This is a genomic window from Pseudomonas sp. GM18 (assembly GCF_000282195.1).
Taxonomy (GTDB): Bacteria; Pseudomonadota; Gammaproteobacteria; order Pseudomonadales; family Pseudomonadaceae; genus Aquipseudomonas.
The window spans coordinates 1-56,360 of sequence record NZ_AKJT01000045.1; the positions used below are offsets into that span (position 1 = coordinate 1).

General features: G+C 58.9%; 54 protein-coding genes, 4 tRNA genes and 1 pseudogene (1 of these 59 running past the window's edge). 23 read left to right on the forward strand and 36 right to left on the reverse strand.

Features of this window, described 5'->3' with window-relative positions:
- Positions 1–222 precede the first annotated feature (222 nt).
- Positions 223–465, forward strand: a complete 243-nt coding sequence (locus tag PMI21_RS14370; protein ID WP_007938366.1) for a DUF2790 domain-containing protein — start codon at positions 223–225, stop codon at positions 463–465.
- A gap of 8 nt (positions 466–473) precedes the next feature.
- Here the strand turns inward: PMI21_RS14370 and PMI21_RS14365 are convergent, their stop codons facing one another.
- From PMI21_RS14365 to PMI21_RS14355, 3 genes are read right to left on the reverse strand one after another with little or no spacing between them, the layout of a single operon-like run.
- On the reverse strand, positions 474–1,742 hold the full coding sequence (locus PMI21_RS14365) for an OprD family porin (protein ID WP_007938368.1): 1,269 nt from the start codon (positions 1,740–1,742) through the stop codon (positions 474–476).
- 17 nt (positions 1,743–1,759) lie between these two features.
- Complete coding sequence (locus PMI21_RS14360) at positions 1,760–2,980, reverse strand: benzoate/H(+) symporter BenE family transporter (RefSeq protein ID WP_007938377.1); 1,221 nt, start codon at positions 2,978–2,980, stop codon at positions 1,760–1,762.
- Positions 2,977–4,344, reverse strand: coding sequence for an aromatic acid/H+ symport family MFS transporter (locus PMI21_RS14355; protein ID WP_007938384.1), 1,368 nt, complete (start codon positions 4,342–4,344; stop codon positions 2,977–2,979). The genes PMI21_RS14360 and PMI21_RS14355 overlap by 4 nt, the downstream gene beginning before the upstream one ends.
- A gap of 252 nt (positions 4,345–4,596) precedes the next feature.
- Here PMI21_RS14355 and PMI21_RS14350 point away from each other — a divergent pair, with 252 nt between their 5' ends.
- The 6 genes from PMI21_RS14350 (at position 4,597) to PMI21_RS14325 (ending at position 9,599) form a co-directional block, all read left to right on the forward strand.
- Positions 4,597–5,700 (forward strand): AI-2E family transporter, encoded by a 1,104-nt coding sequence (locus tag PMI21_RS14350; RefSeq protein ID WP_007938386.1) that lies wholly within the window; start codon positions 4,597–4,599, stop codon positions 5,698–5,700.
- A gap of 22 nt (positions 5,701–5,722) precedes the next feature.
- Positions 5,723–6,172, forward strand: a complete 450-nt coding sequence (locus PMI21_RS14345; RefSeq protein WP_007938394.1) for a potassium channel family protein — start codon at positions 5,723–5,725, stop codon at positions 6,170–6,172.
- 90 nt (positions 6,173–6,262) lie between these two features.
- The gene (locus PMI21_RS14340) at positions 6,263–6,889 is read left to right on the forward strand and encodes a DUF1780 domain-containing protein (protein WP_007938395.1); all 627 of its coding nucleotides are present in this window, start codon (positions 6,263–6,265) and stop codon (positions 6,887–6,889) included.
- 160 nt (positions 6,890–7,049) lie between these two features.
- On the forward strand, positions 7,050–7,223 hold the full coding sequence (locus PMI21_RS14335) for a DUF3094 domain-containing protein (RefSeq protein ID WP_007938396.1): 174 nt from the start codon (positions 7,050–7,052) through the stop codon (positions 7,221–7,223).
- Positions 7,224–7,549: 326 nt separating this feature from the next.
- Positions 7,550–8,848: an NAD(P)/FAD-dependent oxidoreductase gene (locus tag PMI21_RS14330; protein ID WP_007938397.1), complete on the forward strand. Its 1,299-nt coding sequence runs from the start codon at positions 7,550–7,552 to the stop codon at positions 8,846–8,848.
- Positions 8,849–9,197: 349 nt separating this feature from the next.
- A complete protein-coding gene (locus PMI21_RS14325; protein ID WP_007938398.1) occupies positions 9,198–9,599 on the forward strand; it encodes an HvfA family oxazolone/thioamide-modified RiPP metallophore in 402 nt (133 codons plus the stop codon).
- Between the two features lie 62 nt (positions 9,600–9,661).
- Here PMI21_RS14325 and PMI21_RS30180 read toward each other — a convergent pair whose 3' ends face one another.
- The 9 genes and pseudogenes from PMI21_RS30180 to rluD all read right to left on the reverse strand — a co-directional run bounded on the left by PMI21_RS30180 (position 9,662) and on the right by rluD (position 16,559).
- Positions 9,662–10,525, reverse strand: coding sequence for a methyl-accepting chemotaxis protein (locus tag PMI21_RS30180; RefSeq protein ID WP_443200765.1), 864 nt, complete (start codon positions 10,523–10,525; stop codon positions 9,662–9,664).
- Positions 10,517–11,287: pseudogene (locus PMI21_RS30185) on the reverse strand (MCP four helix bundle domain-containing protein); the annotation flags it as partial. The pseudogene PMI21_RS30185 and the gene PMI21_RS30180, both read right to left, overlap by 9 nt.
- 150 nt (positions 11,288–11,437) lie before the next feature.
- Positions 11,438–11,514 (reverse strand) — tRNA-Pro (locus tag PMI21_RS14315).
- Between the two features lie 95 nt (positions 11,515–11,609).
- Positions 11,610–11,685 (reverse strand) — tRNA-Lys (locus tag PMI21_RS14310).
- 5 nt (positions 11,686–11,690) lie between these two features.
- Positions 11,691–11,767: transfer RNA gene (locus PMI21_RS14305), tRNA-Pro, on the reverse strand.
- 9 nt (positions 11,768–11,776) lie between these two features.
- A tRNA-Asn gene (locus PMI21_RS14300) sits at positions 11,777–11,852 on the reverse strand.
- Positions 11,853–12,169: 317 nt separating this feature from the next.
- Positions 12,170–14,734 carry an ATP-dependent chaperone ClpB gene (clpB, locus tag PMI21_RS14295; protein ID WP_007938400.1) on the reverse strand — a complete coding sequence of 855 codons (2,565 nt, stop codon included), beginning with the start codon at positions 14,732–14,734 and terminating at the stop codon, positions 12,170–12,172.
- A gap of 143 nt (positions 14,735–14,877) precedes the next feature.
- On the reverse strand, positions 14,878–15,600 hold the full coding sequence (gene pgeF, locus PMI21_RS14290) for a peptidoglycan editing factor PgeF (protein WP_007938402.1): 723 nt from the start codon (positions 15,598–15,600) through the stop codon (positions 14,878–14,880).
- A complete protein-coding gene (gene rluD / locus PMI21_RS14285; protein WP_007901932.1) occupies positions 15,597–16,559 on the reverse strand; it encodes a 23S rRNA pseudouridine(1911/1915/1917) synthase RluD in 963 nt (320 codons plus the stop codon). Before rluD ends, pgeF begins: the two co-directional genes overlap by 4 nt.
- Before the next feature lie 151 nt (positions 16,560–16,710).
- Between rluD and PMI21_RS14280 the strand changes: the two genes are divergently transcribed.
- From PMI21_RS14280 to PMI21_RS14255, 6 genes are all read left to right on the forward strand, one after another.
- Positions 16,711–17,727 carry an outer membrane protein assembly factor BamD gene (locus PMI21_RS14280; protein WP_007938403.1) on the forward strand — a complete coding sequence of 339 codons (1,017 nt, stop codon included), beginning with the start codon at positions 16,711–16,713 and terminating at the stop codon, positions 17,725–17,727.
- A 322-nt stretch (positions 17,728–18,049) separates the two neighbouring features.
- Complete coding sequence (locus PMI21_RS14275) at positions 18,050–20,083, forward strand: S-type pyocin domain-containing protein (protein WP_007938404.1); 2,034 nt, start codon at positions 18,050–18,052, stop codon at positions 20,081–20,083.
- A 1-nt stretch (position 20,084) separates the two neighbouring features.
- Complete coding sequence (locus PMI21_RS14270) at positions 20,085–20,342, forward strand: bacteriocin immunity protein (protein ID WP_007938405.1); 258 nt, start codon at positions 20,085–20,087, stop codon at positions 20,340–20,342.
- Between the two features lie 153 nt (positions 20,343–20,495).
- On the forward strand, positions 20,496–20,729 hold the full coding sequence (locus PMI21_RS14265; protein ID WP_007938406.1) for a PP0621 family protein: 234 nt from the start codon (positions 20,496–20,498) through the stop codon (positions 20,727–20,729).
- Positions 20,719–22,308, forward strand: coding sequence for a sensor histidine kinase (locus PMI21_RS14260; protein WP_007938407.1), 1,590 nt, complete (start codon positions 20,719–20,721; stop codon positions 22,306–22,308). The genes PMI21_RS14265 and PMI21_RS14260 overlap by 11 nt, the downstream gene beginning before the upstream one ends.
- Positions 22,305–23,651: a sigma-54-dependent transcriptional regulator gene (locus PMI21_RS14255; protein WP_007938408.1), complete on the forward strand. Its 1,347-nt coding sequence runs from the start codon at positions 22,305–22,307 to the stop codon at positions 23,649–23,651. The genes PMI21_RS14260 and PMI21_RS14255 overlap by 4 nt, the downstream gene beginning before the upstream one ends.
- A 19-nt stretch (positions 23,652–23,670) precedes the next feature.
- Here PMI21_RS14255 and thiO read toward each other — a convergent pair whose 3' ends face one another.
- From thiO to PMI21_RS14220, 7 genes are read right to left on the reverse strand one after another with little or no spacing between them, the layout of a single operon-like run.
- Positions 23,671–24,771 (reverse strand): glycine oxidase ThiO, encoded by a 1,101-nt coding sequence (gene thiO, locus PMI21_RS14250; protein WP_007938409.1) that lies wholly within the window; start codon positions 24,769–24,771, stop codon positions 23,671–23,673.
- A 56-nt stretch (positions 24,772–24,827) separates the two neighbouring features.
- Positions 24,828–25,229, reverse strand: a complete 402-nt coding sequence (locus tag PMI21_RS14245) for a type IV pilin protein (protein WP_007938410.1) — start codon at positions 25,227–25,229, stop codon at positions 24,828–24,830.
- Between the two features lie 13 nt (positions 25,230–25,242).
- Positions 25,243–28,365: a pilus assembly protein gene (locus tag PMI21_RS14240; RefSeq protein WP_007938411.1), complete on the reverse strand. Its 3,123-nt coding sequence runs from the start codon at positions 28,363–28,365 to the stop codon at positions 25,243–25,245.
- Positions 28,352–28,831, reverse strand: coding sequence for a pilus assembly PilX family protein (locus tag PMI21_RS14235; protein ID WP_007938412.1), 480 nt, complete (start codon positions 28,829–28,831; stop codon positions 28,352–28,354). Before PMI21_RS14235 ends, PMI21_RS14240 begins: the two co-directional genes overlap by 14 nt.
- 11 nt (positions 28,832–28,842) lie before the next feature.
- Positions 28,843–29,556 (reverse strand): PilW family protein, encoded by a 714-nt coding sequence (locus tag PMI21_RS14230; RefSeq protein ID WP_007938414.1) that lies wholly within the window; start codon positions 29,554–29,556, stop codon positions 28,843–28,845.
- Entirely contained in the window at positions 29,553–30,002 is a 450-nt protein-coding gene (gene pilV / locus PMI21_RS14225) for a type IV pilus modification protein PilV (protein WP_007938415.1), read from the reverse strand. Before pilV ends, PMI21_RS14230 begins: the two co-directional genes overlap by 4 nt.
- Positions 29,999–30,472, reverse strand: coding sequence for a GspH/FimT family pseudopilin (locus tag PMI21_RS14220; RefSeq protein ID WP_007938416.1), 474 nt, complete (start codon positions 30,470–30,472; stop codon positions 29,999–30,001). Before PMI21_RS14220 ends, pilV begins: the two co-directional genes overlap by 4 nt.
- 131 nt (positions 30,473–30,603) lie before the next feature.
- Between PMI21_RS14220 and PMI21_RS14215 the strand changes: the two genes are divergently transcribed.
- A complete protein-coding gene (locus tag PMI21_RS14215) occupies positions 30,604–31,161 on the forward strand; it encodes a GspH/FimT family pseudopilin (protein ID WP_007938417.1) in 558 nt (185 codons plus the stop codon).
- Here PMI21_RS14215 and ispH read toward each other — a convergent pair.
- From ispH to murJ, 6 genes are all read right to left on the reverse strand, one after another.
- On the reverse strand, positions 31,130–32,077 hold the full coding sequence (gene ispH / locus PMI21_RS14210) for a 4-hydroxy-3-methylbut-2-enyl diphosphate reductase (protein ID WP_007938418.1): 948 nt from the start codon (positions 32,075–32,077) through the stop codon (positions 31,130–31,132). The genes PMI21_RS14215 and ispH overlap by 32 nt on opposite strands.
- Positions 32,078–32,234: 157 nt before the next feature.
- Positions 32,235–32,672 (reverse strand): FKBP-type peptidyl-prolyl cis-trans isomerase, encoded by a 438-nt coding sequence (fkpB, locus tag PMI21_RS14205; protein WP_177318289.1) that lies wholly within the window; start codon positions 32,670–32,672, stop codon positions 32,235–32,237.
- Positions 32,673–32,679: 7 nt separating this feature from the next.
- Positions 32,680–33,192 carry a signal peptidase II gene (gene lspA, locus PMI21_RS14200; RefSeq protein WP_007938422.1) on the reverse strand — a complete coding sequence of 171 codons (513 nt, stop codon included), beginning with the start codon at positions 33,190–33,192 and terminating at the stop codon, positions 32,680–32,682.
- The gene (ileS, locus tag PMI21_RS14195; protein WP_007938424.1) at positions 33,185–36,016 is read right to left on the reverse strand and encodes an isoleucine--tRNA ligase; all 2,832 of its coding nucleotides are present in this window, start codon (positions 36,014–36,016) and stop codon (positions 33,185–33,187) included. The genes lspA and ileS overlap by 8 nt, the downstream gene beginning before the upstream one ends.
- The gene (ribF, locus tag PMI21_RS14190) at positions 36,017–36,967 is read right to left on the reverse strand and encodes a bifunctional riboflavin kinase/FAD synthetase (protein WP_007938425.1); all 951 of its coding nucleotides are present in this window, start codon (positions 36,965–36,967) and stop codon (positions 36,017–36,019) included. It lies immediately after the preceding gene.
- A 129-nt stretch (positions 36,968–37,096) separates the two neighbouring features.
- A complete protein-coding gene (gene murJ, locus PMI21_RS14185) occupies positions 37,097–38,635 on the reverse strand; it encodes a murein biosynthesis integral membrane protein MurJ (RefSeq protein ID WP_007938426.1) in 1,539 nt (512 codons plus the stop codon).
- A 387-nt stretch (positions 38,636–39,022) separates the two neighbouring features.
- Here murJ and rpsT point away from each other — a divergent pair, with 387 nt between their 5' ends.
- Positions 39,023–39,301 (forward strand): 30S ribosomal protein S20, encoded by a 279-nt coding sequence (gene rpsT, locus PMI21_RS14180; protein WP_007901883.1) that lies wholly within the window; start codon positions 39,023–39,025, stop codon positions 39,299–39,301.
- A 185-nt stretch (positions 39,302–39,486) separates the two neighbouring features.
- On the opposite strand, the gene PMI21_RS14175 is transcribed toward rpsT, so the two are convergent.
- The 5 genes from PMI21_RS14175 to rplU all read right to left on the reverse strand — a co-directional run bounded on the left by PMI21_RS14175 (position 39,487) and on the right by rplU (position 43,244).
- A complete protein-coding gene (locus PMI21_RS14175; protein ID WP_007938427.1) occupies positions 39,487–39,951 on the reverse strand; it encodes a CreA family protein in 465 nt (154 codons plus the stop codon).
- 12 nt (positions 39,952–39,963) lie between these two features.
- Positions 39,964–41,082 carry a glutamate 5-kinase gene (gene proB, locus PMI21_RS14170; RefSeq protein ID WP_007938428.1) on the reverse strand — a complete coding sequence of 373 codons (1,119 nt, stop codon included), beginning with the start codon at positions 41,080–41,082 and terminating at the stop codon, positions 39,964–39,966.
- 137 nt (positions 41,083–41,219) lie between these two features.
- On the reverse strand, positions 41,220–42,443 hold the full coding sequence (gene cgtA, locus PMI21_RS14165) for an Obg family GTPase CgtA (RefSeq protein ID WP_007938429.1): 1,224 nt from the start codon (positions 42,441–42,443) through the stop codon (positions 41,220–41,222).
- 195 nt (positions 42,444–42,638) lie between these two features.
- Positions 42,639–42,896 (reverse strand): 50S ribosomal protein L27, encoded by a 258-nt coding sequence (gene rpmA / locus PMI21_RS14160; RefSeq protein ID WP_003228360.1) that lies wholly within the window; start codon positions 42,894–42,896, stop codon positions 42,639–42,641.
- A 33-nt stretch (positions 42,897–42,929) separates the two neighbouring features.
- The gene (rplU, locus tag PMI21_RS14155) at positions 42,930–43,244 is read right to left on the reverse strand and encodes a 50S ribosomal protein L21 (protein ID WP_003176051.1); all 315 of its coding nucleotides are present in this window, start codon (positions 43,242–43,244) and stop codon (positions 42,930–42,932) included.
- 240 nt (positions 43,245–43,484) lie between these two features.
- Here rplU and PMI21_RS14150 point away from each other — a divergent pair, with 240 nt between their 5' ends.
- The 3 genes from PMI21_RS14150 to PMI21_RS14140 all read left to right on the forward strand — a co-directional run bounded on the left by PMI21_RS14150 (position 43,485) and on the right by PMI21_RS14140 (position 45,440).
- The gene (locus PMI21_RS14150) at positions 43,485–44,453 is read left to right on the forward strand and encodes a polyprenyl synthetase family protein (RefSeq protein ID WP_007938430.1); all 969 of its coding nucleotides are present in this window, start codon (positions 43,485–43,487) and stop codon (positions 44,451–44,453) included.
- 182 nt (positions 44,454–44,635) lie between these two features.
- Positions 44,636–44,977, forward strand: coding sequence for a zinc ribbon domain-containing protein YjdM (locus PMI21_RS14145; RefSeq protein ID WP_007938431.1), 342 nt, complete (start codon positions 44,636–44,638; stop codon positions 44,975–44,977).
- Positions 44,978–45,182: 205 nt separating this feature from the next.
- On the forward strand, positions 45,183–45,440 hold the full coding sequence (locus PMI21_RS14140) for a PA4570 family protein (RefSeq protein WP_007938432.1): 258 nt from the start codon (positions 45,183–45,185) through the stop codon (positions 45,438–45,440).
- 132 nt (positions 45,441–45,572) lie between these two features.
- Here the strand turns inward: PMI21_RS14140 and PMI21_RS14135 are convergent, their stop codons facing one another.
- The 3 genes from PMI21_RS14135 to PMI21_RS14125 all read right to left on the reverse strand — a co-directional run bounded on the left by PMI21_RS14135 (position 45,573) and on the right by PMI21_RS14125 (position 47,237).
- The gene (locus tag PMI21_RS14135) at positions 45,573–46,190 is read right to left on the reverse strand and encodes an FKBP-type peptidyl-prolyl cis-trans isomerase (RefSeq protein WP_007938433.1); all 618 of its coding nucleotides are present in this window, start codon (positions 46,188–46,190) and stop codon (positions 45,573–45,575) included.
- A 130-nt stretch (positions 46,191–46,320) separates the two neighbouring features.
- On the reverse strand, positions 46,321–46,614 hold the full coding sequence (locus tag PMI21_RS14130) for a DUF6482 family protein (protein ID WP_007938435.1): 294 nt from the start codon (positions 46,612–46,614) through the stop codon (positions 46,321–46,323).
- A 134-nt stretch (positions 46,615–46,748) separates the two neighbouring features.
- Positions 46,749–47,237, reverse strand: coding sequence for a TIGR00645 family protein (locus PMI21_RS14125; RefSeq protein WP_007938436.1), 489 nt, complete (start codon positions 47,235–47,237; stop codon positions 46,749–46,751).
- Between the two features lie 160 nt (positions 47,238–47,397).
- Here PMI21_RS14125 and PMI21_RS14120 point away from each other — a divergent pair, with 160 nt between their 5' ends.
- Positions 47,398–49,227: a hypothetical protein gene (locus tag PMI21_RS14120; protein WP_007938437.1), complete on the forward strand. Its 1,830-nt coding sequence runs from the start codon at positions 47,398–47,400 to the stop codon at positions 49,225–49,227.
- Between the two features lie 6 nt (positions 49,228–49,233).
- Here the strand turns inward: PMI21_RS14120 and PMI21_RS14115 are convergent, their stop codons facing one another.
- Positions 49,234–49,575 carry a PA4575 family protein gene (locus PMI21_RS14115; protein ID WP_007938439.1) on the reverse strand — a complete coding sequence of 114 codons (342 nt, stop codon included), beginning with the start codon at positions 49,573–49,575 and terminating at the stop codon, positions 49,234–49,236.
- A gap of 224 nt (positions 49,576–49,799) precedes the next feature.
- Positions 49,800–52,238: a Lon protease family protein gene (locus PMI21_RS14110; RefSeq protein WP_007938447.1), complete on the reverse strand. Its 2,439-nt coding sequence runs from the start codon at positions 52,236–52,238 to the stop codon at positions 49,800–49,802.
- A gap of 285 nt (positions 52,239–52,523) precedes the next feature.
- On the opposite strand from PMI21_RS14110, the gene PMI21_RS14105 reads away from it, so the two are divergent.
- The 4 genes from PMI21_RS14105 (at position 52,524) to PMI21_RS14090 (ending at position 55,992) form a co-directional block, all read left to right on the forward strand.
- Positions 52,524–53,012, forward strand: coding sequence for a DUF3015 domain-containing protein (locus PMI21_RS14105; protein ID WP_007938449.1), 489 nt, complete (start codon positions 52,524–52,526; stop codon positions 53,010–53,012).
- 107 nt (positions 53,013–53,119) lie between these two features.
- Positions 53,120–54,973, forward strand: a complete 1,854-nt coding sequence (locus PMI21_RS14100) for an Lnb N-terminal periplasmic domain-containing protein (protein ID WP_007938451.1) — start codon at positions 53,120–53,122, stop codon at positions 54,971–54,973.
- 97 nt (positions 54,974–55,070) lie between these two features.
- Complete coding sequence (locus PMI21_RS14095) at positions 55,071–55,427, forward strand: hypothetical protein (protein ID WP_007938453.1); 357 nt, start codon at positions 55,071–55,073, stop codon at positions 55,425–55,427.
- Between the two features lie 70 nt (positions 55,428–55,497).
- On the forward strand, positions 55,498–55,992 hold the full coding sequence (locus PMI21_RS14090; protein WP_007938455.1) for a GreA/GreB family elongation factor: 495 nt from the start codon (positions 55,498–55,500) through the stop codon (positions 55,990–55,992).
- 95 nt (positions 55,993–56,087) lie between these two features.
- Here the strand turns inward: PMI21_RS14090 and ettA are convergent, their stop codons facing one another.
- Positions 56,088–56,360: the end of an energy-dependent translational throttle protein EttA gene (gene ettA / locus PMI21_RS14085; protein ID WP_007938460.1), read on the reverse strand. It continues 1,392 nt past the right edge of the window; the window shows 273 of its 1,665 coding nt (coding positions 1,393–1,665); its start codon lies off the right edge, out of view; it ends in the stop codon at positions 56,088–56,090.

The window sequence follows — 56,360 nt, forward strand, 5'->3', positions numbered from 1 at the left end:
ACCGAATGGCGGGGCAAAAGCGCTTTGGTTACTTTCGCGCTTTTCGAAAGTGACCCGCTGTAAGAGCGGAACCCTAAGTCGCCGTTACCGCAGCAACGGATATACACACAATCAACAGCGATTGTTACATCTCCTGCAAGACTGAATCAGACCCAGCCCCCTTTATCACCCACAGGCAAAGACTAAAATTCAGACACTGGAACCCACACAGAGCACAGAAAAATGAAAACCTTGATCAGCCTGTTCCTGACCCTCGCCGCCACCTCGGCCCTGGCCGCCAATGAGCCAGCCGCTGCCACCCCGTACAACCCGGCACAGCCGCTGGACATCGCCAAGGTAGTGTCAGTGACAGACACCGCAACCGCCTGCGGAGTCGTGCCAGCCACCATGGAGTACGTCGATCATCAGGGCCAGACCCATCGCGTAACCTACGAAGTCATGGGTAACTGCACCACGGATCTGTGATCACCGGCTCATAACAACTTCCATGTGTAGCTGAGAATCAGACGGTTTTCGTCGATATCACTGCGGTAGTTGGAGCGCGCCATGGCGTTGCGCACGCGGATCCCGAGGCCTTTGAGGCTGCCGCTCTGCAACACATAACCGATGTCCAGATCGCGCTCGCGATCCTTGCCTTCAAACCCCTTGCCGGTGTCGACGTTATTGCCGGTGATGTAACGCACGGTGCTGGTCAACCCCGGCACGCCGAGGGCGGCGAAGTCGTAGTCGTAACGCGCCTGCCAGGAACGCTCATCGGTGTAGGCAAACTCGTAGGTTGGCACCTCGTTGCCCAACGGAGTGATGTTGGCAAACACTCGCGGGAAAGCGCTGTCGCCGAACATGCCCTGGTAGCCGACATAAAACGTGTGGCCGCCGCGCTTGGCCGACAGCAAAGAGAAGAACGCCTGGTTGTCGATGTTGCCCAGTAACTTTTTGCCGTCTTCACGCGAATCGTAATAGCCGAGGTTGGCGCCCAGGGTCCAGTCCCCCAACGGCTCGCTGTGCTTGAAGCCGAGAAAGCGCTGGTTGTAGATATCTTCCAGTTGCCCGAACCAGGCACTGACCAAGCTGCGTTTATCATTAAACGCGTAGTCGGCGCCGGCAAAGTTGAAACCATCGCTGCTGACCTGACGCTGGGGTACATGACCGAGCATGGCTTGTATCTTTTCATCGCCAGCCTCGTTGCGCAGGCTGGTCGAACTCAAGTGGCCGCCCTGCAAGGTCAGGCCATCGATCTCATTGGAGCTGATGCTTGCACCCTGATAGCTGGGCGGCAGCAGACGGATATCGCTGAAGGCCAGCACCGGCAGGTTGGGTTGCAGCTCCCCCACCTTCAATTCGGTCTTGGAGTAACGCACCTTCAGCGCGCCTTCCAGACGACTGTATTCATTCTCCGCGCGCCCATCATCGCGCACCGGCAACAGACCGGTATTGACCCGGTCCGGGCTGCTGTCGAGTTTGAGGCCGAGCAGGCCAATGACATCCACACCAAAACCGACAGGCCCCTGGGTATAACCGGATTTGACGTTGAGAATGAAGCCCTGTGCCCACTCTTCGGCCTTCGACTGTTTATTGGCCCCGACGATGTCGGAGAAGTCCCGGCTGAAGTAGTAATTGCGCGCTTGCAAGGTGGCGGTGGTGTCTTCGATGAAGCCGCCCTCGGCGGCCACCGCACCGGTGGAGAAACTCGAGGCGACAGCGATGGACAACACTGAACCGGTTGTTGGAAGAATCTGTTTCATCGTTTTTTCTCTTATTTTTATTGATCGACAGGTTGTAGTGCTTCAGCCGCAGCGCTTTCGCTGCGAGCGATGGGACGCCGGGCGTTCAACAACAAGTGGGTGACCATGCCGAAAATCAGTCCCCAGAAAGCGGCGGACAACCCAAACAGCGACATGCCCGAGGCGGTGGTGAGAAAGGTCACCAGCGCGGCTTCGCGATCACTCGGCACCGCCATTGCGCCAGCCAGTGCCCCGGCGATCGCGGCGAACAACGCCAGCCCGGCCAGGGCCGCGATCAGTTCTTTGGGGAACGCCGAAAACAACGAAACCAGCGTGGCGCCAAAGATCCCCAGCACCAAATAACAGAGGCCGCCCACAACCCCGGCCACATAGCGTTTGCCCGGGTTTTCATGGGCCTCGCGACCGGTACAGATGGCGGCGGTAATCGCCGCCAGATTCAGCCCGTGACAACCGAACGGCGCCAACAGCGCAGTGCCCAACGCACTGCTGGCGATGATCGGGCCGGCGGGCGTTGAGTAACCGCTGGCGCGCAGCACCGCCATGCCGGGGACAAACTGGCCGGTCAGCGCCACCATCACCAGCGGCAAGGCGATATTCAGCGTCGCGCTCAAACTGAACGCAGGCGTGATCCACACTGGCGTGGCCAAACCGATCACCAGCGCTTCGCGGTGCAAATCACCAGCGAGAAACGCGATGGAACAGCCCACCAGCAGCACCATCAACACCGCATAACGCGGCATCACCCGTTTGCAGACCAGGTATGTGGCAAACATCGCCAGCACCAGCAGCGGCTTGCCTTGCAACGAGACGAACAACCCGGTGCCGAAGCTGAACAGAATCCCCGCCAGCATCGCCGCCGCAATCGCCGCGGGCAGTTTGCCGATGATCCGGTCAAAAGCCCCGGACACCCCGACCAGGAAAATAATCAGGCTGCTGACCAGGTACGCGCCCACCGCCTCCGGCATGGAGATTCCCGGCAACAGCGCCACCAGCAACGCCGAGCCCGGCGCCGACCACGCGATAATCACCGGCACCCGGTAACGCAGGCTCAAACCGATGCCGAGCACCGCGCTGCCGATGGAAATCGCCCAGACCCACGACGACAGCACTTCTCGCGAGAGATGCGCGGTTTCGGCGGCCTGAAAGATGATCACCAAGGGGCCCGCGTAGGAAATCACCGTCGCGATAAATCCGGCGACGGCAGCCGACAGGGAAAAATCCCGGACTAACGTTTTCATGAAACTTCGCCGACAGACCCGTCAGGCGAACCATGGCGCAGGCCCGACAGCGCTTGTTTGACACTGCGCTGACTGCTGATCGCGAACACGGTCATGGCAATGGCGGCCACCGCACCGGGCAAGGCAAACGCCATGAAGTTCAGTTGCAGCGGCAGGCTGATCCCCAGCAAGGCACCGCCCAGCAGCGGGCCGACGATGGCGCCGTTGCGGCCGATGCCCGACGCCCAGCCCAAACCGGTGGAACGAATGGCCATGGAGTAAAACTGCGCGGCGCAGGCGTATAGCAGAATCTGCGAGCCGATGGTGGTGGCGCCGGCGATGGCGATCAGCAGGTACAACACCGGCATCGGACTGTTGAAGCCAAGCAAGGTGATCGATGCCGCCGCAACGATGAAGAACACCGCCAACACGCGCGGCAGGTTGAGTTTGTCACCCAGTACGCCGCCGCCGACCGCGCCGAAAATGGCGCCGAAGTTGAGCACCAGCAGGAACGACAGGCTCGAGCCCAGGCTATAACCGGCGTTGGCCATCAGTTTCGGCAGCCAGGAGCTCAAGGCGTAGACCATCAGCAAGCAGCAGAAAAACGCCAGCCACAGCATCAGCGTGCGCAGCGCCCGCCCCTCACGAAACAACTGCAACACCGGAGTGCCAGAGCCCTTCACTTCACTCATGTGCAGCTGATCGCCGGTTTGCGCGATGTACGCCGGATCGACTCGCTGGAGAATGTTGCGCGCCTCTTCATGGCGCCCCTGACGCAGCATGAAACCCACCGATTCGGGCAAGAAGTACATGATCAACGGCAACAACAGCAACGGCAGCACCGCCACGTAAAACACCGACTGCCAGCCGAAACTCGGGATCAACACAATGCCAAGCCCCGCCGAAAGCATGCCGCCCACCGAGTAGCCGCTGAACATGATCGCCACCAGCGTGCTGCGGATTTTCTTCGGCGCGTATTCATTCATCAGCGCCACGACGTTGGGCATCACCCCGCCAATGCCCAACCCGGCAATGAACCGACAGAGGCCAAACTCGGTGGGGTTACTGGCAAAACCGTTGAGCACGGTAAAACCGCTGAACAGCATCACGCACAGGGTGATGGCTTTTTTGCGGCCGATCTTGTCTGACAGCGGGCCGAAAAACAGCGCGCCGAACATCATTCCAAACAGTGCGTAACTTCCCAGTGCGCCGGCTTGCAGGGGGCTAAGCCCCCACTCTTTCATCAGCATCGGCAACACCACGCCGTAGATCACCAGATCGTAACCGTCGAAAATGATGATCAGGGCACACCAGAACAGCACCATCCAGTGAAAGCGGTTGAATCGTGCGTTGTCGATAACCTCATGTACGTCAATCTTGCGCATGGCATCTATCTCTTGTTGTTGTTTTTTTAAGAGTCGGTAACGCGGCTAACGTCCGTACAGCCGAGGTTAAAGTCGCCAGGCACAGGGCAATATCCGCTTTGCGCAGATCGCTATCCGTTTTGTGCACTGCCCGGAACCGGGCGTTAGGTGGGGAAAGAGGATCTTGAATCAGAGAAACCTGTGGCGAGGAGCACGTCTATGCTGGATTTACCCGGCTCATGCCTTTGCTCCTATCTACAGGAGGAAAAATCGATGGTTCCCACGCCCATTTCCGAAAAGGCTTTTTCCCGAGGTCTGCTCGATGTACTGATTCGTGCCGGGTTGATTGCCGTTCTGGTGGTTTTCTGCTTCCAGATATTCAGCCCATTCCTCGATCTGATGCTGTGGTCGATAATCCTGGCAATCACCCTCTACCCATCGCAAGTCAGGTTCAAACGCGTGCTGGGAAACAAGGATGGGCTCAGCGCGACGCTGATTGTGCTGATCGCCATCTGCATCCTTATGGTGCCTGCCTATTTGTTGGGAACCTCGGTTGCAGACTCCGTGGAACGGGCGATGAGCATGGTCAAAAGTGACAGTTTCCATATTCCCCCGCCGTCCGATGCGGTAGCCGGCTGGCCACTCGTGGGCAAACCCCTTCATGGCTTATGGACACAAGCCGTCACCAACCTGCCCGACCTGCTACAGAAGTTCATACCGCAAATCAAAGGTGTCAGCCTCTCCCTGCTGAGCAAGCTGGCGGGGGCCGGCATGGGGCTCCTTTTATTTATCTTCGCCCTGATTGTTGCCGGTATTTTCTTAGCCTACGGTGAAAGTGGCCACCGCAGTGCAGTGCAAATCGCTTCGCGCTTCTGCGGCCCGGTCAAGGGACCGAAAATCACCGAGCTGTGCACCGCGACCATCCGGGCAGTGGCGTTGGGCGTGGTCGGCATCGCCTTCATTCAGATGCTATTGATCGGCATCGGCTTTGTGTTCATGGGCATCCCCGGCGCAGGTCTTCTCGCCTTGGCGGTGCTGCTTATTGGCATCATGCAATTACCGGCCACCTTGATCACCCTTCCGGTCATCGTCTACGTCTTCGCGAACGAAGGTGCCAGTACCGCGACCATTGTGTTTGCCATCTATGTCTTCGTTGCGGGCCTGGTCGATAACGTCCTCAAACCGTTGCTGCTAGGTCGAGGTGTCGATGTGCCAATGCCGGTGGTGCTGATCGGTGCCTTGGGCGGCATGGTCACGAGCGGTATCCTCGGCCTGTTTATCGGCCCCGTGATACTGGCGGTCGGCTATCGGTTGTTCTGGCAATGGGTGGACGATCAAGCACAAGAACCCGGGACAGACCACCAGGGACCGACCTGACACGTCTGCCGAGGATATCGCCATGCTGTTGAATCTACTGGCCGGCGTTCCCGTGATGTTGTTCTGCCTGCTCATGCAAGCCGTTTTCGTGACTATATGTTTACGTCATTACGTGCGTTTCAGGCATGTCCAACCCGCTCATGCATCGCAATGGCTGAATATCCTGTTGCTGTCGATGGTGATGCTGTTGATGTTGCTCGGTAATTTCGTGCAAATCGCCATCTGGGCCACCCTGTTCATGCTGCTCGACGAATTCGACGAGTTCGCCACCGCGCTGTATCACTCGGCGGTCAACTTCGCCACGCTGGGCTACGGCGATATCGTCATGTCCTCACGCTGGCGTCTGCTTGGCCCACTGGAGGCAGCCAACGGCATCCTGATGTTTGGTGTCTCCACCTCGGTGATGACTGCTGCGGTGATGGATGTCATAAAGCAAAACGTGGACGGGCTACAGCAGCGTAACCGTCCATAGGCACGCCAGAAAAAACGGGTAAGGCTCTATCTGAAAAAATCGCGACCGACTTTATTATTCAGATCACATTTGAACGCTAAGCTTGGGCCTATGGATGATTCAGATTATTTACGCCTGCTGACCATTGCGGCCGAGCAAGCCAACACGTTCCTTTCCAATGCCCGCAAATGGGAGCGTGAGCGTTGGGTTTGCCAGCGCCTGCTGCAAGGTCTGAACATTCCCTATCGCGCCGATGAGTTTGCCCCCGCCGGAGAGCCGCCGGACGTGCTGTTTCGCGACGCGAATTTCGAGGTGTTCTTCGTGCTCGACGAGGGTCGGCGCCTCAATGACGAATGGCGTGATGAGCTGCAACGCCGGCGCAGCGCGTTCTCCCTGAGCCAGCTGGTGCGCCGCGAGGCCAAGCCCCGGCGGATCCCGGCCAATGAATTCCTGCTGAGACTGGCGCCAACCTTGCGCAAAAAAGCCCACAACTACAAAGAGCGCGGTATGGACCTGGGGGATCTGGACATCATCGCCTTCGCCAGCCTCAAGCGCGAAGTGCTGGACCTCAACAGCCACTTTCCGCCCCCCACCGAATACCTGCGCCAGGGCTGGCGCTCGTTGTCGCTGGTCGGCCCGACCTTCGCCCGCGTGCTCTTCGCCCACCCCGACGCCCCGGATTTCCTGCGCAGTAACCTGGGGCGCAGCATCGTCTTCGATGTCGGGATCAGCTTGTGAGTCCCGCCACAGATACCGGCAACACTGCACAGGATGGCGCAATCACTGGCCGAATGTTACAAAGCGCAATCATTCGCCCGAACCACATGCACCGTTCAACGCTTGCAGACAAACTCTGTAACGTCTGCACATTCAGCAACGTCTACCCGACGAGGCCTTTATGACCAGCCGCCTGAACCCCGACGACCAGAAGCATGTCGAAGAGTACCTGCACCTGTCCCAGCACCAAGTCGAGCGCCGGCCTTTCCGGCCGTGGATGCTCCTGGTGGTGGTGCTGGCAGTGACCATTGGTCTGGGCCTGTTGAGCCGACTTATCAGTTACCTGACGCTATGAGCTGCCGAGGGTCTGTTGACGTTTGATGACGAACCGCGTTGCGTTCCAACGAGTGCGAGGCAAGGCGCGGGATGCCGCCAATGGTTGTTCCCTTGGCAAATCCCGCAACGCAGCCTCGCGCTCGTTGGAGCGCAACCCGAAGGGACGGACGCCCACGTGGCGCAGGGCAGCGTTGCTCGGAACTCATTTGGAACAACCAAATCACGTTCCTCGCGCCTTGCCCTGCGCCACGTGGGCATCCGTCGCGGTCGTCATCAAACGTCAACAGACCCTCATGCTCGCTTGGGTAATTGCACCGATTTCTTTTAGCCTTGCGAGATATCCCCATGACTCATCGTATTGTCATCGTTGGCGGCGGCGCCGGCGGTCTGGAGTTGGCTACCCGTCTGGGTAAGACTCTGGGCAAGCGCGGCACGGCCAGTGTGATGCTGGTCGACGCGAACCTGACCCACATCTGGAAACCGCTGTTACACGAAGTCGCGGCAGGTTCCCTGAACTCTTCCGAAGACGAACTCAACTATGTCGCCCAGGCAAAATGGAACCACTTCGAGTTCCAGCTGGGGCGCATGAGCGGGCTCGATCGCGCGCAGAAAAAAATCCAGCTGGCCGCCACCTACGACGAGGCTGGCCTGGAGCTGGTGCCGGCGCGTGAAGTGCCTTACGACTCGCTGGTGATTGCTGTCGGCAGCACCACCAACGACTTCGGTACTCAAGGCGCGGCGCAACACTGCCTGTTCCTCGACACCCGCAAACAGGCTGAACGCTTCCATCAGCAATTGCTCAATCACTACCTGCGTGCGCACGCCGGGCAAACCGATACCGTGCAACAGATCAGCGTGGCCATCGTCGGCGCCGGTGCCACTGGGGTCGAACTGGCAGCGGAACTGCACAACGCCGCCCATGAACTGGCGGCTTATGGTCTGGACCGGATCAAGCCGGAAAACATGCACATCACCCTGATCGAAGCCGGGCCACGGGTTCTCCCGGCGCTGCCGGAGCGGATCGGCGGGCCTGTGCATAAAACCCTGGAGAAACTCGGGGTCAACGTCATGACCAATGCCGCGGTCAGCGAAGTGACCGCCGACAGCCTGATTACCGCCGACGGCCAAGTAATCAACGCCAGCCTCAAAGTCTGGGCCGCCGGGATTCGTGCGCCGGGTTTCCTCAAGGACATCGATGGCCTGGAAACCAACCGCATCAACCAGCTGCAAGTGCTGCAGACCCTGCAAACCACCCGCGACGAGAACATCTTCGCCTTCGGTGACTGCGCGGCCTGCCCGCAACCGGGCAGCGACCGCAACGTACCGCCCCGCGCCCAGGCGGCGCACCAGCAGGCTTCGTTACTGGCCAAGTCGCTGAAACTGCGGATCGAAGGCAAGGCCCTGCCGGAATACAAATACACCGACTACGGCTCGCTGATCTCGCTGTCGCGTTTTTCGGCGGTGGGTAACTTGATGGGCAACCTGACCGGCAGCGTGATGCTCGAGGGCTGGCTGGCGCGGATGTTTTACGTGTCGCTGTACCGCATGCACCAGATGGCGCTGTATGGCGCGTTCCGTACGGCGATGTTGATGCTGGGTAGCAAGATTGGGCGCGGGACCGAGCCACGACTCAAGTTGCATTAAGAGCTTCGGCGTCACTTAGGGCTTCTTCGCGGGCAAGTCGGATCGCCGCACCGCTCGCTCCTACAGTTCGGAGTCGAATCGAAATGATGCGATCGACTCCCCCGTAGGAGCGAGGCTTGCCCGCGAAGCGGACGCCTCGCTCCAACTTCCTGACACCTGTGTGTCTCACTGTATCTCCCCCACGATTGCGCCCCTTCGCTTACAAACTCCCCCTTGCGCGACACAGTAGCGATACACCACGCCCGCTAAATGGCCACACCCGAGCAAGGCACCGCCTGCTACGGTCATCGCCGCACTTACGTGGCGTCCTTTATCGAACGGTTGTGTCGTGCAACCCAGGAGATTTGTAATGTCTCGTACCACTACTCTCAGCAAAAACACCGTTGGCCTGCTTGGCGCTGTCCTGGCCGGTGGCCTGATGTTGTCCGGTTCCGTATTCGCCGCGCAGCCACTGACCCAGGGCTACATGGTCGCCTCGGCCGAAACTTCGGTAAAAACCCCAGAAGGCAAATGTGGCGAAGGCAAGTGCGGCGATGCCTCGATGGCCAGGACAGACACCGATGGCGATGGTCAGGTGTCCCGTGCGGAGTTCCTGAAAGTGGCGCCCAAGGCCGACTTCGACAAGATCGACACCAACCATGATGGTCAAATCTCGGAGCAAGAGGCTTTCGATAACGTGAAAGCCAACTACGAAGCCAATGGCAAACAAATGCCAAAAGGCTTGTTCGAGCACCTGAAAGACAACAGCTAAGCCAATGAAGACCAGGCCCTGCTTCTGCATCGAGAAGCGGGGCTTTTTTTCGTCCGGCGGATTTACACCTGAAACCGCTGCACCATGGTCCGCAACGAGTTGGCCAACTGCGACAGCTCATGGCTGGAGGCGCTGGTTTGATCGGCGCCAGCAGCGGAGCGTACCGACAAATCGCGAATGTTCACCAGGTTGCGGTCAACTTCACGCGCCACTTGCGCCTGCTCTTCGGCGGCGCTGGCGATCACCAGGTTGCGTTCGTGGATCTGGTGAACCGAGGCGGTGATGGTCTGCAGCGCCTCACCCGCATGCTCAGCCAACGCCAGGGTGCTGGCTGCCCGCGAGGAGCTGGCTTGCATGGAGTCCAGCGCCTGGGTTGAGCCAGTACGCATGCCCTGAACCATTTGTTCGATTTCCTGAGTCGATTGTTGCGTGCGGTACGCCAGGGCGCGCACTTCGTCGGCAACCACCGCGAAACCCCGACCACTTTCGCCTGCTCGCGCCGCTTCGATGGCGGCGTTAAGAGCCAACAGGTTGGTCTGCTCGGCAATAGCACGAATCACATCCAGCACCTTGCCAATGTCTTGGGACTGGTTGGCCAACGATTGCACCAAGCCGCCAGTCGTCTGTACGTCGCTGGCAAGGGCGCTGATGGCTCTCACGGTTTCGCTCACTCGCTGCTGACCAACGTGTGCCGACTCACTGGATTGACGCGTGGCGTCGGAGGTAGAAACCGCGTTACGTGCGACCTCCTCTACCGCCGTGGTCATTTCGGTGACGGCCGTCGCCGCTTGTTCTATCTCGTTGTTCTGCTGTTGCAGATTCTGGGTGCTGTCGAGCGTGACCGCGTTCAATTCATCGGCTGCCGCCGCCAATTGCGCCGCCGAACCGCTGATGCCCTGCAAGGTTTCACGCAGGTTGTGTTGCATGGTCGCCAGCGCCTTGAGCAAGCGGCTCACTTCGTCGTTGCCATGGGTTTCGATAGGACGGGTCAGATCGCCTCGTGCCACGTTTTGCGCAGCGTTCAACGCCTCTGCCAAGGGTTTGACGATGCTGCGGGTCAACAGCATCGCAAGGCCGACCGTGGCCAACGCCGCGAGGGCAATGAACAGGCTGACGATCATCCGGGAGCTGGCATAGTGCTCTTGGGATGTCTGGCTCTCGGCGGCCACTTGCCGGGTGAACAGTTCCGCCAGATCGTTGAGCTGTTTGCCCGAACCGTCGACAACGGTCTTCATGTCGACCAGCAGCAGTTTGGTCAGCTCGTCACGCTTCCCTTGCTCAGCAAGAGTGAAGGATTGGGCGATGCCGCTGCGGTAGGCGGCGAAGGTTTTTTTGAACTGGTCATACAACTCCTGGCCCTCAGGGGTAGTGACCAATTTGTCATAAGCGGCGATTTTCTCGCTCAACTCCTTGTCGCGCGTGTCCATCTGGCTGCGGTAAGTGGCGACGCTCTTCGGATCCTGATCCAGCGCCATACGCAGGGAAATGGTACGGATGCGCAGCATGAGCTCGCGGATCTCGTCACCGCCGCGAATGCTCGGCAGCCACTGGGTCTCCACCGCCACCTCGCTGTCGCGAATGCTCGACATCTGCCCCAGTGCAAAAACCCCGAGCAACGCCACCAATACCGCGATCAAGGCAAAACCCAGCGCGGCGCGAGGGGCAATATTCAGCTGACGAAGAAACATAACGAGCGCCTTTGTTTTTATTGGCTGGAGTTGAGGCCCTGTCCGTGCCCCGTTAGCTCGTTATCGGCAAGTTGTACGATGACTTGAAGCGATCTACTTTTTCGCAGGCAAAAAAAATCCCCGTATCTTTCGATACGAGGATTTTTAATATGGTCGGGGTAAGGGGATTCGAACTCCTGACATCCTGCTCCCAAAGCAGGCGCGCTACCGGACTGCGCTATACCCCGGTAAAAAAAAGGCACCCTTTAAAGGCGCCTTCTGCGAACAGAGCTTTTGGCGTCTGATCTTAAGATTCGATTCCAGTGTTAACTGGTTTCAAAAATGGTGGGTCGTGTGGGATTCGAACCTACGACCAATTGGTTAAAAGCCAACTGCTCTACCAACTGAGCTAACGACCCAAAAATGGTCGGGGTAAGGGGATTCGAACTCCTGACATCCTGCTCCCAAAGCAGGCGCGCTACCGGACTGCGCTATACCCCGGTTTGAAATTGGCTCCGTGACCAGGACTCGAACCTGGGACCCAATGATTAACAGTCATTTGCTCTACCGACTGAGCTATCACGGAACTACACATTTCAATTACAACTGGTATTTCAATTTACAGCTGTGAAGCTTGCTTCACCTCTTCAACCCGTTCGCATCGCTGCGTTCGTGTGTCTGAGGCGCGCTATTCTACAATCTTAAGCACCTCTGTCAACCCCCTAATTTGCTTTCAAGTTAATGATTTGCAACTTATTTCAGATTCCTGCTTGGGGAGCAGAAACCCTCTCGGGGTGACTTACTGCGGGGCGCACTTTACAAGCATTTTCCTTTGAGTTCAACAGCCTATCGAAAAAAAGGCCTCGCAATGCGAGGCCTCTTTCATTTTGTTGCCACTGGGGATCAGACGAAGACGATTTCGTCGTTCTCCACCACACCTTTGGCGGTCTCTCCGGGCATGAAACGACCCGATAGAATCAGCTGTGCCAGCGGGTTCTCGATCCAGCGCTGGATCGCCCGTTTGAGCGGCCGTGCGCCATAGACCGGGTCGTAACCGACAGCGATCAGCTTATCCATCGCTTCCGGACTCAGCTCAAGCTTCAGCTCGCGCTCGGTCAGACGGCTACGCAGGCGACCCAACTGGATCTCGGTAATGCCCGCGATCTGATCCCGAGCCAGCGGCTCGAAGATCACCACTTCGTCGACCCGGTTGATGAACTCCGGCCGGAAGTGCGTGGAAATCGCATCCATCACCGCTGCACGCTGCGCTTCACGATCCCCTATCAGTTCCTGGATCTGCACCGAGCCCAGGTTGGAGGTCATGACGATCACGGTATTTTTGAAATCCACCGTGCGGCCATGGCTGTCGGTCAAACGACCATCTTCGAGCACTTGCAGCAAGATGTTGAACACGTCCGGGTGGGCCTTCTCGACCTCATCCAGGAGGATCACCGAATAAGGCTTGCGACGCACCGCCTCGGTCAGGTAACCGCCCTCCTCATAGCCCACATAGCCTGGTGGCGCGCCGATCAGACGAGCCACGGAATGCTTCTCCATGAACTCGGACATGTCGATCCGTACCATCGCCTCTTCAGTGTCAAAGAGGAACTCGGCCAGCGCCTTGCACAACTCGGTTTTCCCGACACCGGTCGGGCCGAGGAACATGAACGAACCGCTCGGGCGATTCGGATCGGACAACCCGGCACGGGAACGCCGCACTGCGTTGGAGACGGCGATCACTGCTTCGTCCTGACCAATCACACGCTGGTGCAACAGGCTTTCCATCTTCATCAGTTTTTCGCGCTCGCCCTCGAGCATTTTCGCCACGGGGATGCCGGTCCACTTCGACACGACTTCAGCGATCTCTTCTTCAGTCACCTTGCTGCGCAACAACTGGTTTTCGCTTTTGCCGTGCTGGTCGACCATTTGCAGGCTGCGCTCCAGGTCCGGGATCACCCCGTATTGCAGCTCGGCCATGCGGTTCAGGTCGCCTTTACGGCGTGCGGCTTCCAGTTCCTGACGGGACTGTTCGATTTTCTGCTGGATCTGCGCCGAACCGTGGACTTCGGCTTTTTCCGAGTTCCAGATTTCTTCGAGGTCCGAATACTCACGCTCGTGACGGGCGATTTCTTCCTGCAGTTTTTCCAGACGTTTCTTCGCCGCGTCGTCGCTTTCTTTCTTCAGCGCCTGGGATTCCACCTTCAGCTGAATCAGACGACGTTCCAGACGATCCAGCACTTCCGGCTTGGAATCGATCTCCATGCGGATGCGGCTGGCGGCTTCGTCGATCAGATCGATGGCCTTGTCCGGCAGCTGGCGGTCAGTGATGTAACGATGACTGAGCTTGGCCGCGGCGATAATTGCGCCATCGGTGATCGCCACCTTGTGGTGAACCTCGTAACGCTCTTTCAGGCCACGCAGGATGGCGATGGTGTCTTCTTCGCTCGGCTCGTCCACCAGGACTTTCTGGAAGCGCCGTTCGAGGGCCGCGTCCTTCTCTATATATTGGCGGTATTCGTTAAGCGTGGTCGCGCCGACGCAATGCAGCTCACCACGAGCCAATGCCGGTTTGAGCATGTTGCCGGCGTCCATCGAGCCTTCGCCCTTGCCCGCGCCGACCATGGTGTGCAATTCGTCGATGAACAGAATGATCTGCCCTTCCTGCTTCGACAGCTCGTTGAGCAGAGCCTTGAGGCGCTCTTCGAACTCCCCGCGGTATTTGGCACCGGCAATCAGCGCCCCCATGTCCAGGGACAACAGGCGCTTGCCTCTCAGGCCATCCGGCACTTCACCGTTGATGATGCGCTGGGCCAAGCCTTCGGCGATCGCGGTTTTACCCACACCTGGCTCACCGATCAACACCGGGTTGTTCTTGGTACGGCGTTGCAGGACCTGAATCGTGCGGCGAATTTCGTCGTCACGGCCGATCACCGGATCGAGCTTGCCCTCTTCAGCGCGCTTGGTCAGGTCGATGGTGTATTTATCCAGCGCCTGACGCGATTCTTCGTGGTTGGCGTCATTGACTGCCTCACCGCCGCGCAGGTTGTTGATTGCATTCTCCAGGGCTTTCTTGCTCACGCCCTGGCCAAGCAGCAATTTGCCGAGTTTGCTGTTCTCGTCCATCGCGGCGAGCAGCACCAGTTCGCTGGAGATGAATTGGTCGCCCTTCTGCTGGGCCAGGCGATCGGCCTGGTTGAGCAGGCGCGCCAGATCCTGCGACATGTTCACGTCGCCGGTCGGGTTCTGGATTTTCGGCAGCTGATCGAGCGCTTTGGTCAGCTCTTTACGCAAGCTGTTGACGTCGAAACCCACCTGCATCAGCAGGGGCTTGATCGAACCACCCTGCTGTTCAAGCATGGCCTGCATCAAGTGCGCCGGTTCAATGGCCGGATGATCGAGGCCGACAGCCAGGGATTGGGCGTCGGACAAGGCTAACTGTAACTTGCTGGTTAAACGGTCTATACGCATGGGTTCACCTTCCTTTTGAGCAGGCCGGACCTATAAACATCCCGAATGAAGAAACCTGCCAGATACCGCTATAGATGTGGTCGATTCTGGGAGATTCAAGCGTCGTGGAGTTGATGCAGATCAGAGAAGTCTAGCGTTCGAGTCTAGTGTTCGAGCCAAACCAGGGAGGCAAACCGGCCGGTGCGAGGGCTGCGGCGGTAAGAAAAGAAACGTGGATCGGTCACTGTGCAGAAACCACCGCCATAAACAGCCGTGACACCGCGAGCGGCCAGACGCAAACGCGCCAGTTCATAGATGTCGGCCATGAATTTGCCGGCGTTGTGGCTCGGTACAAAGGCGTTAGCGGTTTCAGGCAGTTGCTGGACGAAGGCTTCGCGCACTTCGGGGCCGACTTCGAAGGCTTGCGGACCAATGGCCGGGCCCAGCCAGACCAGCACGTCTTCAGGCGACACGGCCAGACTGTCGAGGGTCGCTTCCAGCACACCCGCCGCCAACCCGCGCCAACCGGCATGGGCGGCAGCAACGCGGGTGCCGGCACGGTCGCAGAACAGCGCCGGCAGGCAATCGGCGGTCATCACCGTGCAGGCGATACCGGGCGTTGCCGTCCAGCTGGCATCAGCGGTGGCAACCCGGCGTGGGTCGGCATCAGCCACGGCAATGCCGTGAACCTGTTGCAACCAGGCCGGTTGAATCGAGAAGTGATCGGTGAGGCGACGGCGGTTTTCGGCGACGGTTTCAGGGCTGTCGTCGACATGATCGCCCAGGTTGAGGCTGTCGAACGGCGCCAGACTGACGCCGCCCGCACGGGTGGTAACGCAGGCTTTGACGCTGGCCGGCGCGGGCCAGTCAGGCGTCAGCCAGGTCATCCGATGAACGCCTCACGGTCTTGCTTGAGCAGCGACAGCAACCAGACGAAGTCATCCGGCAGTGGCGATTCCCAGCTCATGCGTTTACCGGTGGTCGGATGATCCAGCTCCAGGAACCGCGCATGCAGCGCCTGACGCGGGAAATTCTTCAGGGATTCGACCATGGTCACGCTGGCGGCCGGTGGGATACGGAAACGACCACCGTAGGCAGGATCTCCGACCAACGGGTAGTTGATGTGCGCCATGTGCACGCGAATCTGGTGCGTACGACCGGTTTCCAACTTCACCCGCACGTGAGTGTGGGAGCGGAAACGCTCGAGCACGCGGTAGTGGCTGACGGCTTGCTTGCCACCTTCCATCACCGCCATGCGCTGGCGCTGCTGGCCGTGACGACCGATCGGGGCGTTGATCTTGCCGCCGGCCGTCACCACGCCGATCACGATGCACTCGTAGATCCGGCTGACGCTGCGGCTCTGCAATTGCGTGACCAGCTGTGTCTGCGCCTGAATGGTCTTCGCCACCACCATCAGACCGGTGGTGTCCTTGTCCAGGCGATGCACGATACCGGCGCGGGGCACATTGATGATGTCCGGCACGTGGTGCAGCAAGGCGTTGAGCAAGGTACCGTCGGCGTGACCGGCGGCCGGATGCACCACCAGGCCCGCAGGCTTGTTGATCACCAGGATGTCGTCGTCTTCATAGACGATGTCCAGCTCGATGTCTTGAGCGATCCATTCGCCCTGAGCTTCCTGCTCGGCAGTCAGTTCAAGAATGGCACCACCGTGAACGATGTCTCGCGGGCGGATAACCGCCCCATCCACAGTCAGGCGGCCGTCTTTGATCCAGGCGGAAAGGCGCGAGCGCGAGTGCTCAGCGAATAATTGTGCGGCGACTTGATCGAGGCGTTGGCCGCCCAATTCGGACGGCACCTCTGCGCGAAGTTCAATTTTATCGGACATGCTCAGACTAGGCGTCGGCACAGCCTTTGGTTTCGGCTGCGCGCTTGTGGTTAAATACGGCGTCTTTTGCCCCGAGGCTTTTCAACGGGGCACTCATCATAACAGGACGGCCCCGCCCAAGACAGCGGCCGTCATAGGGACGCAAGCCGCCATGCAAGTGAAACACCTGCTGCTGATCGCCATCCTCGCATTGACCGCTGCTTGCTCATCGAAGGAAGTCGTAGACGAAAACCTGAGCGAAGTCGAGCTGTACCAGCAGGCTCAGCACGATCTGGACAACAATAGCTACTCCAGCGCCACAGCCAAGCTGAAGGCCCTGGAGTCGCGTTATCCGTTCGGTCGCTATGCCGATCAAGCCCAACTCGAGCTCATCTACGCCAACTACAAGAACTCCGAGCCTGAGGCTGCGAAGTCCGCCGCCGAGCGATTCATTCGTCTGCACCCGCAGCACCCGAACGTCGATTACGCCTACTACCTCAAGGGCCTGACCTCTTTTGACCAGGACGTCGGCCTGCTGGCGCGCTTCCTGCCACTGGACATGACCAAGCGTGACCCGGGCGCCGCCCGCGACTCCTACAACGAGTTCGCCCAGCTGACCAGCCGCTACCCGAACAGCCGCTACGCGCCGGACGCCAAGCAGCGCATGATTTACCTGCGCAACCTGCTGGCGGCCTACGAAATCCACGTCGCCGACTACTACCTGACCCATCAGGCCTACGTTGCCGCCGCCAACCGTGGCCGTTATGTAGTGGAAAACTTCCAGGAAACCCCATCGGTCGGTGACGGCCTGGCGGTGATGACCGAAGCCTACCAGCGTCTGCACCTGGACGAACTGGCCGCGACCAGCCTCGAAACCCTGAAACTCAACTACCCGAACCACCCGAGCCTGGTGGACGGTCAGTTCGTGCCGAGGGTAGCCGAAGCCGACAACCGTTCGTGGCTGAGCAAGGCCACCCTGGGCCTGATCGAATCCCGTCCGCCGCTGCCGCCGGGCGAAACCCGCGCCAACCAGGACGTGCAGAAGCAATTCCAGGATGCCAAGGACGCGATTCCGAACGAGCTCAAGCCTAAAGATGAAAACGGCGATGTGATCGAAGAACCGGAACCCGAGTCCAGCAACACCGACCGTTCCTGGTTCAGTCACATGACCTTCGGCCTGTTCGACTGATCGCGCTGAGGGTGAGAAAAGGGAGATCTTCGGATCTCCCTTTTTTGTGGGCGTTAGTTTTCCAATCGATTAGTCCTCCTTTCCTTGCCAACCCATGACAGCGTTTTCCCTGCATAACCTGGGAAAATTCCCTTTATCGAAATGAATCTACCAGCCTTATTCCCGCCTCGTGGAAAACGCCCTCCTCCAGTATATGAAACGCCTTACACCACTCTCGGACTCATACCTAACGGGTGTGCTGTAACGTTATATGAAGCAACACAACCGATCGTTTGAAGCTCTTTGAGTTCTTTGAACAACGCACATTCAAAAGGATATGAATATGCAAAAACCACCCGTATTTGAATTGACCGAGGCTGTGCATACCACAGCCACAGCCCCTCCCGGCATCATCCCCGCTCCCGCAACTTCAATACACCGCCCTCCCTCCGGGCAATTCGCACCTCAACAAATTCTCTCGCAAAACGTCAACAAAATTGCGGAGGCGATTAAACAAGTTGAACAGGAGTATCACGTTCAATCCGCTTATCTGTCGCAAACTCTTGAGCACGAACTGGCTGCTACCAGACTGGAAGGTTCGACTGCCCCGGTTCCTCCTGTTGACGCGATCATTCGGGAGTTGGGCGTACGCAATACGCTACTCACACGCAAGTCCGCCGAACTCCAGCAGAAAACCGCGCTCGCCAACATGTTTTACGGGGCAGACCCTCTCGGCAGGCCATTGAAGGAGTTCTACGTGAGGGCCTTGATGTCGCAGCGGCATTTTGGTCCCGACAGCGTAGTGATTCAGGCTGGGCTTGCATCGTACAAAGCAGCCTACGAGGCACGACTACTCACCCAATCCATCCAGATGCTCAATCAACAGCAGGTCACAGTGCTGAACTGGCTGGCTGCGGTACAAGTCCAGGATCAGGCACAACGAGAAGCTCAACGTTTGGCCGCTGAGGCGGCACGTAAAGCCAGGGAAGCACAGATAGAAGCACAACGCCTGGCCGCCGAGGCGGAACAAAAAGCCAGGGACGCCCGAATAGAAGCGGAACGATTAGCTGCTGAAGCCGTGCGCAAAGCCAAAGAGGCGAAAGAGCGTGAAGAGGCAGAGGAGAAGAGACGTGCAGAAGCGGAGGCGCGGCTCAAGAGCCTCAACGATTTCTTCGCCGCCATAGACGAAGCCAAAGCCAGTCGCCCATTCCCCATTTCGGGGGCGGCAGTGGCAAGCAGCCCCGTATTCACTCTGGCTGCCGGCCGTCTCGCCACCAACCCGGCCACTACCTTGGCTATCAGGGCGGCGCTACAGAGCGCTGTCGCAACCGTCACTGCGGTGGGCGTCGCATCGGCAAGTGCAGTATTGGTTGGCTTTGCGGCACTGATGTTTCCCTCACCATTGGGTGACAGTGACCAGCACGAAATGCTCCTCCCACCGATGTCGGATCTGGTGCCCGACAACCTGCATAAATGGAGCCTCACGGTCGATTCATACAATTCCGACGATCAGCATGCATTGAGCGTTCCGCTCTCGGATCTCGTGCCCGACTCACTTCCTGATTTGCATGCCATTGCCTTGGTCAATGGGGACGTCGAACTGCCGGTCGCGATGGGGACGCGAACCGTAGGCAACACCACCGAGTTTTTTGTTGCGGCAGCCAATAGCGTGGCAGTGCCTTCCCGGGTGCCGGTGCGCCTTGCCACTTTCGACCCGGTGCTGAATGTTTACCGATCTTGGGATCCGGATGCTCCGTCCATTGGCATGACATGGACTCCGATAGTCAAGCCGGCCGGCTCGTCCACTTCCCTCCCCGCAAGTGGACCCAACGTAGCCATTTACAACGGCACAACAGTCACGGCTCTGGAAGGTCGAATCGACAGTTTCCCGGAGCTGGATCTCATCAGCTTCGGTGGCTTTATCACGGTGTTCCCGATTGAGTCGGGAATGGCCCCTGTTTACACGATGTTCAGGGATCGGCGGGATGAGCCTGGCGTGGCCAGTGGTTATGGAGAAGCGGTTTCCGGTGTATGGCTGGAGTTCGCCTCGCAAGCTGATGGCGCGGTGATTCCTAATCGAATAGCCGATAAACTCCGAGGGGGAAACTTTTCAAGTTTTAAAGCTTTTAGAGAGGCGTTCTGGAGGGCCGTGATTGACAGCCCTGATCTGACTAAACAGTTTACTGCGAACAATGCTCAAGAAATGAAAAACGGGAGAGCTCCTTTTTCTCGCAGAAAAGACAGGTTAGGCGGCCAAGTAAAATTTGAACTGCACCACGTAAAGCATATTTCCGAAGGCGGCGAAATATACGACATCGACAACATTCGAGTCATCACTCCAAAACGACACTCCGAGATACACAAAGGAGAAAAGTGACATGAATCACCTTGAACTTTCCAACTACACCGAAACAGATTTTCTTGAATTTTTAGCTAAAGTTTGCCGTGCAGAATATCCGACCGAAAAAGAGCAAATAGACGCTGTATTGTTATTTGAAAAACTCACAGAACACCCTGACGGTTCCGACCTAATTTACTACGCAGACTCAGACGAAGACGCAACTCCTGAGGCCATCATCAAAAAAGTGAAAGACTGGCGAGCTGCCAACGGCAAACCAGGCTTCAAACCCGAGTGACCCAAAAGGGTTGATAACGCGTCAAGTCGCACCGAAAGCTTCGCGTAAAGCAGCTGCTTTTGCAGCTGCTTTTATTACCGCACTTTAATTAGGCTGTGCGCCTGCCATGTCCTTGGCTAAACTGCCAATTCATTAATCAAAAAGCAGCTCACCATGCTTCGTCTATTGTTCTGGATCGCCCTGATTGCCGCTGCCGTATGGTTCTGGCGCAAGTTCAAGGGCCCGACGTCGGTCGCCAACATGCCGCGCGAGCAAGATGCTCCGCCCATGGTTCGCTGTGCTCATTGCGGCGTACACCTGCCCCGCGACCGCGCACTGAAACTCGAACAACAGTGGTATTGCAGCCAGGCTCACCTAGAGCAAGGCCCGGGCTCCAGTGATCGCTGAGACGCCCAGTCCCGGCACCAAACAGGCCCGGCGACTGCTGCGCCTCTATCACCTCTACCGCTTAAGCGTCGGCATCACCCTGGTGCTGTTGATCTCCAGCAACATGGACAACCAGTTGCTGACGTTTGCCGATGACGACCTGCTGCGTAATGGCAGCTGGTTGTATCTGGTGCTGAATATCCTGCTGGTGGTCTTTCTGGGGAACACTCGGCGTCCGGCGCATCTATTCAGCCTGACGCTGGTCGATGTCCTGCTGCTGTGCGGCCTGTTCTACGCCGCAGGAGGCGTGGCCAGCGCCATCGGCAACTTGCTGATCGTGTCGGTGGCCATTGGCAATACCCTGCTGCGCGGGCGAATCGGCCTGTTGATTGCGGCGGTCGGCGCCCTCGGCATCGTGGCTTTGAGTTTCCTGCTAAGTTTCAGCCACCCCGCCAGCCCCAGTGATTACCTGCAAATCGGCACCCTCGGCGCCCTGTGTTTTGCCGCAGCGCTGCTGGTGCAGGGCTTGACCCGACGACTGGAAGTCAGCGAAACCCTGGCCGAACAGCGAGCCAGCGAGGTGCTCGGTCTCGAAGCCCTCAACGCATTGATCCTGCAACGCATGCGCACGGGTATTCTGGTGCTCGACGACCAGCGGCGGGTGCAACTGGCCAATCACAGCGCCTTGGCCTTGCTGGGGCAAGAAAAACTGGATGGCCAGTTGATCGACGATTACTCGATACCGTTGGTCGAGCGACTCCAACTGTGGCTCAACAATCCAACGTTGCGCCCGCAAAGCCTGCAGATCGCCAGCAACGGCCTGGAGCTGCAACCAAGCTTCATTGCCCTGGACCAAAGCCCGCACCACCAGACGCTGGTTTTTCTCGAAGACCTCGCCCAAATCGCCCAACAGGCCCAACAACTGAAACTTGCCGCCCTCGGTCGCCTGACCGCCGGGATTGCCCATGAGATCCGCAATCCACTGGGCGCCATTAGTCATGCTGCGCAGTTACTGCAGGAATCCGAGGAACTGAACGGTGCGGACCGGCGTCTGACGCAGATTATTCAAAACCACTCTCAGCGCATGAATCGGGTAATCGAAAACGTCCTGCAACTGTCCCGTCGTCAGCAAACCGTGCCGCAACGGCTCGATTTGAAGCCGTGGCTGGAGCATTTCGTCGCTGAAACACGCGAAGGCTCGAACGAACATCAACAGATTCACCTGCGCATCGGCTTGGGAGACTTCAAAACCCTGATGGATCCGAATCAGCTGACCCAGGTTCTCGATAATTTGCTGCGCAATGCCTGGCGCCATAGCGCCCTCAAGCATGATCAGGCGCAGGCCTGGCTTGAGTTGTTTGTCGACCCGGACAGCCAGTTGCCGACCCTGGAAGTCCTGGACGATGGCTCCGGCGTTGCGCCCGACCAGCGCACGCACTTGTTCGAACCGTTCTTTACCACCAGCAGCCAGGGTACTGGCCTGGGGCTTTATCTGTCCCGTGAGCTGTGCGAAAGCAATCAAGCCCGCCTAGACTTCAAACCACGCCAAGGCGGCGGCTGCTTTCGCATCACCTTTGCTCACGGACGGAAACAAAGTTGAACACGAGCCCACGGCAAAAAATCCTCATCGTCGACGACGAGCCGGATATCCGCGAACTCCTGGAAATCACCCTGGGACGGATGAAACTCGACACTTTCAGCGCACGCAACCTCGCAGAAGCGCAGGCGTTGCTGGCACGAGATACGTTCGACCTGTGCCTGACCGACATGCGCCTGCCTGACGGCACCGGTCTGGCGCTGGTGCAGCACATCCAGCAGCGCTATGCGCAAGTGCCGGTGGCGATGATCACCGCCTACGGCAGCCTGGAGACGGCAATAAATGCCCTCAAGGCCGGTGCTTTCGACTTTCTGACCAAACCGGTCGACCTCACCCGCCTGCGCGAACTGGTCATCAGCGCCCTGAGTTTGCCGGCGCCAGGCGGCACCAGCAGCGGCATCGACCGTCGGCTGCTGGGCGACTCGCTGCCTATGCGCAACTTGCGCAAACAAATCGACAAACTGGCCCGCAGCCAGGCCCCGGTGTACATCAGTGGCGAGTCCGGCAGCGGCAAGGAACTGGTCGCTCGACTGATCCACGACCAAGGCCCGCGCGCCAGCCGACCGTTCGTCCCGGTGAACTGTGGGGCAATCCCGTCGGAATTGATGGAAAGCGAGTTTTTCGGCCATCGCAAAGGCAGTTTCAGCGGCGCCATCGAAGACAAACCCGGGCTGTTCCAGGCCGCCCATGGCGGTACTTTGTTCCTCGACGAAGTGGCTGACCTGCCGCTGGCAATGCAAGTCAAACTGCTGCGGGCCATACAGGAGAAAGCCGTTCGCAGTATCGGTGGCCAGCAGGAAACCGTGGTCGATGTGCGCATCCTCTGCGCCACCCACAAAGACCTCGATGCCGAAGTCGCCGCCGAACGCTTTCGCCAGGACCTGTACTACCGCCTGAACGTGATCGAGCTGCGAGTACCGTCCTTGCGCGAACGTCGCGACGACATTGAGCTTCTAGCCAACAATATGCTCAAGCGACTGGCGGCCAGCACTGGCCAACTCCCCGCAAAACTCCATCCGCAAGCCCTCGAAGCGCTGAAAAACTATCGCTTTCCAGGAAACGTGCGGGAATTGGAGAACATGCTCGAGCGGGCTCACACCTTGTGCGAGAACAAACAGATCGAAGCCAGCGACCTGCGCCTGGCTGAAGGCAACTGCAACCCGGACGGCGGCGTGCCGGACCTGACACAGATCGATAATCTGGAAGCCTATCTGGAAAACGTCGAACGCAAACTCATCCTCCAGGCCCTGGAAGAAACCCGCTGGAACCGCACGGCGGCGGCCCAGCGCTTGAATCTGTCATTTCGGTCGATGCGTTACAGGCTGAAGAAATTGGGGCTGGATTGAACCGTTAAAAGATCTTCTGTCAGATTCGTCCGACTGGCGCATACGGCGCAGGGTCGATAATCGGCGCCCGCCCCAGCATCACATCGGCAAATAACTGACACGACGCCGGCGCCAGCACTAGCCCATTGCGGTAATGCCCGCAGTTGAGCCAGAGCCCGTCATATCCCGGCACCCGACCGATATAGGGGACTCCTTCAGGCGACCCGGGCCGCAACCCCGCCCAATGCCCCACAACCTCGGCATCCGCCAGCGCCGGAATCAACTCCGCCGCCGATGCCTTCAGGCTTTCCAGCGCGGTGTCGGTCGGCGTCTTGTCGAAGCCCTCATGCTCCAGCGTACTGCCGATCAGGATGTGCCCGTCGCGCCGGGGAATGGCATAACGCCCCTTGGCCAGGACCATGCTCGGAAGGAAGTCCGCCGCGCACTTGTAGAGAATCATCTGGCCTTTGACCGGCTCGACCGGCAGCTCCAGGCCCAGTTCTTTCAGCAAGTCACCGCTCCAGGCCCCCGCCGTCAAAACCACCTCATCACCCCGAATGGCCCCCATCGAGGTCTGTACCCCGACCACCGCAGCGCCTTCACGGATAAACCCACCGACCTCGCATTGCTCATGAATCGTCACATTCGGCAGCGCCAGCAAGGCGGCCTTGAGGGATTTCACCAGCCGTGGATTACGCACATTGGCCACATCGGCCATGTAGATCGCCCGCGAAAAACCGGCGCCCAATACCGGCACCGCATCGTGGGCCGCAGAGATATCCACAGCCCGCAGCGGACGGTTCTCCCGTTCGGCCCAGGCGAGTGCTTCGGCCTCGTCATCCAGGTCCAGCCAGTACAACCCGGTGGTGTGCACTTCAGGATCGACACCGGTGGCAGCGAACAAACGCTGGGCCAGCTGTGGATAAAAATCCTGGGACCAATGAGCCAGTGCAGTGACCGCCGGGCTGTAGCGCCACGGGTAGAGCGGCGAAACGATCCCGCCACCGGCCCAGGAAGACTCCTGACCGACGTTCGAGCGGTCCAGCAGCACCACGCTCTGCACTTCGGACGCGAGATTGAACGCCGTCAGCAGGCCAATCACCCCGCCACCGACAATCACCACTTGCTGTTGACTGCTCATGTTCTGATCCAACCGTTCAATAGACAGAGGACGCAAAAGGCGCCCGAAAAAGAAACTCAGCGACCCCAGCAATCCTTGGTGGCCAAGCCGGACACGGCATTGACCATGCTCCTGACACCGGTATTGGAGAGAGTGAAATCACCGCACTTGTCGCTCGCCATGGTCGAACCGGCCTTGCGTGTTGCCGTCAGCAGGAAGGTCTGATCGCTCAGGGTCGGGGTGATGGTGTAGAAATCATTGCCGGCGCTGAGGCCGGTGGCATTGGTGTAGACATTATTCTTCGAATAGAAACGCTCGAGGATCTGCGCCTGCTCGGAAAGCAACCCGGCGACTTCAGTACGGCGGCCCTTTTTTACGTACTCGGTGAGGCTCGGATAGCCAATGGTGATGACGATCCCAATGATCGCGATCACGATCATGATTTCGATCAGGGTAAAACCTCGGTTGGATCTGCGCATGCCTCACTCTCACTTACTGTATTTGTCGCCACATGATGCGACGGCCGCTGCCGCCGCCGGATTTTTCCACCAGAGTGGTCACGCCACCTCCGGAGTCGTTCACAATCTTGCGGGTTGCGTCATTGACGACCGCGTTCAGGGTCGGGATACCACCGGTGAAGATCACCCCGCTGGAAATCGTGTCGTTGCCGTCGACCACCCCGTCGGCATTGGTGTCGAGTACCGCGTAATTGAGCATCTTACCGCTGAACGCATCGAGTTCGACCAGTTTGCCGGTACCGAAGCTGGCACAGGGGTCCACGGTATCCACACTGAGCGTGGTAAAAATGATTCGCCCCGACACCAGACTGGCCTGATTGATCACCCGCTCCCCCGTCAGCACGCTGTTATACACCAGGGGCAAGTACCAGCCTTTCTTGGCCGGATAGGTCACCTCGTTCTGGCTGGTGGTGATGAATTGCCCGGTACTGCCCGAAAACACGCCGGTCACCGCCTGCGCCTGCAAACTGGAAACGGTGATTTGCCCCGCGCCCCCCTCGGCATCCCACACCGCGTAGAACGCCTGTAGATCCTTGTTGGTCTTGTCGGCGACCTCATTGAATTTGCCGGTGCCGAAAAACACTTCCTTGCCACCCAACACGTGATCGGCCAGCAACGGCTGCGCGGTAATCGGCTGGGTCGCGCCGCCTGCGGTGGTGAACAACGGCTTGCCGGAAAACGCCACACCCCAGGTGTCAGGGGTGGTGCCACTCAAATCGAACTTCCACAACCGCCCTTTCAGGTCGCCCCCATAGGCGGCCTGCACCACATTCTGCGAGTTGACCCTGAGCTTCACCGACGACAGGCCGTTGGTGGTTTCGGTACTGTCGACCACGATTTTCTTGATCAGCGAGCCGTCGCGAATATCCACCACATACAACGCTGCCACCCCAGAGTTGCTGCCATAGCCGTTGGAGATAAACGCAGCCCAGCGACCATCGGCCAAGCGTGCCACTTCGGGGCGCGCATAGGCATAACCCAGATCATTGAAAACGTTCGCCGTACTGGCCGTGGCCGGTGCACTGACTTCCCACAGTGCCTTAGTCTCGTTACCGGCCGATGCGTCGAACAATTGCAGCGCATAGAAGGTTTTGCCGCCCGCCCCCGTTCCGCCAATCGCCAGGGTTTTCCACGCGCCGTTGAGTTGGGCATCGAACACGCCGACCTGGCCATCGACCAGAAACTGGTGGCTCACACCGTTGATGTAATTGGGGTCAGCGATGTCATTCAGCGATGGCAGCACGCTGGAGGGCATGTAGGCATAACGCCTGACACCGTTGGTCGAGTTGATAACGTTTACAAAACCGTCGTTGGCATTCACCACCAGGCTGGTATTCATGTTGGCGGCTTTGGTGGTCAGGTAGGTGCTGTAGGCGGTGTCGCCCACCAGATCGGACGCGGTTTTATCCGTGGGTGCGGCCAGTACGAGTGGCGAATTGATGATGTCGCCGAGCAATACGCTGCGAACTTTCAACCCGGTTTTGTTGAAGCCCTTACTCCACTCCACCAGATCGTTGCCGTTGATGCCAGTGGGCAGCCCCTGGTTGAGGGAGGTCTGCTGCGCTGAAGAGAAATTGCTGTAGGCCAGGGTGATCGCGGCGTTGGTCTGCGTGTTCCAGGACTGGTAGGTCGGCGCGGTGGCGCCGGGCACGATGGTGGTGTCGGTCGTCCACAGCACGGCGGCGGTGTTAACCGCGCCCGCCGACGTGAAGCCAAAGGACTTGACCGTACCCCGCCAGTCCTTGGGATCGTAACTGGTCTGGAAATAGCTCGAGTCGCTGGTCAGGGTCGTGCCGCTGGCCACGCCACTGCCACCTGAGCCGGCCTTGGAAGTGATATCGCTCAGGGCAGCAGACAATGCATTGCTAAGTCCCGCACTGTCGGTCGCCTGGTAGTACTTGCCCTGCCCATAGGTCGCGGCATCCGCCAACATCTGGTTTGCCGCGGTGAAACCCACGGTATAGGTGTTCATGTACTGCCTGGGAAAATCCAGGGCGTTCCAGCTTTTACCCGTGGCATCGGTTCCCGTGGAGCGCATGTCGATGTCGAAGGCGAACTTTGCAATGTCATCCAGGTACAGGGTGTCACCCTCATCATCGCCTGAGGGGTCTGCACCGTCGTTACTGCTGATCCCGTCCCAGTTCGGTAACCGGCTGCCTCCCAGCGGATCGTCGGTCGGAAAGGTTCGGTCGTAGGTCGGCAGACCATCGGTGATCACCACCCCGTAATTTTTCTGGCAACGGTACTGAATCGGACTGGTATAGGTGTCGGGCGTCGAGTTGTTGTACGGCGCCATGCCACGGAAATAGCGAGTGATCTCGTAATAGGCTTCCGCCAGCGGTGTATTGGCTTGCGCACTCAGCTCGTCGATCCCGGCGATTAGTGCGTTGTAATTGGTATCGGCCTGAGCCTGAGTGACGGAGCCGCTGACCGCCGACAAATCACTGATCGAGCGGGCAATGTAACCGCCGTCATTCCTATGGTTGCCGACCGCCAGGTTGAACGTAGACAGGCCGATGCGCAGCGAACGGTTGCCGGCGACCAACGTCTTGGAAACGTTGCGTGCCACATTCATCCGGTAATCATTGGGAATCGAGCCGTCGGTGAAGTCCCGGTCAGTATTGTTGGCCAGGCTGATCAGGTAGGACAAATAATTCGCCGTATACCGCGTGTCCTCGTTCCCCACCGGATCGGGGAGCTTCAGGCAAAGCGACTCCCAACCGAGAATGCTGTTTTTATAAAAACCGTACCATCCGGCCTTCGAGCATGTTCCATGAGTCAAACTCGACAAGGCAATATTGCCATCGGTCATGTCCAGGTCGCGGCCTTTCAGGCACGTACCATTGGAGAGGCAAATCGTCACCGGGGTGCGTGCGATTGTCGGGTCGAAGCCGGCCGCCCAGATAATGTTGTTCATACTCCCCGAGTCATCGAGCAGCAGCATCACATTGGGAGGCACGGCGGCGGCGCTCAACAGCGGCGAATCCGAGGGCGTGAAGGCGTAGGTCGGCGCGGCCAGATAAAGGCTCAAGGCCGCGCCGCAGAGCAGCTGCAATAACCAACGGCGCCAACCTGTGCGGGCCTCAGTACTTCGCATAAATACTCTCCACTACGCTGCGCGAGTTGCCCGCGAGGCCCACGGCGGTCACCCGGTAAAGGGTTGCCGATGTGTTGCTCGGCACATTCACGGCAGTCAGGGTAGTGCCGATGTTCTGCACTCCGTAAAAGCCGCTACCGGAGGCGATCCAGTTCACCCCCGAGGTGGAGTTGAACCCCGCGGCGGTGATGACCGACGCCTCGGCCGGCGGCGCGCATTGGCTGGAGCCACTGCAGACCGGTAATGAGTAGGAGTTCAGTTGTACCGCGCTTTCACCGACCCGCAACGCCGCTTCCGCGCCCTGGAACGACTGGTTGCGCAGGATCACGCTGCTGGTCATTTTCTCCTGCAACGTGGCGCTCTGCATCGACGAGAGACCGATCAATGTCAGCACCAGGAGAAACACCAGGCTGACCAACAGCGCCATGCCGCGCTGGGCGTGAGATGTCATGGACGCACGACTCATCGGCCCTCCCCTCATTGCAACCGGTTGCGCAAGGCGGCAACCACGTTGAAGGTTTGATTGCGGACCCGGTTGTTCGGGTCGGTGAGGGTCAGCGTCAGCCGCACACTGCGGATTCGCGCCGGATCGGACGGATTGCTGCTGTAGCTGGAGGCGGCCGTATCCGTGGCTGAACTGGCGAGGCCGAAGCTGACGCCAAAGGCACTGACGTTGTTTACCAGCACCGCCTGAGTCGGCGTGCCGGTGCCGGAGCCCATCAGCAGTTGGTTGTTGCTGAAGCTGTAGATCAGCCGCCTGATCGGAAACGCCAACTGCCCCGATGCCGGCGTGCGTAAACCTGTGTAGGCCGTCGCGGTATTTCGGCAGTCGGAAACCACCGTCCAGGTCGGCACTCCGCCACTGCCGCCGACATCTGCGGTGACCAGCGTCAATTTGAGATTGGCATTGTCCCAACTGATCGGCGTGATCTGGGCGGCGTTGAAATCCCCCGCCGAACTGGCATCGGTAATCGTACCCAGGCAACCGAACATGCCGACCATGCGGATTTCCTGAATCATCTTGCTCAGGACGAACCGTGCATCTTCCTGCATGCCGGCGGCAGTGCTCTGGCTGACGTAGGTGTTTTTGGCCGCGATGAAAATCTGCGCCACGCCCAGGATCACGATCAGGCTCAATGCCAGGGCGATCAGCAATTCGATCAGGCCGAAACCTCTGCTGGTTCTGATCATGGTGTCGTCACCGGATCAATGGTGGCGCGACTGGTGAGGACGAAACTGCGGCGCGAATCGGCGATATTGGCGGCCCGGGAGTCGTCCCAGGTAATGGTGATGATGTGCACCCGCTGGTTGCGGACGATGCTGCCGGTGGCCGTGGCGCCGCCGAAATTGATGATATTGGTAGTGAAGTCGTAGAGGTCCTGATCCCGGGCCACGCTCAGGTTACCCGAGGTCGGTGGCGTGACGGTGTAATCAGCGCCAGAGTTGGCGCGAATGCGGTCCATCATGTCGTAGGCGATAAAACTCGCCTGACTGGTCATCCGTGAGCTGTCGGTGTACTTCAGCGCATTGAGCTGAATCGCCGCCGCGCCCAACAAACCCACAGCCAGCACCAACAACGCGACCAATACCTCGATCAGCGTCATGCCCTCCTGTGCACGCCTGCTCCAACCCCTCATCCGCAACTTCCACCCAATAGAATTCGTCCGTTCAAACACACATTCAGCGTCCTGCTTTGCGCCCCCAGTACATAACTGATCACCACCGCCGTGGACGGCGCCGCCAAACCGCCGAGATTGTTGAAATCAATCGCGGTCACTCCTGAGGTTAGCGTCAGAGTTGCTCCGCTGCTCATCGCTGGAACAACCCGCAATACATTGGCCGGATTGCCAGTACCGTCATAAACGCTCAGCTCGCCGGTCCAGACACTGCCGCCGGCCGTCGGGCGAACCCGAGTGGTGAGGCCCCGATCAATCGCTTCAAGCCGTGCGTAATTGAGTGCCCGTTGCAAGTCGCCGACCTCGGTGTCGGCCTTGTTGCTTTGCACCGAGCGGGTGAACGCCGGAACAGCCAGTGTAATCAGGATCAGAAACACCGCGAGCGTGATCAGCAGCTCGATCAGCGTGAAACCTTTTGTACGATGATCCATCAGTGCGCTCCGTTGCCGTCGGCTATACCTGCTTCTACACGCTAGAACATTCGACCGGCGTATGTGCGGTTGTTTTGCCATTACTCGCGCAAGGATCGCGCGGGCCGCAGCACTCCATGGAGGGAGATGACATGCATCAGCAAGGTTTCAGCCTGATCGGACTGCTCATGGGACTGACAATTGTCGGGATTGTTCTGCAACTGGTCAGCCCGGCATTTGCGGCCCTGACAGAATCAAACCATCGGGAGCAAGCGGCGCAGTCGATTGTCAGTGGTATACGCACAGCCAGAACGGCTGCCATCACCCGCAATCAGAGCGTGGTGATTCACGCTATCAACGGAGACTGGAGCCAAGGCTGGCGGATCATTCTGGATATCAGCGGCAAAGGCCCGGAAGACAACAGCAATCCGCTGCTGGTTGAGCACACGAGTAGCACTCGGGTGCCGATTGTCGGCAATTGGCCGGTCAGGCGCTTCGTGCGTTTCAGCAGTCTTGGCCAACCGCTGATGCCCGAACGGGCATTTCAGGCAGGGACACTACATATTTGTTCGACTCGCGAGCCGGTCAGTCAGCTCCAGGTGGTGCTGGCGGCTAGCGGTCGAGTGCGCCTGGCCAACCATAAAGCTGAGCAGGCGCTGTGTCGCAAGGCGAAAAGTATTACAGCAGCGAACGCACGCGCAGCTCTTTAGGCATGGAGAAGGTGATGTTCTCCTCGCGACCGGCCAGTTCATCGGCACCGGTGGCGCCCCAGGCCTGCAACTGCTGGATCACGCCACGCACCAGCACTTCTGGGGCGGAGGCACCGGCCGTGATGCCAATACGCTCGACGCCGTCGAACCAGCTCTTTTGCAGGTCTTCGGCGCCGTCGATCAGATAGGCCGGAGTGGCCATGCGTTCGGCCAGTTCACGCAGACGATTGGAGTTGGAACTGTTCGGGCTGCCGACCACCAGCACCACGTCGCACTCGTCCGCCAGTTGCTTGACGGCGTCCTGACGGTTTTGCGTGGCGTAGCAGATGTCGTCCTTGCGCGGACCGCCGATCGCCGGGAAACGTTTACGCAGGGCGTCGATCACGCGACTGGTGTCGTCCATGGACAAGGTAGTCTGGGTAACGAAGGCCAGTCTTTCAGGATTGTTTACCTGCAACGCGGCGACGTCTTTCTCGTCTTCGACCAGATAGATCGCGCCACCATTGCTGCCATCGTACTGGCCCATGGTGCCTTCGACTTCCGGATGGCCAGCATGGCCGATGAGGATGCATTCCCGACCGTCGCGGCTGTAACGCGCGACTTCGATGTGCACCTTGGTCACCAGCGGGCAGGTCGCGTCGAACACCTTAAGGCCACGGCCTGTGGCTTCGGTGCGCACGGCCTGGGAAACGCCGTGGGCGCTGAAGATCACGATCACGTCGTCCGGCACCTGATCCAGTTCCTCGACGAAGATCGCCCCACGGGCACGCAGGTCTTCGACGACGAATTTGTTGTGGACCACTTCGTGGCGCACATAGATCGGCGGCCCGAAGACTTCCAGGGCGCGGTTGACGATTTCGATCGCCCGGTCCACTCCGGCGCAGAAGCCACGGGGGTTGGCGAGTTTGATTTGCATGCTGTGCCTCGTGTCTTGCGCGCAAGAAATTGGATCGTTGTACCCATGCAGGAGCAGAGCTTGCTCGGGAAAGCTGTGTGTCATTCGACATTGATGTTGAATGTGATGACGCCTTCGCGAGCAAGCTCTGCTCCTACATTAGACCGTATCCGGTCAGTTACAGCGCTTTGACGTTGATGATCTCGACGTCAAAGGTCAAGGTTTTACCGGCGAGCGGGTGGTTGAAGTCGATGGTTACTTGCGCGTCATCGAATTCCTTCACCACGCCTGGCAGCTCGGTATTGGCTGCATCGTTGAAGATCACCAGCAGTCCTGGCGACAGTTCCATGTCCTGGAACTGCGAACGCGGGATGATCTGCACGTTTTGCGGGTTAGGCTGGCCAAAGGCGTTTTCCGGCTCGATGGACAGGCTGCGCTTGTCGCCGGCCTTGAAGCCGAACAGCGCGGCTTCGAAGCCTGGCAACAGGTTGCCGTCGCCGACCTTGAAGGTCGCCGGGGCTTTATCGAAGGTGCTGTCGACGGTGTCGCCGTTCTCCAGGCGCAATGCAAAGTGCAAGGTGACTTCCGTGTTCTGGCCGATACGTTGTTCAGCCAATACCTGTTCAGTCATGAACGGTTTCTCCGGTCTTCTTACTTTTGAACATATCCAGCGCAAGCATCACGGCACCGACAGAAATGGCACTGTCAGCAAAGTTGAACGCCGGGAAATACCAGCGGTTCTGCCAATGCACCAGAATGAAATCGATCACATGGCCCAAGGCAATGCGGTCGTACAGATTGCCCAGCGCGCCACCCAGCACCAGGGCCAGCGCAATCGCCAGCCAGGTTTCGTTGCGCCCCAGGCGCTTGAGCCAGATCACCAGCACCGCGCTGACCACCACCGCGATCAGGGCGAACAGCCAACGCTGCCAGCCGGAGCTGTCAGCCAGGAAGCTGAACGCCGCGCCGGTGTTGTAGGCCAGGGTCCAGCTGAACAAATCGGGGATCACCACGATTTGCTGGTACATTTCGAGCTTGCCTTCGAAGTAGAACTTGCTGGCCTGGTCGATGACCAGAACCAGCAAACTCAACCAGAGCCAGCTCAGCCGTCCGAAACGGCCAGCCGCATTAGGCATAGTGACGAACCTCGCCCGCGCCGCTGATGTTATCGACGCAACGACCGCAGATTTCCGGATGCTCCGGATTCACGCCGACGTCTTCACGGCAGTGCCAGCAACGGGCGCACTTGGCGAAGGCCGACTTGACGATCTTCAGCTTCAGGCCACTGACTTCTGTGACCACCGCATCGGCCGGCGCCTGCACGAACGGTGCAACAGTGGCGGTCGAGGTGATCAATACAAAGCGCAGTTCGTTGCTCAGCTTGGCCAGGTCGGCGCTCAGCGCGTCTTCGGCGAACAGCGTTACTTCGGCTTGCAGGTTGCCACCGACAGCCTTCGCCGCGCGCTGGATTTCCATTTCCTTGTTGACCGCCACCTTCACCGCCATGATCCGCTCCCAGTAGTCGCGGTCCAGCTCGAAGCCTTCCGGCAGTTCGCTCAGGCCTTCGTACCAGGTGTTGAGCATCACGGACTCGTTACGCTCGCCCGGCAGGTACTGCCACAACTCGTCGGCGGTGAACGCCAGGATCGGCGCGATCCAGCGTACCAGTGCCTCAGAAATGTGAAACAGCGCGGTCTGGCACGAACGACGGGCCTTGCTGTCGGCGCCAGTGGTGTACTGACGGTCCTTGATGATGTCCAGGTAGAAACCGCCCAACTCCTGCACGCAGAAGTTGTGGATCTTGGAGTAGACGTTCCAGAAGCGGTATTCGCCGTAGTGCTCCTGCAGCTCGCGTTGCAGCAACAGGGTGCGGTCCACAGCCCAACGGTCCAGCGCGAGCATTTCTTCGGCCGGAAGGATGTCGGTGGCCGGGTTGAAACCGGTCAGGTTGGAAAGCAGGAAGCGCGCGGTGTTACGGATACGCCGGTAAGCGTCCGCACTGCGTTGCAGGATCTGCTCGGAAACCGCCATTTCACCCGAGTAATCGGTGGAAGCGACCCAAAGACGCATGATGTCGGCGCCCAGGGTGTCGTTGACCTTCTGCGGCGCGATCACGTTGCCCAAGGACTTGGACATTTTGCGACCGGATTCGTCGACGGTGAAACCGTGGGTCAACAGCTCGCGGTACGGTGCGTGATCATCGATGGCGCAGCCGGTCAGCAACGACGAGTGGAACCAGCCGCGGTGCTGGTCCGAGCCTTCCAGGTACAGGTCGGCGCGTGGGCCGGTCTCGTGACCCATCGGGTGCGAACCGCGCAGGACGTGCCAGTGCGTAGTGCCCGAGTCGAACCAGACGTCCAGGGTGTCGCTGATCTTGTCGTACAGCGGCGCTTCTTCACCGAGCAACTCGGCGGCGTCCATCTTGAACCAGGCTTCGATGCCTTCGACTTCGACGCGCTGGGCGACCACTTCCATCAGTTCGACAGTGCGTGGGTGCAGTTCGCCGCTTTCCTTGTTCAGGAAGAACGGGATCGGCACACCCCAGTTACGCTGACGGGAGATGCACCAGTCCGGACGGTTGGCGATCATCGAGTGCAGACGCGCCTGGCCCCAGGCCGGGACGAATTTGGTGTCTTCGATGGCTTTGATTGCGCGTTTGCGCAGGGTGTCGCCCGCCGTCGGCTCTTTGTCCATGCCGATGAACCACTGCGCGGTGGCGCGGTAGATCAGCGGGGTCTTGTGACGCCAGCAGTGCATGTAGCTGTGTTCGATGGTGGTGGTGTGCAGCAGCGCGCCGACTTCGGTCAGTTTGTCGACGATGGCCGGGTTGGCCTTCCAGATGAACTGGCCACCGAAGAACTCCAGCGATGGCACATACACGCCATTGCTTTGTACCGGGTTCAGGATGTCGTCGTTGACCATGCCGTAGGCTTTGCAGGTCACGAAGTCGTCTACGCCGTAGGCTGGCGAGGAGTGCACCACACCGGTGCCCGCGCCCAGCTCGACGTAGTCGGCCAGGTAAACCGGCGACAGGCGATCGTAGAACGGGTGACGGAAGTTGATCAGTTCCAGCGCTTTACCGGTGGCGGTGGCGATCACCGAACCTTCCACGCCGTAGCGGGCAAGGCAGGATTCGACCAGTTCTTCAGCCAGCACCAGCAACTTGTCGCCGATGTCGACCAGGGCGTAGTTGAACTCCGGGTGAACGTTCAGCGCCTGGTTGGCCGGGATGGTCCACGGGGTGGTGGTCCAGATCACGATCGAAGCAGGCTTGGCCAGCGACGGCAGACCGAATGCGGCCGCCAGTTTGGCTTCGTCGGCGATCGGGAACGCCACGTCGATGGTCGCGGACTTTTTGTTCTCGTACTCGACTTCCGCTTCAGCCAGGGCCGAACCGCAGTCAAAGCACCAGTTCACAGGCTTCAGGCCCTTGAACACGAAGCCACCCTTGACGATTTCCGCCAGGGCACGGATTTCACCGGCCTCGTTTTTGAAGTCCATGGTCTTGTACGGGTTGGCGAAGTCGCCCAACACGCCCAGACGGATGAATTCGGACTTCTGCCCTTCGATCTGCTCGGTGGCGTAGGCACGGCACAGCTCGCGGGTTTTGTCGGCGCCCAGGTTCTTGCCGTGGGTCACTTCGACTTTGTGCTCGATCGGCAGACCGTGGCAGTCCCAGCCCGGAACATAAGGTGCGTCGAAACCCGACAGGGTTTTCGAGCGGATGATCATGTCCTTGAGAATTTTGTTCAGCGCATGACCGATGTGAATCGTGCCGTTGGCGTACGGAGGACCGTCGTGCAGTACGAACTTCGGACGATCCTTGCCAATCTCGCGCAACTTTCCGTACAGGCCAATGCTGTCCCAGCGCTGCAGAATCTGCGGTTCGCGCTGAGGCAGGCCGGCCTTCATTGGGAAGGCGGTGTCCGGAAGGTTTAGCGTGGCTTTATAGTCGGTCATTTAAGGCTCTTCATTAGCGATTGGCGCTAGGTGCGACAGGGCACGGGCGGCGGCAACATCCGCATTGATCGCCGTCTTAAGCGCCTCCAGAGAGGCGAAACGCTGCTCTTCACGCAGCTTGTGGTGGAAAACCACCGTCAAACGCCGGTCATACAGATCGCCGGCAAAATCTAAAAGGTGTACTTCGAGGTGGGCTTTGCCATCCCCTTCGACCGTTGGCCGCACGCCGATATTGGCGACGCCTGGCCAGGTCTTGCCGTCGATGTCGACGTTGACCAGGTAAACCCCGCTCAGCGGCACACGACGACGCTTGAGCTGCACGTTGACCGTGGGCGTACCCAGCTGGCGCGCCAGCTTCTGGCCGTGCAGGACTCGCCCGGCAATCCGGTACGGACGACCGAGCAACCGCTCGGCCAAGGCGAAATCGGCAGCGGCCAGGGCATTACGCACCTGAGTGCTGCTGACACGAATGCCGTCCAGCTCGACGGTCTGCGCCGCTTCTACGGTAAACCCCCGGAGGACGCCGGCCTGCTGCAGGAAATCGAAATCCCCCAGCCGGTCACAGCCGAAACGGAAATCGTCACCGACTTCCAGATGCTGCACGCCGAGCCCGTCCACCAGAATAGTATCGACGAATTCTCTGGCGCTGAGTTTGCTCAGGCGCTGATTGAAAGCCAGGCACAACACTCGGTCGACACCTTCTTCGGCCAGCAGCTGCAGTTTGTCCCGCAGGCGGGCCAAGCGGGCCGGGGCGGTGTCCGGGGCGAAGAACTCCCGCGGCTGCGGCTCGAAAATCACCACGCAGCTGGGCACGCCCAACTCGAGCGCACGCTCTCGCAGCCGGACCAGGATAGCCTGGTGGCCACGGTGAACACCGTCAAAGTTGCCAATAGTGGCGACACAGCCCCGATGCTGGGGGCGCAGATTGTGGAGGCCTCGAACCAGCTGCATAACGCGCTTCTTGCTCATAAAGTGGTCGATTATAACCACACCCGGCGGCCGACGACAGGCAACACCGTAACCCAAAGTAATCGAGCCGACAAAACTGCCGGTTCGCCCATGATTATCGAGATAACGTCTTCAGCTCAAGGCCTTGCGATTGAAGTCGCGCAAACGGAAGCCCATCAACAGCAACATGCCGAAATATGCCACGACGCCGGCGATCACCAATGCGCCCAGACGCAGCAGCCGCTCAAGCATAGGCCCCTGCCCCCAGGCCGGCATAAAGTGCATCGCGCCCAGCAATACCGCAGACATCACCGCTACCGCCACCAGCAATTTGAGCCCGAACTTCGCCCAGCCCGGTTGCGGCTGATACATCTGCTGCTTGCGTAGTTGATAAAACAGCAAACCGGCGTTGATGCAGGCACCCGCGCTGATGGCCAGGGCCAGGCCGGCGTGAGCCAGCGGACCGATCAGCACCAGGTTGAACAGCTGGGTGACGATCAAGGTGAAAATCGCGATTTTTACCGGGGTGCGAATGTTTTGTTGCGCATAAAAGCCCGGTGCCAGCACTTTGATCACGATAATTCCCAGCAAGCCGACGGAATAAGCGATCAACGCGCGCTGGGTCATGGCCGCATCGAAAGCACTGAACTGGCCGTACTGGAACAGCGAAACCGTCAGCGGTTCAGACAGAATCCCCAGCGCCAGGGCGCACGGCAACACCAGCATGAAGCACAGGCGCAACCCCCAATCGAGGATCCGCGAGTATTCGTGGCGATCCTGGCTGGCATAGGTCTTGGCCAGTGTCGGCAACAAAATCGTGCCCAGCGCCACACCCAGCACGCCGGACGGCAATTCCATCAGGCGGTCGGCGTAATACATCCAGGACACGGAGCCGGCCACCAGGAACGAGGCAAAAATGGTGTTGATGATCAGCGAAATCTGACTCACCGAAACGCCGATGATCGCGGGCAGCATCTGCTTCATGACCCGCCAGACGCCGCTATCGCGCAGATTCAGGCGCGGCAATACCAGCATGCCGATTTTTTTCAGGTGCGGCAGTTGAAACAGCAACTGCGCCAGCCCCCCCACCAGAACAGCCCAGCCCAGCGCCATCACCGGCGGATTGAAGTACGGCGTCAGGAACACAGCAAAGATGATCATGCTGACATTGAGCAGGGTCGGCACAAACGCCGGCACCGAGAAGCGGTTCCAGGTGTTGAGGATCGCCCCAGCCAGCGATGACAGGGAGATCAGCAATATATAAGGGAAAGTGACCCGCAGCAGATCGGTGGTCAGCTGGAATTTTTCCGGAGAATCGACGAAACCCGGTGCCGTGGCCCAGATGACCCAAGGGGCGGCGAGCATGCCCAACGCTGTGACCAGCGCCAGTACCAGTGTCAGCAGGCCTGAGACGTAGGCAATGAAGGTTCGCGTCGCCTCCTCGCCCTTCTGGCTTTTATATTCAGCAAGAATCGGCACGAAGGCCTGGGAAAACGCCCCTTCGGCGAAGATCCGCCGCAGCAGATTGGGCAGTTTGAAGGCGATGAAGAAGGCGTCGGTCGCCATTCCCGCACCAAATGCACGGGCGATTAGAGTGTCACGAACAAACCCCAATACCCGGGAAAGCATCGTGATAGAGCTGACAGCGGCCAACGATTTGAGCAGATTCATTGAAAGAGTTTGTGCCTGTCGATAAACAGCAGGCGAACAACGCGCCCACTTATGCGATACTCCGCGCCGCAACAGCACAGAGCCAAAGCTCGCGAGTTTACAGGTCGCGCGCCGGAAAGAAATATCCAGCGCACCGTCCCCTTGAAAACGTAGCGAGCGAAGGCAAGACAAGGCGAAAGCAGGCGAGATAGCGGAGTTGACTTTAGTCAATGAGCATTTCGAGTCTGCTTTCAACGCTGTATTGCCGAGCGCAGTAGTTTTCATGGGGTCGGAACCGGCCACTTAGCGGAACGTCTCTCCCGCCCTTGACAAGCCATCAACTCATCGGCATGATTCGCGGCCTATTTTGTTTGCTATTTCCTAAAAAGTCTTTCGAGGAGCTCGACGGTGGCCAACACACCTTCCGCCAAAAAACGTGCAAAACAGGCTGAGAAGCGTCGCAGCCACAACGCCAGCCTGCGTTCCATGGTTCGTACCTACATCAAGAATGTAGTTAAAGCCATCGACGCAAAAGACGCTGCTAAAGCTCAAGCTGCTTACGTTCTGGCCGTGCCAGTTATCGACCGTATGGCCGATAAAGGCATCATCCACAAGAACAAAGCTGCTCGCCATAAGAGCCGTCTGAATGGCCACGTCAAGGCCCTGAACGTTGCCGCTGCTGCCTAAGCGACGCGCTCGTTAAAAAACCGACCTCAGGGTCGGTTTTTTTATTGCCTGCGATTTAGCAGGTGATACGCAAAAAAATGTGGGAGCGAGCCTGCTCACGATAGCGGACATCCAGCCAACCTATCAGCTGGATATCAGTGCGTTATCGCGAGCAGGCTCGCTCCCACATTGGACCTGCACCAGAATTACTGGGCGTGCGTCCACGGCAGAATCGGAATCGCCGTCACCGCATTCTGCGGACTGCCTTCGATCAAACGATCGCTGTAGACCAGATACACCAGGGTATTGCGCTTCTTGTCGAGGAATCGCACCACCTGCATGGTCTTGAATACCAGCGAGGTGCGCTCCTTGAATACCTCCTCGCCATCCTTGAGCTCACCCTTGAAGTTGATCGGCCCGACCTGGCGACATGCAATAGACGCCTCAGCGCGATCTTCGGCCAATCCCAGACCACCTTTCACGCCACCCGTCTTGGCGCGCGACAGGTAACAGGTCACGCCCTCCACTTTCGGATCATCAAACGCCTCGACAACAATACGGTCGTTCGGGCCGACGAACTTGAACACCGTCGACACCTGGCCAATTTCCTCGGCCGAGGCCAGCAGCGGCATCGCCAACAACAAGCCCAGTAATCCTTTTGCCACACGCATTCAGGTATTCCTTCAGACCAGAATCAGGTTATCGCGGTGAACCAGCTCCGGCTCCGCCATGTAACCCAACAGACCGATAATCGCCTCAGACGACTGACCGATGATTTTTTGCGCTTCCAGAGCGCTGTAGTTAGCCAGGCCACGGGCGATTTCACGACCGTCCGGCGCCACACAGACCACCATTTCGCCACGACGGAAGCTGCCCTGGACCAGCTTTACACCTACCGGCAGCAAACTCTTATTGCCTTGGGACAGCGCGGTCACTGCCCCCGCGTCCAGCACCAGAGTGCCGCGAGTTTGCAGATGCCCGGCCAGCCACTGCTTGCGTGCCGCCAGCATGCCGCGCTCAGGCGATAGCAAAGTGCCGATGCGCTCGCCAGCCTTAAGGCGATCCAGCACTCGCTCAATACGCCCACCAACGATGATGGTGTGCGCACCGGAGCGCGCCGCCAGACGCGCAGCACGCAATTTGGTCTGCATGCCGCCACGCCCCAGCGCACCACCAGTGCCACCGGCTACCGCATCGAGCGCCGGATCATCGGCCCGCGCCTCGTAAATCAGCTTGGCGTCGGGATTGTTGCGCGGATCAGCATCGAACATGCCGTCGCGATCGGTGAGGATCACCAGCAAATCGGCCTCGACCAGATTCGCCACCAGCGCCGCCAACGTGTCGTTGTCGCCGAAACGGATTTCGTCCGTGACCACGGTGTCGTTTTCGTTGATCACCGGGATCACTTTCAACTCGACCAGCGCACGCAGGGTACTGCGAGCGTTCAGATAGCGCTTGCGGTCGGACAAGTCGTCGTGAGTCAGGAGAATCTGTGCGGTATGCCGACCATGCTCGGCGAAGCTCGACTCCCAGGCCTGCACCAGCCCCATCTGACCGATGGCGGCAGCCGCTTGCAACTCGTGCATCGCACTGGGTCGCGAGGTCCAGCCCAGACGGCTCATGCCCGCTGCCACCGCCCCGGAAGACACCAGCACCAGCTCAACGCCCGCCTCATGCAGGGCAACCATCTGCTCGACCCAGACACCCATTGCCGCGCGATCCAGGCCCTTGCCGTCCGCCGTCAGCAAAGCGCTGCCGATCTTCACGACCCAACGCTGCGCACCTGTCACCTTGCTCCGCATCATCTTCAACCTTAGCTTGAGGGCAGCGCGACCTGGCACTGCCCGTGACGTTATTCGTGGTTCTTCGTGACCAACAGTCGATTTCCAGATACTAAAACGCCGCTCCAGTGAGCGGCGCTTAAGTTTATCGCAACGAATCAGTCACGCACGTAAATGATTTCCGGACCGTCTTCGTCATCCACATCTTCTTCGTCCCAATCGTCGTCACCGATGTCATGGACCGACTTCACGCCGCTGCGGCGCAGAGCACGCTGATCGTCCAGCGCCTGCAACTGGGCGCGAGCTTCATCTTCGATACGCTGATCGAGTTCAGCCAACTCTTCCTTGTAGGCCGGGTCGTTAGCCAGGCGATCGGCGCGATCTTCCAGGTAACGCATAATGTCGTGGCACAGACGCTCGGTACCTTGCTTGGCGATCGCCGAGATCACGTAGACCGGACCGGCCCACTCCAGACGATCAACGATTTCCTTGACGCGAGCATCGTGCTCTTCTTCAAGGATCTGGTCGCACTTGTTCAGCACCAGCCAGCGATCACGCTCAGCCAGGGACGGGCTGAACTTGGTCAGCTCGCTGACGATCACTTCAGCGGCATCCGGCGCACTGGTGTCATCCAGCGGCGCCATGTCGACGAGGTGCAACAGCAGACGCGTACGCGACAAGTGCTTGAGGAAGCGAATCCCCAGACCCGCGCCGTCGGAAGCACCTTCGATCAGGCCCGGAATATCCGCGACCACGAAGCTCTTCCAGCGATCGACACTGACCACACCCAGGTTCGGCACCAACGTGGTGAACGGGTAGTCGGCGACTTTCGGCTTGGCAGCCGACACTGAGCGAATGAAGGTACTTTTACCGGCGTTCGGCAAACCGAGCAGACCGACGTCCGCCAACACCTTCATTTCCAGTTTCAGGTCGCGCTGCTCACCCGGTTTACCCGGCGTGGTCTGGCGCGGCGCGCGGTTGGTACTGGATTTGAAACGAGTGTTACCCAGACCGTGCCAGCCACCCTGAACCACGAGCAGACGCTGACCAGCCTTGGTCAGGTCGCCGATGACTTCCTGGGTAGCAGAGTCGATCACCGTGGTACCGACCGGCACCCGCAGGACCAGATCTTCACCTTTTTTGCCGGTGCAGTCGGTACTGCCACCGTTGGAGCCGCGCTCAGCATCGAAGTGCCGGGTGTAACGGTAGTCGACCAGAGTGTTCAGGTTTTCGTCGGCCATCATGTAGATGGAACCGCCATCACCACCGTCACCGCCGTTCGGGCCGCCGTTTTCAATGAATTTTTCCCGACGGAAACTCATGCAACCGTTGCCACCGTCGCCGGCCTTTACTCGAATCGATACTTCATCAACAAACTTCATAACAAAACGCCTCTCGCCATACGGACGAGCCGAAAAACAACCAAGACATAAGACTCTTGCAAAAATGAGCGCAGCGACCTCAATCAACGACCGCCAATACAGCGCTGGAGCCCATCACAAACAGCTTTGCAAGAGACTCACCCCACAAACGAAAAAGCCCCGTCGCAAGACAGGGCTTTTCCAGCGATCGCGCAATTAAGCTGCGACGACGCTCACGTAACGACGACCGAAGGCGCCTTTTACTTCAAACTTGATCACGCCTTCGATTTTCGCGAAGAGGGTGTGATCTTTACCCATGCCAACGCCGTAGCCAGCGTGGAATTGGGTGCCGCGCTGACGCACGATGATGTTACCGGCCTTGATGACCTGGCCGCCATACATCTTCACGCCAAGGCGTTTGGCTTCTGAGTCGCGACCGTTACGGGTACTACCACCAGCTTTTTTGTGTGCCATGAGTTCAATTCTCCTAGTGAGGAATTAGGCTGATTAAGCCTGAATACCGGTGATTTTGATCTCGGTGTACCACTGGCGGTGGCCCATACGCTTCATGTGGTGCTTACGGCGACGGAACTTGATGATGCGGACTTTATCGTGACGACCTTGGGAGATCACTTCAGCCACAACGGTAGCGCCAGCAACAACTGGAGCGCCGATATTCACGTCGTCGCCATTGGCAACCAACAGAACGCGATCAAAAGTTACGGATTCGCCGGTAGCGATTTCCAGTTTTTCGATCTTCAGGTATTCACCTGGAGCAACTTTGTACTGCTTGCCACCAGTAACGATTACTGCATAAGACATGGTATTTCTCCGATAATCCTGCTCACCCAGCTCTTTATAAGAAGAGGTATTGGCTGGCATGGCTGCATGGGGCTGGAAGGCCCGCTTGCAATTGCGTAAGGCAGGTGCTGCCCAGGAAGTTCAGGGTGCGCGATTGTACGCAAGCTGCTCTGGCGTTGCAAGTGGCCGTCCATCGCGCCTTGACAGGCCCGGACGTGGGTCCTAGCATGCCGCGCAACCCTTCTGGAGCAACTGTCGCTGATGCAACCCCAAGCTTTCTACCGCGCGGTGGCGGACGATTTTAGCGCCGTCGACGGCATCATCAAGAAGCGGCTGACTTCCCGAGTGCCGCTGGTATCGAAAATCGGCGACTACATTACCTCGGCTGGCGGTAAACGCCTGCGTCCTTTGCTCGTGCTGCTGTGCGGCAAGGCACTGGGCCGCGAAGGCGATGACCTGCGCCTGCTGGCCGCGACCATCGAGTTCCTGCACACCGCCACCCTGCTGCATGACGACGTCGTCGACATGTCCGGCATGCGCCGTGGCCGTTCGACCGCCAACGCCATGTGGGGCAACGCGCCGAGCGTGCTGGTGGGCGACTTCCTGTATTCGCGTTCTTTCGAAATGATGGTCGAACTGGGCTCCATGCCGGTGATGAAGATCCTTTCGCAAGCCACGCGCATCATCGCTGAAGGCGAAGTGTTGCAGTTGTCGAAGGTCCGCGACGCCAGCACCACCGAAGAAACCTACATGGAAGTCATCCGCGGCAAAACCGCGATGCTCTTCGAGGCTTCAACCCACAGCGCCGCAGCCCTGGCCGGCGCCTCGCTGGAACAAAGCGAAGCGCTACGCACCTTCGGTGATCACCTGGGCGTGGCCTTCCAACTGGTCGACGACCTGCTGGACTACCGTGGCGACGCCGAGACCCTGGGCAAGAACGTCGGTGACGACCTGGCCGAGGGCAAGCCGACGCTGCCGCTGATCTACACCATGCGCGAAGGCACTCCGGAGCAGGCCGCACTGGTTCGTCAGGCGATCCAGAAAGGTGGCATCGAAGACCTGGAAAGCATTCGCGAAGCGGTCGAAGCTTCCGGCTCGCTGGATTACACCGCGCAACTGGCCCGCGACTACGTAGCCCGTGCGATCAGGTGCCTCGACGCCCTGCCCGCCAGCGAATACCGCGATGCGCTAGTGGAATTGAGTGAGTTTGCGGTCGCTCGCACGCACTGATTTCACAACAAAAGATCGCAGCCTCGTTTCACTCGACAGCTCCTGTGGTGACCGCGTTAGTCAACATTCCTGCAGGAGCTGCCAAGCGGAGCGAGGCTGCGATCTTTTGCTATTCGCTCCCTCCTGCGATAAATCCCTATATAATGTACGCTTTTTAGCCATCCTGAATCCAAGGAGCTTTAGTGAGCACGTTGCCACCCTGCCCGAAATGCAATTCCGAATACACCTACGAAGACGGCGCACAGCTGATCTGTCCGGAGTGCGCCCATGAGTGGTCCGCCAACGGCGAAGCCGAAGTAGCGTCCGACGATACCGTGAAAAAGGACTCGGTCGGCAACGTCCTGCAGGACGGCGATACCATCACCGTGATCAAGGACCTCAAGGTCAAAGGCACTTCCCTGGTGGTCAAGGTCGGCACCAAGGTCAAGAACATCCGCCTGTGCGATGGCGACCACGACATCGACTGCAAGATCGACGGCATCGGCCCGATGAAACTCAAATCCGAGTTCGTCAGAAAAGTCTGAGCCTTTTGTACTCCATCCCGCGCCTGGCGTGGGATGGTGCTTCGCCCTCCCCCGCGCCACCCAGCACGTCCTCGCAATAGCCAAACGCCAGCCGTTTGACCTTACGCAATCTTTACCCACAAAAAAAAGCAAACCGCTAATAGACCCTTGCTATTTGACGAATAAGAATTATTCTCATTGAAACCTATCAATGGAGATGAGACTCATGACTTATTTGATCGATGCCTGGCTGGACCGCCCACACCCCTACCTCAGAATCCTGCATCGGGAAACCGGAGAAGTCTGTGCGGTGCTTGAAGAAGAAGCCTTGAACGAACTGCAGGATCAGGGTGATCTGGACGTCAACGGCCTGAGTTCCAGTGAGCCGGTGGTGCTCAAGGAACTGGTGCGCAATCTGTTTCTGTTCTGCTATGCCCGGGCGTTGCGCCCGACGAATGAGCTGCACAACAAGATCGAGATATGAGTAACACTGCAAATCTCTGTAGGAGCGAAGCTTGCTCGCGACGCAGGCGACCCGGTTTGAGCTTGAAACCGAGTTGATGCGTTCGCGGGCAAGTCGGATCGCCGCACCGCTCGCTCCTACAGGATTACGGGATTACAGAACGTCGAGCAGTTCGACGTCGAATACCAGTACGCTGTGCGGCGGAATGCTGCCAACGCCTTGAGCGCCGTAAGCCAGTTCGCTCGGCACGTACAGACGCCATTTGCTGCCGGCATTCATCAGTTGCAGGGCTTCGGTCCAGCCAGCGATAACGCCGCCCACCGGGAATTCTGCAGGTTGGCCGCGCTCGTAGGAGCTGTCGAACACAGTGCCGTCGATCAGCGTGCCATGGTAGTGAGTGCGCACTTGATCTTCACGGGTTGGCTTGGCGCCTTCACCTTGAGTCAGCACTTCGAATTGCAGGCCGGAAGCCAGGGTGGTGATACCTTCGCGCTTGGCGTTTTCAGCCAGGAAAGCCAGGCCTTCGCCAGCAGCAGCTTCAGCCTTGGCAGCCGCTTCGGCTTGCATGATCTCGCGGATCACCTTGAAGCTGGCGGACATTTCTTCCTGACCCACACGGCTTGGCTTACCGGCGAACGCGTCGGTCAAACCCGCCAGGATCGCGTCCAGGCTCACGCCCGGTGGCGGGTTGTCACGCAGCTGGTCGCCCAACTGACGGCCAATGCCGTAGCTGACGCGGGTTTCGTCGGTGGACAGATTTACTTCGGACATGACACTGCTCCGCTGTGCGGACAGCCCTGGAACTTGCCGTGCGTGCACAGCGCATCCCGGAGCGCCCGGAATCAAAAGGGCGAGCAGACTAGCACAGATGCCGCCACGTTGATGAGCGGCGTCAGCCCTGTTACACAGAACGGAAGGTGCTTGGTAATTTCGGACTTTCCTCGGCGCTGGCACCGCACATTTCATCATGAGCCGCGGTATGTACAACGTTGAATGGCTTGGGACAGGCGTGAAGCACTTCACGCGCATGCTCGACCGAGCGCAGCTGCAATGTCACGCCATGAGCATCGAGCACTGGATGCGCCGCACCATGCATCCGAGCCTCCAGCACGTAGAACACGCCTTCCATCGAGATCAGGTTCAGCTCATCGATCTTTCCGGCGATGGCATACGCATTCAACTCTTGCAGGTTCATGAACGCACCTCATGCAGTGGCGAGCCAGGATCCTTACATGGATATGCCTCGACGCACCAAAGTACAAGCCACAAACGACACCGCCCGTCTGTTTCGCAACAGACGGGCGGTGCGGTGAAACAAGTAAGGGCGGATCAGTGCTTGGTCAGCTTATCCAGATAACCCATGGCAAATGCCGACACCACGAAGGTCATGTGGATGATCACGTACCACTGCAAATGCTCCGGATCGACGTTCTTGGCGTCCATGAAGATCCGCAGCAAGTGGATCGACGAAATCGCCACGATGGACGCTGCGACCTTCATCTTCAACGAAGACGAATCCATGGTGCCCAACCAGTTGAGTTTTTCCTTGCTGTCGTCGATGTCCAGTTCGGAAACGAAGTTCTCGTAACCGGAAATCATCACCATCACCAGCAAACCGCCCACCAGCGCCATGTCGATCAGCGACAGCAGCACCAGAATCAGATCCGACTCGGCCATCGAGAACACGTTAGGGATGACGTGGATGACTTCCTGGAAGAATTTCAGTGCCAACGCCAGCAAGCCCAGCGACAAACCGAAATAGATCGGCGCCAGTAACCAGCGGGAGGCGTACATTGTATTTTCGATAAAGCGTTCCATTGAATCTCACACAAGGGGCTGGAAATGGCGGCGAGTATAACAGCCGCCTGTTGCCCCCAGAAACCGCCGGAAAATCCGTAACCTGCGTGTGTGTGACAAAGTTTTTCTGCTAGTGTCCAAGATCAATGACAGGTCAGCGACATCGGACAGGAAGACTGGAATGGATGTGCGATTGCCTTTAACGAGTGCCGGACTTTGCCTCGCATTGCTGCTCGGTGGTTGTTCACCCAGCGATGAGAAACGCCAGGTCAGCCTCGAAGAAAAGACCGCGCAATTCGAAAAGTCTCTGGAGGCGATCAAGGATCCGGAACTCAAGGACGTCGTGACCGAACTCGGCGGTTCACTGCTGCTGCTCGAGCGCGCGCAACTCAAGCTCGACAGTAAACCGGTGGTCACCGAATACGGCGAAGATGCCCTCGCCGTGTTCAAGCACTACCCAACGCCCCAGGCCCTGGTCGACACTTACATCAACGGGCTGTTCGTGCTGCACAAGGAGTCCAGCTCGGATTACCTGACCGATCTGCAACCGGTATTCCCCCTTCACTTCAACACACCCGGCGCATTCCTTTTCCCTCATGACCTGGAATGGCAATCGGTAACCCTCAGCAACAAGCGCGTCATCGCGTTTCAGCCGGAATGGTCGGAAACCGACCCCGGAATCCAGCTGAGCCCGTCGAGCTCCAACCTGACCAACCCCGATGATTTGACGGTGACCTACCCCTTCATCGAAGGCCTGGGTGTGGACAAGAAAAACCTGCCACAACCGGTGAGCCTGCAAGGCAAGGTGGAGGTCATCGCCCCACGCCGACTCTACAGCTTCGACCTGACAAAAAAGGACGTCGGCCAGACGAGCACCAACGACAACCTCAGTGTCACGCTGCTGAAGCTTGAAAAAAACTATGCCGAAATCGAATTCAGTAACAGCGCACCACCGGCTCCCGAGGTTCGCGATACACCGCCCAACCCGCTGATCGTTCAGGCCAGGGACACCACCGGGCAATTCCTCTCGCGCTCGGGCGCGATCAATGAAACCGCCGCGCAAATTGCGTTCTATCAAAAACAACTGGCGCAAATGCAACAGCAGAAAGCCTGGAGCGAAGCGTTCGAAAAACAGCTCGAGGACGATCAGCGCGCGTTTGAAAAACAACAAACCCGACATTACGCCAAGGTGTACTTCAACGGGTCGATCGACACACTCGAAGTCAGCCTGCTGGACTTCTCGGCGGTCACGGTGACCCGCAAGAACCTGAACCTGCCGGTACGCCGCTTCGACCAGCACACTACGGAAAAAACCATCCAGCCACTGGCCTTGCCCGTGGTGGTATACGACGACCAGGCTGCGACCTGGCTCAAGGGTGCGACGCTGAGTGAGGAGCAACTGAAAAAAAACATCCGCATCAGCCAGTCGGTCGATGACCCTAGCGCCGCGCGCATCGATTTCGATCACCCCAGAAGCTTCAATGACGAACTGCTCGGCACCTCGTTCAATCCTGGCGAAAGTCCCGTGACGTTCTTCACCCAAGACAGCAATGGTCGGCGCGACGGGCCAATCGAGCTGCCACCGGAGGCGTATCAGGTCGACCCGCTACGCAGCAGCATCACCTACGATCTGAATCTGTTTGCAGAAACACCGGCCTACGCGGTGGGCTCCATGCCGCTGTTCCTGGCGACCGTCGACAAGCAGACCTACGACGCCCACCAACTGCCCAAGGGCCTGGCGCTCAAAGGGAATGAGTTGGTGGTTGATCTGAAGTTGTTACCCGCCCAGGACTGGCGCTTTTTCGCCAAGGACGACAGCGGCAACTATCTGAAGGAGATTCTTTCGGTCAGTCACGACGCGAGCGCGCAAGGCCCGGGGTTATTCGAAGTGCATTACTTCTACGGCCAGCCCACACGTCTGGAAACTTATCAGCGAACCAACCTCACCACCGTGCAATACGGCTTCGAGGTCAAACTCGACAAGACCGAGCCAGGCAACCTGGATCAATAGCCTGGATCAGCCCTCGGGCCGAAACCCGGGACCGGCAAGGTTGTGGTAACGGCCACCGTTGATCTCTCGCAACTGGGCTTGCAGGTGCAGGCACCAGATTTGCGGGTCATCGGCCAGCTCGTAGCCATGCAAGGTCAGACTTTCGACGATGGTGTCGAGGATCGATTCAGCCACGACCGGCCCACGGAACGGGCCTTGAGCCTTGATGGCTGAAGGTTGTTCGCCGGCCATTCCGGCGGCAAAGAGCAAGGTCCACATGCCCGTATCTCCCGCCAGCGGGCGGATAGCACATTCGATACGGGTCACAAGGCCCAGGCATTGACGGGTGAGGCAGAGGTTGCGCGACATGGCGGCGACCCTCGGTAGATCCGGTATTCAGCCTCCACGGGAAGGCTGTCTCGATCCAGTGATAACTGTCGATATCCTTGAGCAGAGAATAGAAGAAAAGTCCGGCTCGCACGCGAACCGGGAAACATAAGGCGCCGAGTGGTCGCCGTGCAAATATTGACGCCAGACTTGTGGCGAGGGGCAAGCCCCCTCGCCACAAGGAGCTTGCCTCTTTTGCGAACAACTCAGGCCGGTTTGACTTCCAGCAATGCTTCCTGCGCCAACTCCTTTTCGGCCTCCTTGAGGTCTTCGTCGCTGATCATTTCCGCAATTACCCGCAAGCGTTCCACCACCCGCGCGTTGACGCTGCCCTCAGGAAACTCGCCATTCTCATCCGGCGTACCGGCCGGCTCGCCGACCAGCAGGCTCAGCGCCTCGTCGGCCTGGCGCACCGCGTAGACATGGAACTGCCCCGCGCGCACCGCTGCCAGCACTTTCTCGTCGAGCATCAGCGTGGCGACGTTGGCCTGAGGAATGATCGCCCCCTGCTCGCCCGTCAGGCCGCGAGCTTCACAAAGCCGGAAGAAGCCTTCGATCTTCTCGTTGACCCCGCCTACCGCCTGCACTTCACCGAACTGGTTGATCGAACCGGTAATCGCAAAACACTGCTTGAGTGGAGTTTTCGACAAGGCCGAGATCAGCGTGCAGGCCTCGCCCAACGATGCGCTGTCGCCGTCGACGTAACCGTAGGACTGCTCCAGGGCGATGCTCGCGGAAATGGCCAACGGGAATTCCTGGGCGTAACGGCTGCCCAGATACCCGGTGAGGATCATCACGCCTTTGGAGTGAATCGGCTGGCCGAGGTTGACCTCGCGCTCGATGTCAACAATACCGCTGCCGCCCGGATACACCGTGGCGGAAATCCGCGCCGGGATCCCGAAGGCCGAATCGCCGACTTCCAGCACCGTCAGCCCGTTGCACTTGCCAACCGCCGCACCATCGGTGTCGATCAGAATGATCCCGGCCAGCATGTCATCGAGAATCCGCGCCGAAACGCGCCCGGTACGGGTGGCCTTGGCCTTGAGTGCACGCTCGATGTGCCCGGCGTCGGTCATCTCGTCACCCGCCAGGTCGCGAATGAAATCCGCCTCGCTGACCAGCTGGAACAGATCGCCGATCCGCGCCGACAAACGCCCTTGGTGCTCGGCCAGACGCGCGCTGTAAGTCGCAAGACGCGCCACCGCATCGGCGGTCAGCGGTGCCATGCCTTCCTCGGACGTACGGGTTTTGAGCAACTGGGCGAACTGCTCCAGGCTCTCGTCGACCATCGGGATGTCTTCATCGAAATCCACCAGGACACGGAACATCTCCTGGAAGTCCGGATCGAGGTCTTGCAGCGTGTAGTAGAGCTGCCGGGCGCCGATGATCACGACTTTGACCTGCAACGGAATGTGCTGCGGTGTCAGTGTCACGGTGGCCAGACGGCCCAGTTCACCCAGTGGCGACTCCATTTTCAGTTTGCGCGATTGCAAGGCACGCTTGAGCGCATCCCACACAAATGGCTCGCTGAGCATTTTTTCCGCTTCGAGGATCAGGAATCCGCCGTTGGCCCGGTGCAGAGCACCCGGTCGCAGCTGTCGATAGGTGGTGTAGAGCGCGCCCTGATCGGTGCTGTATTCGATACGGCCGAACAGGTTGTCGTAGGTCGGGTGCGGCTCGAATACCACCGGCGCACCACCGCTGAACGGATGACCGACCACCAGGCTCGGGGCGTATTGCTCTTCAAGCAATTTGCGGGCGACGGCGTCGGTCTTGCTGTCGTCCACCAGTTGCTCGACTACGGTTTTGAGCAGGTACACCTGCATCGCTTGCAAGTAACCGCAAACGCCTGCGTTTTCCGCATACTTTTCCGACAGCGGCGCCAGCAATGGCTGCAAGGCCAGGGTGATGGTTTCTTCGTTGAGCTGGCGAAGTTGATTACTCGACTCGCGCTTCCATTGCGGCAGGCTGGCGAGTTCTTCGTTCAACCGCTCTTCGAGCCCGGAAATGTCGTCGTGAAAGCGCTCGCGCTCGGCTTCCGGCAACTGGGCGAATTCCGCCTCATCCAGGGCCTTGCCTTCGCTCATCGGGGTGAAGGCAATGTTGCTGCTGTCGCGGTAGAGCGCGACGTCTTTCTCCAGCGCCAGACGCTCGATCACATCCAGTGCACGGTCATAACGCTGGTTGAAGGCGCGATCGATGGCGCTTTTCTTCTGCTGGTAGGACGGGTGCTCGAATACCGCCGGAAAGGTCGCCAGCAGGTTGTCGATCAAGCCGTTGATGTCACCGATAAAGGCGCCAGCGGTGCCCGACGGCAATTCCAACGCACGAGGCTCGCGCGGTTCATCGAAATTATTGACGTAGACCCAGTCCGCCGGGGTCTGCAGGCGTTTGCCTTCGGCCTTGAGGTAGCGTTTGACGAACGAAAAACGGCCGGTGCCGGGCTCGCCCATGACGAATACGTTGTAACCGGGGCGTGGCATGGCCACACCGAACTGCAAGGCTTCGACCGCACGTTCCTGGCCAAGCACACCGCGGAAGGGCTCCAGATCATTGGTGGTAGAGAAGCTGAACTGTTCAGCGGAAAACGGACGGGTCAGCGCTTCAGGCGCTAGACGCAAGCTGGCAGCAACAGGATCAGGCATCGGGCTTCCTTACATCAGGCGGGGCAGATAGCGGCATTCTGGCGCTGCCTGCACCTCACTGGCAAGACGCGCCTCAAGCCAAAGCATAGACAAACCGCCAGGTCCGGGCCGCGCGGGTCAAAATCAATGTTTTCAGGGAATGTCTCGCAAAAAATCACCGAACCCCTGGAACCTGCCTAAACTCCAAACTGCGCGGCTGGAACGAAATAAACGAATAACCGGCCCACTGGCACCATTAGGGGCCAGCACCCTGTCCATTGGTATGCACACAAAGAGAACATAGCTATGAAACGGATTCTTCTTGGTACTCTCTTCACCGCTGTATCCATCAACGCCATGGCTCAGGCGCCAGGCGGTCCGGACTGCGGTTGGGGCAACATGCTGTTCGAAGGTCAGCGTGGCACCCCCGCACACTTCCTGGCATCCACCACCAACGGCACCTCCGGCAACGCAACTTTCGGCATGACCTCCGGTACCAACGGTTGCGCGACCAATGCGGCGCTGACCTATGGCGGCAAATCCTGGTTCGCCATGAATGGCATGATGAACGAGCTGTCCGAAGACATGGCTAAAGGTCAGGGTGAAGCGCTGACCACTTACGCCGTAGTACTGGGCGTGGCGCCGGAAGACCGTGCGCATTTCGCCGCCGTGACTCATCAACACTTCCAGCAAATCTTCAACAAAGCTGACGTGACCGCTGAAGATGTGCATACCAATACCCTGGCCGTATTGAAGAACGATCCTCGTCTGGCCAAGTACGCCACTCAAGCTTAAGCTCGACCCGTCCCGCTCTCTTTGGGGAGCGGGTTTTATTTTTTGACCCTGGCCCTTTTTGGCCTGCCTCTTTGGGTCTTTGTTTCTTTCGACTTAAGTTGCTCACTATGCTCAAACGCCTTGCCTGGCTGGCGCTCTGTGTCTGCGCCCCGCTGTCCGCCGCGCCCCACATCGACAATCAACGTTTGCAGCAACTGGCCAACGACCCCTTCTGGATTTCCCTGGGTCATTACGAAACCGCCAAGCTCGGTGGCTGGCGCAGCTATGTCAGCGACAAAAAATTCTTTCTTGCCCCCGATGGCAACGAACACCCCGACCGTGAACTGGCGGCGACCGTGCAGGCGCTGTATGCCCCGGCCAGTGCCGGCGAGCAGCATGCGCAATGCGTCTATCCGGCCCGCACCCGCTGGTTGAAGGCGCAACTTGAGCTGACCGGTTTGCCGACGCCGGACTGTGCTGAATTCAAGCAATGGTTCAAGGACGTTTCGCCCCACAGCGCGGTGATGATTTTCCCGGCGGCCTACCTGAACAGCCCGTCGTCGATGTTCGGCCATACCCTGCTGCGCATCGATCAGGCCGATGTGCAGCGCGACAAGACCTCGCTGCTCAGTTACGCGATCAACTTCGGCGCCTACATCGAAGGGTCGGACAACAGCATTTTGTACGCGTGGAAAGGCCTGATGGGCGGCTATCCGGGGCTGTTTGCCCTGGTGCCGTACCAGGAAAAACTCTCGGAATACCGTAGCCTCGAAAACCGCGACCTGTGGGAATACCGCCTGAACCTGACCCAGCAGGAAACCGAGCGCATGGTCGAGCATGTCTGGGAACTCAAGCAGATCCAGTTCGATTACTTTTTCTTCGATGAAAACTGCTCCTATCGCTTGCTTGAACTGCTGCAAGTGGCGCGGCCGAGCCTGAAGTTGACCGAGCAATTCCCGTTGACCGCCATCCCTACCGACACCGTCAAAGCGGTGAAACAGGCCGGGCTGGTGGAATCGATCGAATATCGCCCGTCCCGCGAGCGGGAGCTGCTGAGCCGTGCAGAACCGTTGACCGATGAAGAGCAGCAGTGGGTGCTGAAAGTCAGCGCCGATCAGAAACAATTGCAGGAACCGGCGTTCAAGGCGCAACCGCGCGAGCGTCAGGCGTTGATCATCGATGCGGCTTATCGTCTGGAGCGTTATCGCGCCAACGGTCAGGAACGTGACCCGCAACGGGCTCAGCGCAGTTTCGAATTGCTGCGCGCGATCAATCAAAACCCGCCTCCTGAACTGGACATTGCGCGACCTGGCTTGCCCGAGGATGGCCACGAGTCCCGCACCTGGCAGGCCGGCATCGGCACCCAGGGTGACAAAGCCTTCGGCGAATATGGCCTGCGCATGGCCTACCACGACCTCAACGACAACGCCGAAAGCTTCCCCCTTGGCGCGCAAATCGAAATCCTGCAGATGAAGCTGCGACAATACGAAGGCAATCACTGGCAGTTGCAGCAACTGGACCTGGCGACCATCCGTTCCCTGACCCCGCGCAATGCACTGTTGCAGCCGCTGTCGTGGCAAGTCACCGGCGGCCTGGAGCGTGTACCGGGCAAGCACGATGACGAAACCCTGGTCAGTCATGTCAACGGTGGTGGCGGCGGGACCTGGCAACTGGGCGACGACATGCTCGGGTTCGCCTTGGGCACCGTGCGAGTGGAGCACAACAACGACTTCGCGGGCTTCATTGCCCCGGCGGCAGGCTTCAACAGTGGCCTGCTGTGGAAAAACCCGTTGGGCAATTTCAGCCTGGAAGCCAAGGGCGATTACTTCACCAATGGCGAAGTGCGCCGGAGCATGAGCCTGAACCAGCAGTGGGAGTTGTCGCGCAACCTCGGTTTGCGCCTGAGTGCCCAACGCGAATTCAGCCACCTGGCATCACCTGAAAACGAAGTGATGCTTGAAGTGAAGTGGTATCACTATTGATCGTTGCTTAACCGTAAAAGATCTTTCTTTCACTCCCAGCCGACAAATCCGCTTCTAGACTTCCCCTATAGGCCATTGAACGGCCCTGGAGTCCAAGATGTGGCGTTGCGTGGGAGTGTTGGGGTTATTGGTCTTGATCACAGGGTGTCAGTCGACCCACGAGGACCTGATCGCCAAGGGTTATCCGCCGGCGTTCGCCGATGGCTTCGACGACGGTTGCAGCAGTGGTCGACAGGCCGCCGGGGCGATTACCGGTGAATTTCGCAAAAACGTCCCACGCTACCTCAAGGACAAGCAATACGCCGAAGGCTGGACCGATGGCTTCCGTCAGTGCCAGGCCATGCGCGAAAACGAGGATCGAAACGAGTACAGGGAACGCCATTGGGACGAGCGCGAACGGGCCTGGCAACAGCAGAAAGACCGGGACGCCGCGCGAGCCTATCGCTCGCAATAAGTCGTTTACAGACATTCGTCGAAACTTAAAGCCTGCAACCATGGCCCAAACCCTATAACGGGAGAAAAGCATGAGTCGCGCCTTCGTCAACGAAGATAACGCCGCCGCGCAAGCCGACCTGCCGGTCGAACGACAGGTCAGCGCGCAGCCCAATTACGTCACGCCCGCCGGGCTCGCACAGCTGCAGGCGAAAGTCGCCGAGCTGCAAAACCTGCTCGACGAGGAAAGCGCCAAAGGTGACCTGGCCGACAAGCAGCGCCAGGCCGACCTCGATCGCGACTGGCGCTACTTCAAGCAGCGCCTGCAAAGTGCGCAGTTGGTCGCACAGGCCTCCTCGACCGACAAAGTGCAGATCGGCAACTGGGTGACCTTTGCCGACGAGCACGATCATGAACAGCGCGTGCAATTGGTCGGAGAAGACCAGGCGGATGCCGCCCATGGGTTGATCAATTGGAGTTCGCCGCTGGGACGGGCGTTGCTGGGTGCGCACGTAGGCGATGAAGTGTTGTGGAAACGCCCGGCGGGGGATTTGGTGATTGAAGTGCTGGCCATAGAGATCGGGTGAGTCAAAGACACCTTCGCGGGCAAGCCTCGCTCCTACAACGCCCATAAAAAAACGGAGCCCCGAAGGCTCCGTTTTTTTATGCGACCAACCTGAAATCAGGCCAGTTTCTTGTGCCGTACGCGGTGCGGCTGGGAGGCTGCTTCGCCGAGGCGTTTCTTGCGATCGGCTTCGTACTCGGTGTAGTTGCCTTCGAAGAACACCGCTTGCGAGTCGTCTTCGTACGCCAGGATGTGCGTCGCGACGCGGTCAAGGAACCACCGATCGTGAGAGATCACAATGGCGGCGCCCGGGAAGTCCAGCAAGGCTTCTTCCAGGGAACGCAGGGTTTCAACGTCGAGGTCGTTGGATGGTTCGTCGAGCAGCAGGAC

Excerpts from the sequence above, each read along its gene's own strand:
- thiO (WP_007938409.1), bottom strand. The coding sequence starts at position 24,771 with ATGAGCAGTCAACAGCAAGTGGTGATTGTCGGTGGCGGGGTGATTGGC.
- proB (WP_007938428.1), bottom strand. The coding sequence starts at position 41,082 with ATGCGGAGCAAGGTGACAGGTGCGCAGCGTTGGGTCGTGAAGATCGGC.
- pilV (WP_007938415.1), bottom strand. The coding sequence starts at position 30,002 with ATGAGGGGTTGGAGCAGGCGTGCACAGGAGGGCATGACGCTGATCGAG.
- PMI21_RS14120 (WP_007938437.1), top strand. The coding sequence starts at position 47,398 with ATGGATGTGCGATTGCCTTTAACGAGTGCCGGACTTTGCCTCGCATTG.
- PMI21_RS14100 (WP_007938451.1), top strand. The coding sequence starts at position 53,120 with ATGCTCAAACGCCTTGCCTGGCTGGCGCTCTGTGTCTGCGCCCCGCTG.
- ileS (WP_007938424.1), bottom strand. The coding sequence starts at position 36,016 with ATGACCGACTATAAAGCCACGCTAAACCTTCCGGACACCGCCTTCCCA.
- PMI21_RS14340 (WP_007938395.1), top strand. The coding sequence starts at position 6,263 with ATGGATGATTCAGATTATTTACGCCTGCTGACCATTGCGGCCGAGCAA.
- PMI21_RS14230 (WP_007938414.1), bottom strand. The coding sequence starts at position 29,556 with ATGATCAGAACCAGCAGAGGTTTCGGCCTGATCGAATTGCTGATCGCC.
- PMI21_RS14220 (WP_007938416.1), bottom strand. The coding sequence starts at position 30,472 with ATGGATCATCGTACAAAAGGTTTCACGCTGATCGAGCTGCTGATCACG.
- ribF (WP_007938425.1), bottom strand. The coding sequence starts at position 36,967 with ATGCAGCTGGTTCGAGGCCTCCACAATCTGCGCCCCCAGCATCGGGGC.
- PMI21_RS14245 (WP_007938410.1), bottom strand. The coding sequence starts at position 25,229 with ATGCGCAGATCCAACCGAGGTTTTACCCTGATCGAAATCATGATCGTG.
- PMI21_RS14215 (WP_007938417.1), top strand. The coding sequence starts at position 30,604 with ATGCATCAGCAAGGTTTCAGCCTGATCGGACTGCTCATGGGACTGACA.
- cgtA (WP_007938429.1), bottom strand. The coding sequence starts at position 42,443 with ATGAAGTTTGTTGATGAAGTATCGATTCGAGTAAAGGCCGGCGACGGT.
- PMI21_RS14110 (WP_007938447.1), bottom strand. The coding sequence starts at position 52,238 with ATGCCTGATCCTGTTGCTGCCAGCTTGCGTCTAGCGCCTGAAGCGCTG.
- PMI21_RS14130 (WP_007938435.1), bottom strand. The coding sequence starts at position 46,614 with ATGAACCTGCAAGAGTTGAATGCGTATGCCATCGCCGGAAAGATCGAT.
- PMI21_RS14240 (WP_007938411.1), bottom strand. The coding sequence starts at position 28,365 with ATGCGAAGTACTGAGGCCCGCACAGGTTGGCGCCGTTGGTTATTGCAG.
- PMI21_RS14265 (WP_007938406.1), top strand. The coding sequence starts at position 20,496 with ATGCTTCGTCTATTGTTCTGGATCGCCCTGATTGCCGCTGCCGTATGG.
- PMI21_RS14125 (WP_007938436.1), bottom strand. The coding sequence starts at position 47,237 with ATGGAACGCTTTATCGAAAATACAATGTACGCCTCCCGCTGGTTACTG.
- PMI21_RS14370 (WP_007938366.1), top strand. The coding sequence starts at position 223 with ATGAAAACCTTGATCAGCCTGTTCCTGACCCTCGCCGCCACCTCGGCC.
- PMI21_RS30180 (WP_443200765.1), bottom strand. The coding sequence starts at position 10,525 with ATGCAACACAACCTGCGTGAAACCTTGCAGGGCATCAGCGGTTCGGCG.
- PMI21_RS14115 (WP_007938439.1), bottom strand. The coding sequence starts at position 49,575 with ATGTCGCGCAACCTCTGCCTCACCCGTCAATGCCTGGGCCTTGTGACC.
- PMI21_RS14345 (WP_007938394.1), top strand. The coding sequence starts at position 5,723 with ATGCTGTTGAATCTACTGGCCGGCGTTCCCGTGATGTTGTTCTGCCTG.
- clpB (WP_007938400.1), bottom strand. The coding sequence starts at position 14,734 with ATGCGTATAGACCGTTTAACCAGCAAGTTACAGTTAGCCTTGTCCGAC.
- PMI21_RS14275 (WP_007938404.1), top strand. The coding sequence starts at position 18,050 with ATGCAAAAACCACCCGTATTTGAATTGACCGAGGCTGTGCATACCACA.
- pgeF (WP_007938402.1), bottom strand. The coding sequence starts at position 15,600 with ATGACCTGGCTGACGCCTGACTGGCCCGCGCCGGCCAGCGTCAAAGCC.
- PMI21_RS14270 (WP_007938405.1), top strand. The coding sequence starts at position 20,085 with ATGAATCACCTTGAACTTTCCAACTACACCGAAACAGATTTTCTTGAA.
- PMI21_RS14350 (WP_007938386.1), top strand. The coding sequence starts at position 4,597 with ATGGTTCCCACGCCCATTTCCGAAAAGGCTTTTTCCCGAGGTCTGCTC.
- rluD (WP_007901932.1), bottom strand. The coding sequence starts at position 16,559 with ATGTCCGATAAAATTGAACTTCGCGCAGAGGTGCCGTCCGAATTGGGC.
- PMI21_RS14235 (WP_007938412.1), bottom strand. The coding sequence starts at position 28,831 with ATGAGTCGTGCGTCCATGACATCTCACGCCCAGCGCGGCATGGCGCTG.
- murJ (WP_007938426.1), bottom strand. The coding sequence starts at position 38,635 with ATGAATCTGCTCAAATCGTTGGCCGCTGTCAGCTCTATCACGATGCTT.
- PMI21_RS14325 (WP_007938398.1), top strand. The coding sequence starts at position 9,198 with ATGTCTCGTACCACTACTCTCAGCAAAAACACCGTTGGCCTGCTTGGC.
- PMI21_RS14365 (WP_007938368.1), bottom strand. The coding sequence starts at position 1,742 with ATGAAACAGATTCTTCCAACAACCGGTTCAGTGTTGTCCATCGCTGTC.
- rplU (WP_003176051.1), bottom strand. The coding sequence starts at position 43,244 with ATGTCTTATGCAGTAATCGTTACTGGTGGCAAGCAGTACAAAGTTGCT.
- PMI21_RS14140 (WP_007938432.1), top strand. The coding sequence starts at position 45,183 with ATGACTTATTTGATCGATGCCTGGCTGGACCGCCCACACCCCTACCTC.
- PMI21_RS14095 (WP_007938453.1), top strand. The coding sequence starts at position 55,071 with ATGTGGCGTTGCGTGGGAGTGTTGGGGTTATTGGTCTTGATCACAGGG.
- lspA (WP_007938422.1), bottom strand. The coding sequence starts at position 33,192 with ATGCCTAATGCGGCTGGCCGTTTCGGACGGCTGAGCTGGCTCTGGTTG.
- PMI21_RS14335 (WP_007938396.1), top strand. The coding sequence starts at position 7,050 with ATGACCAGCCGCCTGAACCCCGACGACCAGAAGCATGTCGAAGAGTAC.
- PMI21_RS14090 (WP_007938455.1), top strand. The coding sequence starts at position 55,498 with ATGAGTCGCGCCTTCGTCAACGAAGATAACGCCGCCGCGCAAGCCGAC.
- PMI21_RS14135 (WP_007938433.1), bottom strand. The coding sequence starts at position 46,190 with ATGTCCGAAGTAAATCTGTCCACCGACGAAACCCGCGTCAGCTACGGC.
- PMI21_RS14330 (WP_007938397.1), top strand. The coding sequence starts at position 7,550 with ATGACTCATCGTATTGTCATCGTTGGCGGCGGCGCCGGCGGTCTGGAG.
- PMI21_RS14360 (WP_007938377.1), bottom strand. The coding sequence starts at position 2,980 with ATGAAAACGTTAGTCCGGGATTTTTCCCTGTCGGCTGCCGTCGCCGGA.
- PMI21_RS14355 (WP_007938384.1), bottom strand. The coding sequence starts at position 4,344 with ATGCGCAAGATTGACGTACATGAGGTTATCGACAACGCACGATTCAAC.
- PMI21_RS14150 (WP_007938430.1), top strand. The coding sequence starts at position 43,485 with ATGCAACCCCAAGCTTTCTACCGCGCGGTGGCGGACGATTTTAGCGCC.
- PMI21_RS14175 (WP_007938427.1), bottom strand. The coding sequence starts at position 39,951 with ATGCGTGTGGCAAAAGGATTACTGGGCTTGTTGTTGGCGATGCCGCTG.
- PMI21_RS14105 (WP_007938449.1), top strand. The coding sequence starts at position 52,524 with ATGAAACGGATTCTTCTTGGTACTCTCTTCACCGCTGTATCCATCAAC.
- ispH (WP_007938418.1), bottom strand. The coding sequence starts at position 32,077 with ATGCAAATCAAACTCGCCAACCCCCGTGGCTTCTGCGCCGGAGTGGAC.
- rpmA (WP_003228360.1), bottom strand. The coding sequence starts at position 42,896 with ATGGCACACAAAAAAGCTGGTGGTAGTACCCGTAACGGTCGCGACTCA.
- PMI21_RS14280 (WP_007938403.1), top strand. The coding sequence starts at position 16,711 with ATGCAAGTGAAACACCTGCTGCTGATCGCCATCCTCGCATTGACCGCT.